Source organism: Hymenobacter cavernae (genome assembly GCF_014641455.1).
In the GTDB taxonomy this organism is placed as follows: Bacteria; Bacteroidota; Bacteroidia; order Cytophagales; family Hymenobacteraceae; genus Hymenobacter; species Hymenobacter cavernae.
The window spans coordinates 1-49422 of the sequence record NZ_BMHT01000012.1; the positions used below are offsets into that span (position 1 = coordinate 1).

47 protein-coding genes and 1 tRNA gene are annotated in these 49422 nt (G+C 56.2%); 26 read left to right on the plus strand and 22 right to left on the minus strand.

The window, feature by feature from the left end; all coding sequences use genetic code 11:
• Positions 1 to 253: 253 nt before the first annotated feature.
• The 3 genes from IEX74_RS22025 to atpD all read right to left on the minus strand — a co-directional run bounded on the left by IEX74_RS22025 (position 254) and on the right by atpD (position 3289).
• Positions 254 to 1375, minus strand: coding sequence for a trans-sulfuration enzyme family protein (locus tag IEX74_RS22025; protein WP_188816256.1), 1122 nt, complete (start codon positions 1373 to 1375; stop codon positions 254 to 256).
• 72 nt (positions 1376 to 1447) lie between these two features.
• Complete coding sequence (gene atpC, locus IEX74_RS22030) at positions 1448 to 1693, minus strand: ATP synthase F1 subunit epsilon (protein ID WP_188816257.1); 246 nt, start codon at positions 1691 to 1693, stop codon at positions 1448 to 1450.
• 90 nt (positions 1694 to 1783) lie between these two features.
• Positions 1784 to 3289 carry a F0F1 ATP synthase subunit beta gene (atpD, locus tag IEX74_RS22035; RefSeq protein ID WP_188816258.1) on the minus strand — a complete coding sequence of 502 codons (1506 nt, stop codon included), beginning with the start codon at positions 3287 to 3289 and terminating at the stop codon, positions 1784 to 1786.
• A gap of 264 nt (positions 3290 to 3553) precedes the next feature.
• On the opposite strand from atpD, the gene IEX74_RS22040 reads away from it, so the two are divergent.
• From IEX74_RS22040 to pth, 4 genes are all read left to right on the plus strand, one after another.
• Positions 3554 to 3626: transfer RNA gene (locus IEX74_RS22040), tRNA-Gln, on the plus strand.
• 110 nt (positions 3627 to 3736) lie between these two features.
• Positions 3737 to 4666 (plus strand): ribose-phosphate pyrophosphokinase, encoded by a 930-nt coding sequence (locus IEX74_RS22045; RefSeq protein ID WP_188816259.1) that lies wholly within the window; start codon positions 3737 to 3739, stop codon positions 4664 to 4666.
• A 146-nt stretch (positions 4667 to 4812) separates the two neighbouring features.
• Positions 4813 to 5379, plus strand: a complete 567-nt coding sequence (locus tag IEX74_RS22050; RefSeq protein WP_188816260.1) for a 50S ribosomal protein L25/general stress protein Ctc — start codon at positions 4813 to 4815, stop codon at positions 5377 to 5379.
• Positions 5380 to 5544: 165 nt separating this feature from the next.
• On the plus strand, positions 5545 to 6108 hold the full coding sequence (gene pth / locus IEX74_RS22055; protein WP_188816261.1) for an aminoacyl-tRNA hydrolase: 564 nt from the start codon (positions 5545 to 5547) through the stop codon (positions 6106 to 6108).
• 123 nt (positions 6109 to 6231) lie between these two features.
• Here pth and metG read toward each other — a convergent pair whose 3' ends face one another.
• Positions 6232 to 8277: a methionine--tRNA ligase gene (metG, locus tag IEX74_RS22060; protein ID WP_188816262.1), complete on the minus strand. Its 2046-nt coding sequence runs from the start codon at positions 8275 to 8277 to the stop codon at positions 6232 to 6234.
• A 213-nt stretch (positions 8278 to 8490) separates the two neighbouring features.
• On the opposite strand from metG, the gene IEX74_RS22065 reads away from it, so the two are divergent.
• Positions 8491 to 9105, plus strand: coding sequence for a hypothetical protein (locus IEX74_RS22065; protein WP_188816263.1), 615 nt, complete (start codon positions 8491 to 8493; stop codon positions 9103 to 9105).
• A 73-nt stretch (positions 9106 to 9178) separates the two neighbouring features.
• Here IEX74_RS22065 and IEX74_RS22070 read toward each other — a convergent pair whose 3' ends face one another.
• Positions 9179 to 9544 (minus strand): hypothetical protein, encoded by a 366-nt coding sequence (locus tag IEX74_RS22070; protein WP_188816264.1) that lies wholly within the window; start codon positions 9542 to 9544, stop codon positions 9179 to 9181.
• A gap of 83 nt (positions 9545 to 9627) precedes the next feature.
• Entirely contained in the window at positions 9628 to 10194 is a 567-nt protein-coding gene (gene msrB, locus IEX74_RS22075) for a peptide-methionine (R)-S-oxide reductase MsrB (protein WP_188816265.1), read from the minus strand.
• A gap of 190 nt (positions 10195 to 10384) precedes the next feature.
• On the opposite strand from msrB, the gene typA reads away from it, so the two are divergent.
• Positions 10385 to 12193 (plus strand): translational GTPase TypA, encoded by a 1809-nt coding sequence (gene typA / locus IEX74_RS22080; protein ID WP_188816266.1) that lies wholly within the window; start codon positions 10385 to 10387, stop codon positions 12191 to 12193.
• A 123-nt stretch (positions 12194 to 12316) separates the two neighbouring features.
• Complete coding sequence (locus IEX74_RS22085) at positions 12317 to 12655, plus strand: transposase (RefSeq protein ID WP_188816267.1); 339 nt, start codon at positions 12317 to 12319, stop codon at positions 12653 to 12655.
• 60 nt (positions 12656 to 12715) lie between these two features.
• Here IEX74_RS22085 and IEX74_RS23315 read toward each other — a convergent pair whose 3' ends face one another.
• The 8 genes from IEX74_RS23315 to IEX74_RS22120 form a co-directional block, all read right to left on the minus strand.
• Positions 12716 to 13240: a cytochrome d ubiquinol oxidase subunit II gene (locus IEX74_RS23315; protein WP_373285593.1), complete on the minus strand. Its 525-nt coding sequence runs from the start codon at positions 13238 to 13240 to the stop codon at positions 12716 to 12718.
• The gene (locus IEX74_RS23415) at positions 13206 to 13742 is read right to left on the minus strand and encodes a cytochrome d ubiquinol oxidase subunit II (protein WP_262892054.1); all 537 of its coding nucleotides are present in this window, start codon (positions 13740 to 13742) and stop codon (positions 13206 to 13208) included. The genes IEX74_RS23315 and IEX74_RS23415 overlap by 35 nt, the downstream gene beginning before the upstream one ends.
• A gap of 10 nt (positions 13743 to 13752) precedes the next feature.
• Positions 13753 to 15084 (minus strand): cytochrome ubiquinol oxidase subunit I, encoded by a 1332-nt coding sequence (locus tag IEX74_RS22095; RefSeq protein WP_188816268.1) that lies wholly within the window; start codon positions 15082 to 15084, stop codon positions 13753 to 13755.
• A 177-nt stretch (positions 15085 to 15261) separates the two neighbouring features.
• A complete protein-coding gene (locus IEX74_RS22100) occupies positions 15262 to 15537 on the minus strand; it encodes an acylphosphatase (RefSeq protein ID WP_188816269.1) in 276 nt (91 codons plus the stop codon).
• A 137-nt stretch (positions 15538 to 15674) separates the two neighbouring features.
• The gene (locus tag IEX74_RS22105) at positions 15675 to 16496 is read right to left on the minus strand and encodes a peptidoglycan-binding protein (RefSeq protein WP_188816270.1); all 822 of its coding nucleotides are present in this window, start codon (positions 16494 to 16496) and stop codon (positions 15675 to 15677) included.
• 41 nt (positions 16497 to 16537) lie between these two features.
• A complete protein-coding gene (locus IEX74_RS22110) occupies positions 16538 to 18193 on the minus strand; it encodes a hypothetical protein (protein ID WP_188816271.1) in 1656 nt (551 codons plus the stop codon).
• 106 nt (positions 18194 to 18299) lie between these two features.
• Positions 18300 to 19739: a hypothetical protein gene (locus IEX74_RS22115; RefSeq protein ID WP_188816272.1), complete on the minus strand. Its 1440-nt coding sequence runs from the start codon at positions 19737 to 19739 to the stop codon at positions 18300 to 18302.
• Between the two features lie 442 nt (positions 19740 to 20181).
• A complete protein-coding gene (locus tag IEX74_RS22120; protein ID WP_188816273.1) occupies positions 20182 to 20985 on the minus strand; it encodes a TrmH family RNA methyltransferase in 804 nt (267 codons plus the stop codon).
• A gap of 188 nt (positions 20986 to 21173) precedes the next feature.
• On the opposite strand from IEX74_RS22120, the gene IEX74_RS22125 reads away from it, so the two are divergent.
• Positions 21174 to 22661: a sensor histidine kinase gene (locus tag IEX74_RS22125; protein ID WP_188816274.1), complete on the plus strand. Its 1488-nt coding sequence runs from the start codon at positions 21174 to 21176 to the stop codon at positions 22659 to 22661.
• A gap of 92 nt (positions 22662 to 22753) precedes the next feature.
• A complete protein-coding gene (locus IEX74_RS22130; protein ID WP_188816275.1) occupies positions 22754 to 23164 on the plus strand; it encodes a response regulator in 411 nt (136 codons plus the stop codon).
• Between the two features lie 103 nt (positions 23165 to 23267).
• Here the strand turns inward: IEX74_RS22130 and IEX74_RS22135 are convergent, their stop codons facing one another.
• Entirely contained in the window at positions 23268 to 24515 is a 1248-nt protein-coding gene (locus IEX74_RS22135) for a tetratricopeptide repeat protein (protein WP_229755417.1), read from the minus strand.
• Positions 24516 to 25203: 688 nt separating this feature from the next.
• On the opposite strand from IEX74_RS22135, the gene IEX74_RS22140 reads away from it, so the two are divergent.
• The 3 genes from IEX74_RS22140 (at position 25204) to IEX74_RS22150 (ending at position 27307) form a co-directional block, all read left to right on the plus strand.
• Positions 25204 to 26106 (plus strand): hypothetical protein, encoded by a 903-nt coding sequence (locus tag IEX74_RS22140; RefSeq protein WP_188816276.1) that lies wholly within the window; start codon positions 25204 to 25206, stop codon positions 26104 to 26106.
• Between the two features lie 32 nt (positions 26107 to 26138).
• The gene (locus tag IEX74_RS22145) at positions 26139 to 26897 is read left to right on the plus strand and encodes an endonuclease III domain-containing protein (protein WP_229755418.1); all 759 of its coding nucleotides are present in this window, start codon (positions 26139 to 26141) and stop codon (positions 26895 to 26897) included.
• Positions 26898 to 27025: 128 nt separating this feature from the next.
• On the plus strand, positions 27026 to 27307 hold the full coding sequence (locus tag IEX74_RS22150; protein WP_188816277.1) for a DUF167 domain-containing protein: 282 nt from the start codon (positions 27026 to 27028) through the stop codon (positions 27305 to 27307).
• A 2-nt stretch (positions 27308 to 27309) separates the two neighbouring features.
• Here IEX74_RS22150 and IEX74_RS22155 read toward each other — a convergent pair whose 3' ends face one another.
• Entirely contained in the window at positions 27310 to 27906 is a 597-nt protein-coding gene (locus IEX74_RS22155; RefSeq protein ID WP_188816278.1) for a hypothetical protein, read from the minus strand.
• A 224-nt stretch (positions 27907 to 28130) separates the two neighbouring features.
• Between IEX74_RS22155 and IEX74_RS22160 the strand changes: the two genes are divergently transcribed.
• From IEX74_RS22160 to IEX74_RS22190, 7 genes are all read left to right on the plus strand, one after another.
• A complete protein-coding gene (locus IEX74_RS22160; RefSeq protein ID WP_188816279.1) occupies positions 28131 to 28928 on the plus strand; it encodes a ZIP family metal transporter in 798 nt (265 codons plus the stop codon).
• Between the two features lie 254 nt (positions 28929 to 29182).
• Positions 29183 to 30559 carry an AAA family ATPase gene (locus tag IEX74_RS22165; RefSeq protein WP_188816280.1) on the plus strand — a complete coding sequence of 459 codons (1377 nt, stop codon included), beginning with the start codon at positions 29183 to 29185 and terminating at the stop codon, positions 30557 to 30559.
• A gap of 14 nt (positions 30560 to 30573) precedes the next feature.
• The gene (locus tag IEX74_RS22170) at positions 30574 to 31941 is read left to right on the plus strand and encodes a tetratricopeptide repeat protein (RefSeq protein WP_188816281.1); all 1368 of its coding nucleotides are present in this window, start codon (positions 30574 to 30576) and stop codon (positions 31939 to 31941) included.
• Complete coding sequence (locus IEX74_RS22175) at positions 31910 to 33124, plus strand: tetratricopeptide repeat protein (protein ID WP_188816282.1); 1215 nt, start codon at positions 31910 to 31912, stop codon at positions 33122 to 33124. Before IEX74_RS22170 ends, IEX74_RS22175 begins: the two co-directional genes overlap by 32 nt.
• Before the next feature lie 360 nt (positions 33125 to 33484).
• Positions 33485 to 34078, plus strand: coding sequence for an RNA polymerase sigma factor (locus tag IEX74_RS22180; RefSeq protein ID WP_188816283.1), 594 nt, complete (start codon positions 33485 to 33487; stop codon positions 34076 to 34078).
• A 4-nt stretch (positions 34079 to 34082) separates the two neighbouring features.
• Complete coding sequence (locus IEX74_RS22185; RefSeq protein WP_188816284.1) at positions 34083 to 34388, plus strand: hypothetical protein; 306 nt, start codon at positions 34083 to 34085, stop codon at positions 34386 to 34388.
• A 140-nt stretch (positions 34389 to 34528) separates the two neighbouring features.
• Positions 34529 to 35239 (plus strand): ATP-dependent Clp protease proteolytic subunit, encoded by a 711-nt coding sequence (locus IEX74_RS22190; protein ID WP_188816285.1) that lies wholly within the window; start codon positions 34529 to 34531, stop codon positions 35237 to 35239.
• Between the two features lie 165 nt (positions 35240 to 35404).
• Here the strand turns inward: IEX74_RS22190 and IEX74_RS22195 are convergent, their stop codons facing one another.
• The 6 genes from IEX74_RS22195 to IEX74_RS22220 all read right to left on the minus strand — a co-directional run bounded on the left by IEX74_RS22195 (position 35405) and on the right by IEX74_RS22220 (position 42523).
• On the minus strand, positions 35405 to 36793 hold the full coding sequence (locus IEX74_RS22195) for an ammonium transporter (protein ID WP_188816286.1): 1389 nt from the start codon (positions 36791 to 36793) through the stop codon (positions 35405 to 35407).
• Positions 36794 to 37143: 350 nt separating this feature from the next.
• On the minus strand, positions 37144 to 37680 hold the full coding sequence (locus tag IEX74_RS22200) for an RBBP9/YdeN family alpha/beta hydrolase (protein WP_188816287.1): 537 nt from the start codon (positions 37678 to 37680) through the stop codon (positions 37144 to 37146).
• A gap of 1 nt (position 37681) precedes the next feature.
• Complete coding sequence (locus IEX74_RS22205) at positions 37682 to 38656, minus strand: M28 family peptidase (RefSeq protein ID WP_229755419.1); 975 nt, start codon at positions 38654 to 38656, stop codon at positions 37682 to 37684.
• 141 nt (positions 38657 to 38797) lie between these two features.
• A complete protein-coding gene (locus IEX74_RS22210) occupies positions 38798 to 39901 on the minus strand; it encodes an SGNH/GDSL hydrolase family protein (protein WP_188816288.1) in 1104 nt (367 codons plus the stop codon).
• 359 nt (positions 39902 to 40260) lie between these two features.
• On the minus strand, positions 40261 to 41460 hold the full coding sequence (locus IEX74_RS22215) for a threonine synthase (protein WP_188816289.1): 1200 nt from the start codon (positions 41458 to 41460) through the stop codon (positions 40261 to 40263).
• Between the two features lie 157 nt (positions 41461 to 41617).
• Positions 41618 to 42523: a LysR family transcriptional regulator gene (locus IEX74_RS22220; protein WP_188816290.1), complete on the minus strand. Its 906-nt coding sequence runs from the start codon at positions 42521 to 42523 to the stop codon at positions 41618 to 41620.
• A 293-nt stretch (positions 42524 to 42816) separates the two neighbouring features.
• On the opposite strand from IEX74_RS22220, the gene IEX74_RS22225 reads away from it, so the two are divergent.
• From IEX74_RS22225 to IEX74_RS22255, 7 genes are all read left to right on the plus strand, one after another.
• Complete coding sequence (locus IEX74_RS22225) at positions 42817 to 44352, plus strand: SulP family inorganic anion transporter (RefSeq protein WP_188816291.1); 1536 nt, start codon at positions 42817 to 42819, stop codon at positions 44350 to 44352.
• A 65-nt stretch (positions 44353 to 44417) separates the two neighbouring features.
• Complete coding sequence (gene proB, locus IEX74_RS22230) at positions 44418 to 45509, plus strand: glutamate 5-kinase (protein WP_188816292.1); 1092 nt, start codon at positions 44418 to 44420, stop codon at positions 45507 to 45509.
• 145 nt (positions 45510 to 45654) lie between these two features.
• Positions 45655 to 46905 (plus strand): glutamate-5-semialdehyde dehydrogenase, encoded by a 1251-nt coding sequence (locus tag IEX74_RS22235; RefSeq protein WP_188816293.1) that lies wholly within the window; start codon positions 45655 to 45657, stop codon positions 46903 to 46905.
• A gap of 146 nt (positions 46906 to 47051) precedes the next feature.
• A complete protein-coding gene (locus IEX74_RS22240) occupies positions 47052 to 47648 on the plus strand; it encodes a Uma2 family endonuclease (RefSeq protein ID WP_188816294.1) in 597 nt (198 codons plus the stop codon).
• Positions 47649 to 47733: 85 nt separating this feature from the next.
• Positions 47734 to 48330, plus strand: coding sequence for a Uma2 family endonuclease (locus tag IEX74_RS22245; RefSeq protein WP_188816295.1), 597 nt, complete (start codon positions 47734 to 47736; stop codon positions 48328 to 48330).
• Between the two features lie 59 nt (positions 48331 to 48389).
• Complete coding sequence (locus IEX74_RS22250) at positions 48390 to 49037, plus strand: hypothetical protein (protein WP_229755420.1); 648 nt, start codon at positions 48390 to 48392, stop codon at positions 49035 to 49037.
• A 9-nt stretch (positions 49038 to 49046) separates the two neighbouring features.
• On the plus strand, positions 49047 to 49422 hold a 376-nt coding region (locus tag IEX74_RS22255; RefSeq protein WP_188816297.1), incomplete at its 3' end, for a hypothetical protein.

The window sequence follows — 49422 nt, forward strand, 5'->3', positions numbered from 1 at the left end:
CTGCTGCCATTTTTGCGCAAAGCAGTACTGCCGCATTTGGCACACGGTAAGATCGTCTGAAGCATGCCCCTAACCTACTAAAAACCACCTTCTAGACCACCGCCAAGCCATCATGCTGACGCCAGGATGCATGCCGCGTGCAATGGCAACCCTAAACCATGAGGGTTTACCCGTTACGCGAGGTACTTCCTGTCGTCAGCATGACGTTCTAAAGCGGCGAAAGCACTCGCTTTTGCTGCCGACAGCTAGCCTATTAAGCCAGCGCCTGCTCCAGATCCGCCAGCAACTCTTCTACTGGCTCAATGCCAATTGACAGCCGCACCAGTCCCGTCGTGATACCTAGGTTTTGCTGCTGCTCCGACGTCAGGGCGCGGTGCGAGGTACCGAGCGGATACGACAACGACGAATCTACTCCGGCGAGTGAGGGCGCAAAAGGGAAGCGTTTCACCCGGCGCATGAAATCATTCACGGCTTCGGCGTCATCAGCTAATAGAATAGACATCATGCCACCAAACATACCTGCTCCTTGCTTAGCGGCTAGTGCATGTTGAGGGTGCTGCTCCAAGCCCGGGTAATACACTTCTCGCACGCCTGTGTGATTAGCAAGGAAGCTGGCTATTACCAACGCATTGTGGCTGTGCTCGCGCACTCGCACTCGCAATGTTTTCAGTCCCCGTACCGCGAGCCAGCTTTCCATCGGACTAAGCGTTAAGCCATAAATCACTCCGATCTGCTTGAGGCGAGCCGCTATTGCTTCATCAGCTGCTACCACGACTCCTGCCGTTACGTCGCTATGGCCCGCCAGGTATTTCGTCACACTATGTAGCGCAATATCAGCACCTAACGCAAGCGGACGCGTGATAACAGGAGTAGCAAACGTATTATCGACTACCAGCTTCAGCCCGTGCCAGTGGCATTCTTCTGCCAGCCGACCTAGGTCTGCTACGCGCAGCAATGGGTTGCTGATGGTTTCAGCCAGCATCAGGCGCGTGGTAGGCCGCACAAACTGCTGTAAATCGTAGAATTGCTCGAAGGGCACGTACGTTACTGTAATTCCCATTCGGCTTAGCTCGGCATTCAGCAGCGTGGACGAACCGCCATAAATATCAGCGGCGCACAGCACATGGTCGCCCGCTTGGCAATACGCCAGGATGGCGGCGAAAATGGCAGCCATCCCCGAACCTGTAGCAATGGCACCCGTGCCACCTTCCAGCCGATTGATAGCGTCGGCTAGCTCATCGGAGTTCGGGTTTCCATTTCGCGAGTACAAATAGCGGCTGCCGGGCTCACTGAAGTACGATTCTAGTTCGTTGAGGTCTTCAAACTTGAAAACTGAGGTCTGATAAATGGGAGTGATTTTGGGGCGAATATCCATGAGCCGCTGATAAAACAAAAAGCCTTTCCTCGGTAAAGGAAAGGCTTTTCGCAAGGAATTCAGAACAAAAAGCTAGGCTGCTACGCCTTCCGCCAGCACAATCACGTTATTACGCAGCACTTCCACCACGCCACCTTCAATGCGAAATGCCTCACGGCCGCCGCCACTCGTCACGGTGATGGTGCCCGCTTTTAGGGCGCTAATCAGCGGAGCGTGGTTGTTCAATACTTCAAATAGCCCATCGGAGCCCGGAAACTGAGCCGAGGTTACTTCCCCCGCGAATACTTTTCGGTCCGGTGTGATGATTTCTAGATGCATTTTTTTGAGCTGTTAGCTTTTGGCTGTTAGCTATTAGCTCGATTCTGCCAGCCTTACTGCGAAGAGCTAACAGCTAACAGCTCAAAGAATTTACTTTGCTTCCGCAATCAGACGCTCACCTTTAACCACAGCATCTTCAATGGTGCCGACCAAGTTGAACGCTGCTTCGGGCAGGTGGTCGTACTTGCCGTCGATGATTTCGTTGAAGCCTCGGATGGTGTCTTTGATATCAACGAGTACGCCAGGTAAGCCCGTAAACTGCTCAGCCACGAAGAAAGGCTGCGACAAGAAGCGCTGCACCCGACGAGCGCGCGAAACCGTCTGCTTATCTTCCTCCGAGAGTTCGTCCATACCGAGGATAGCAATAATATCTTGCAGTTCCTTGTAGCGCTGCAGGATCTCTTTCACGCGTTGGGCCGTGTCGTAGTGCTCGCTGCCAAGTATGGTAGCATCTAGGATGCGCGACGTAGAATCGAGTGGGTCAACGGCGGGGTAGATACCTAGCTCGGAAATCTTCCGCGACAATACCGTGGTAGCATCCAAGTGAGCAAAGGTGTTCGCCGGAGCCGGGTCAGTCAAGTCATCAGCAGGCACATATACGGCTTGTACTGAGGTGATTGACCCACGCTTGGTCGAGGTGATACGCTCCTGCATGGCGCCCATTTCGGTAGCCAGCGTGGGCTGATAACCTACGGCCGAAGGCATACGACCCAGCAGAGCCGATACTTCTGAACCCGCCTGCGTGAAGCGGAAGATGTTGTCGATGAAGAACAGGATGTCGCGACCAGCACCGGTGCCATCACCGTCGCGGAAGCTTTCGGCAATCGTCAGACCCGACAAAGCCACCCGAGCACGCGCTCCTGGAGGCTCGTTCATCTGGCCGAATACCAGCGTTGCCTGCGATTTCTCTAGCTCAGCCTGGTCCACTTTCGTGAGGTCCCAGCCGCCTTGCTCCATTGAGTGCTTGAACTCAGCGCCGTAGCGGATGATGTCCGACTCAATGAATTCGCGCAGCAGGTCGTTGCCTTCGCGGGTACGCTCACCCACCCCAGCAAACACCGACAGACCCGAATAAGCCTTGGCGATGTTGTTGATAAGCTCTTGGATCAGAACCGTTTTACCTACACCAGCACCACCGAACAGACCGATCTTACCACCCTTTACATAAGGAGCGAGCAAATCGATTACTTTGATACCCGTGAAAAATACTTCCGACGTAGTAGCCAAGTCTTCAAACGGCGGCGCCGAGCGGTGAATAGATAGGCCGCCGTTGCTTTTAGGCTGCGGAATACCATCAATCGCCTGCCCAATTACGTTGAACAAGCGGCCTTTTACGCCGTCGCCGGTGGGCATGGAGATCGGCGAACCTAGGTCGCGAACTACTGCGCCGCGGGTCAGGCCCTCGGTCGAGTCCATGGCAATCGTGCGCACCCGGTCTTCGCCGAGGTGTTGCTGGCACTCGAGGATAACCACCTGGCCGTTGTCTTTGGTGACTTCGAGCGCATCGAGGATGTTAGGAAGGCGTGTGTCTTCACCCGCGAAGCTCACGTCCACGACGGGACCAATGACCTGGGTGATTTTTCCGTTATTCGCCATTGCGTGTGTTTATCTTATCTTTAATTAGATGGGAGCAAGGTTTCAGGCTGCAAAACTACGGTTAAAACGTCGCTTTGCCAAGGCTCTATCCAGAGTATCGCTTCCCCTGGCCTGAAGTTCTGAAAATCAGCCGTTCAGCTACTCAAAAAGGCCCTTCCAGAAGCTAGGGTGCAGAATTATTTGAAAAAATATTTGCGGCAAAGTTTGCCTTGAATCATTCCCATCGTACATTTGCACACCCAAACGGCAGAGCGGTTTGGAAATTGTCCGATGGTGTAACTGGCAACACGCTTGATTTTGATTCAAGAAAGTCCAGGTTCGAGCCCTGGTCGGACAACTTAAGTAAAGCGAAAGGCGCTGATATTCCGTTTAGGAAATCAGCGCCTTTCGCTTTTTTATTGCCATTGTGTATCGCTTACTTTTGCTTTCCCCCTTCTTTGTATTGCCATGCCTCCACAGGTCAAGATTTTTGCGGGTAACGCTTCCCACGAGCTAGGTGAGAAAATAGCCGCCGCTTACGGCACCCGCCTCGGTGACTTAAGCATTCAACGCTTCGCCGATACGGAGCTAGGTCCTAGCTTCAACGAGAGCGTACGCGGCTGCGCTGTGTTCCTGATTCAGAGCACCTTCCCGCCCGCCGAAAACCTAATGGAGCTGATGCTGATGGTGGATGCGGCCAAGCGCGCTTCCGCGGCTTCCGTCACCATCGTGATGCCATACTACGGCTATGCCCGCCAGGACCGCAAAGACAAGCCTAGGGTAAGCATCGGCGCCAAAGTAGTAGCCGACTTCGTGCAAAGCGTTGGTACTGACCGCCTCATGACCTGTGACCTGCACGCGGGCCAGATTCAGGGTTTCTTCGACATTCCCGTGGATCATCTGGACGGCGCCGCCGTGACGGTTCCTTATATTAAGTCGCTGAATCTGGCGAACCTCATCTTCGCCTCGCCCGATGTGGGCGGCGTGGTGCGCACCCGCGCCATTGCTAAACGCTTCGGGGCTGAAATCGTGGTGTGCGACAAAATGCGTTTGCGGGCGAATGAAATTGCCTCTATGCAGGTAATTGGTGATGTGACCGGCCAGGATGTAGTGCTGGTAGATGACATCGTAGATACAGCTGGGACGATCTGCAAAGCGGCTGAGCTACTGATGGAACGCGGCGCTAGCTCGGTGCGCGCCATCGTAACCCATGCCCTACTCAGCGGCCCGGCCCACGACCGGATTCGGGCTTCGGTTTTGGAAGAGCTTATCATAACCGACACTATTCCATTGCGGCAGGAAAACCATAAAATCAGAGTCCTTTCTGTCTCCGATTTGTTTGCGCAGGCCATCCGGAATGTGGTTACGCACGAGTCGATCAGCTCGCTATTTATATAACCTCTTTAGCTTTCAAGCTATTAGCATTCAAGGGCTTCTCTGGCAAATACAGAGAAGCCCTTTTTGTTATGTAACAATACTGCTATCTTTGCGGCCCGTTTGCCCATGTTGGGTAAGTGTTTTATTTTCTTCAAAAGAACACGTTTATGAAAAGCCTCGAGATTGTAGGGTTTAAAAGAGCGAATCTCGGTAAGAAGGATGCTAAGGCGCTGCGCCTAGATTCCTATGTACCGTGCGTATTGTACGGTGGCCAAGAGCAAGTGCACTTCTCGGCTCCCGCTATTCTTTTCCGCGAGTTGCTGTACACGCCGGAAGTTCACATTGTTGATCTGAACGTAGAAGGTACGATGTACCGCGCTATCGTGCAGGACGCCCAGTTCCACCCCGTGAACGAAATGCTGCTGCACGTTGACTTCCTCGAATTGCAGGAAGGCAAAGAAGTTAAAATGGAAGTACCCGTGCAGTTCGTAGGCGTTTCGCCGGGCGTTCAGCAAGGTGGTAAGCTGGTGACGAAGCTGCGCAAAATCAAGGTGCGCGCGCTGCCTGAGAACCTGCCTGATTCTGTGAAAGTAGACATCAGCGACCTGGAACTGGGTAAGTCGATCAAGGTGAACAAAGTAACGCCTGAGAGCTACACCATCCTCACCAACCCGCTTGCTCCTATCGCTACCGTGACCATCCCACGTGCGCTGAAAGGCCAGATGGGCAGCTAATTCAGCTGAACCACGGACTCGGGCGGATTTTTTGGCCGCTCAGTTTATTTGAAAATAAAAAGCCGTCTGTAACCAGACGGCTTTTTTGTGTGGTTAAGAGAAAGAACCGACTACAGAATCCGCGGAATCCGACAAATACGTCGAATCCGTGGTTTAGACATAACGATGAAACACCTTGTTTTAGGCCTAGGTAATATTGGCCCTGAGTATGCGAACACACGGCATAACATCGGCTTTATGGTAGCCGATTATCTGGCCGAAAAACACGATGCGCGCTTTGAGCTAGGTCGGCATGCGTTCGTCGCGGAAATCAAGCACAAAGGCAAAACGTTCGTGCTGGTGAAGCCGACCACTTACATGAACCTGAGTGGTAAAGCCGCCGCGCATTATCTGACCAGCCTCAAAATTCCGATAGCGAACATGATTGTCGTGACCGACGACCTAGCCCTCCCCTACGGCAAGTTGCGCTTGAAAGGCAAAGGCTCGGCTGGCGGGCACAATGGCTTGAAGCACATTCAGGAAACGCTCAGCACGGATGAATACGCCCGCCTGCGCTTCGGTGTGGACGCTAATTTCTCGAAGGGCCGGCAAGTTGATTATGTATTAAATCCCTTTTCCGCCGACGAGCAAGTTGATTTACCCACGCACATCGAGAAAGCCGCCGACGCCGTGCTGCTGTTCGGCCTGCAAGGCTTGGAGCGCACGATGAATGTCGTAAATACGAAGTAAAAGATTATGTAGCGCGAAGCCTGCGCTTCGCATATCGTTGAACGATCTAACCTAGGTCTACCTAGCACAAGTCGTTCAACGATACGCGAAGCGTAGGCTTCGCGCTACAGCTATAAAGCAGTTCTACGCTACGTGGCTGCCATTACGCACTTCGTGGCCAGGCTGCATCAAAGCTAGGCTACCGTCAGCATTTTCGGCCAATAGCAGCATGCCTTGGCTAGTAATTCCTTTAATCTCGCGGGGAGCTAGGTTGGCGAGCACCATGACTTGCTGCCCGATAAGTGCCTCTGGAATAAAGAATTCCGCGATGCCACTGACGATGGTGCGCCGATCCAGGCCCGTATCAACGGTGAGCTTCAGCAGCTTCTTGGTTTTGGCTACTTTCTCGGCGGCTACTACAGTACCGATGCGGATATCCATGCGCTGAAAATCTTCAAACGACACGTTCTCCTTGGCGGGTGCGGCAACGGCGTTAGCTAGCTCGTTCGCTTTTTTGGTATCGAGCAGCTTTTGCACTTGCGCGTCTACCGTGGCATCCTCAATCGGTTGGAAGAGCAGGTGTGAAGTCGGAGCTAGAGCATGACCAGCTAGCAAGAGATTAGACCTGCCAGCTTCGGACCATTGCCCCTTCTCCACTTGCAACATGGCGCCTAAGTTGGCGGCGGCATTTGGGAGGAAAGGCTCTAGCAATGTAACTAAGCTAGCTGCTAATTGTAACGCCACATGCAACACTGTACCTGTCCGAGCTTCGTCGGACTTAATAAGCTTCCATGGCTCAGTAGTAGCTAGATACTTATTACCCAGACGGCTCAGGTTCATTAATTCATTCAGCGCGTCGCGAAAACGATAATTATCAATCAGTTCACCGATGCGCTGCGGAAACTCGCTGAGCTGGCGCAGTACGTCCTCGTCTTCGGTGGTAAAGCCTACAGCGGCTGGTACTTTGCCCTCGAAGAACTTGTGCGTGAGCACCACGGCGCGGTTCACGAAATTACCTAGGTTGGCAACCAGCTCGTTGTTGTTGCGCGCCTGAAAGTCCTTCCAGGTGAAGTCGTTGTCCTTGGTTTCGGGCGCGTTGGCGCAGAGCACGTAGCGCAGCACGTCGGCTTTGCCGGGGAAATCGGCCAGGTACTCGTGCAACCATACGGCCCAGTTGCGCGACGTCGAGATTTTGTCGCCTTCCAGATTCAGGAATTCGTTGGCGGGCACATTATCGGGCAGAATATAATCGCCGTGCGCCTTGAGCATCACTGGGAAAATGATGCAGTGGAACACGATGTTATCCTTACCAATAAAATGCACGAGCTTAGTACCGCTGTCTTTCCAGTAGGTTTCCCAGGTGTCCGGCAATAAATCCTTAGTAGCTGATATGTAGCCAATTGGCGCGTCGAACCACACGTAGAGCACTTTACCATCGGCGCCAGGCACTGGTACGGGCACGCCCCAATCTAGGTCGCGCGTTACGGCGCGGGGGTGCAAGCCCTGGTCAATCCACGATTTGCACTGCCCGTACACGTTGGTTTTCCAGTCGCTTTTGTGGCCTTCCACAATCCACTCGCGCAGCCACGGTTCGTACTGATCGAGCGGCAAATACCAGTGCTTAGTTTCGCGCAGCACCGGCTGATTGCCGCTGAGCATGCTGCGCGGATTAATTAACTCGGTGGGGCTGAGCGAGGAGCCGCATTTTTCGCACTGGTCGCCGTAGGCATTTTCGTTGCCACAATTCGGGCACGTACCCACAATATAGCGGTCGGCAAGAAACTGCTCAGCTTGCTCATCGTAATACTGCTGCGAGGTTTGCTCGATGAATTTATTCTCTTCGTACAGTTTTTCGAAAAACCCGCTGGCAACTTCACGGTGCGTTTCAGAAGAAGTGCGCGAATAAATATCGAACGACACGCCGAAATCAGAAAAGGAATCCCGAATTAAGGCGTGATATTTATCGACTACTTGCTGCGGCGTAACGCCTTCTTTCTGAGCACGAATGGTGATGGGCACTCCGTGTTCATCGGAGCCGCAGATGAATTTTACATCCCGCCCAGCGGCACGTAGGTAGCGCACGTAAATATCGGCGGGCAAATAAACGCCGGCCAGGTGCCCGATGTGCACCGGACCATTGGCGTAAGGCAAAGCCGCCGTGACTGTATAACGTTGAGGATCAGAAGGCATGAGCAAGAAAACAGAAAAGCGGTAAACAAACCAAAAGCGCCCAGCCATAGAAAGCGGGCTAAACTAACTGCAAAAGAACAAGGAAAAAAAAGGAAATAAGCGGCGGGAACAGCGTAAAACTTCTTGAAGAATTAATTGCTGCTTTCGTGAGCAAGCTCATCCATTTACGTCCTTTGTTTGCCATCAACCAGAAGCCACTAACTCATCTTTCCCATGAAAAAAGATTCGCAGGAGCAACCTGAGAAAAAAGCCAAGAAAACACCAGCTGAAAAAGCGCAGCGCAAAGCCGAAAAAGAGGCCGCTCGTGCAGCTGGTTCCTTGCAGGATAACCGTAGCGAGAAAAAGTCAGACCAGAAGAAGGCTCTTAAATCGGCCGCTAAGCAGCTCCAAAAAGAGCTGGATAAGCGCATGAACGAGGTGGTGAAACGGATTCGCAAAGAAACGAAAGCGCGCCTGAAGGAAGTGGTAAATGAAGCCTTACAACACGTAGATACCGAAACCGAGCGGCTGTTTGAGCAAGCCCTGCACAGCATTGTGCGGCACTACGACGGCGGCACACCGGGCGCTTCCGACAGCATTGCCACCACCAGCGACCTAGATGCCCCAGCCCCGCTCGACGTGCCGCTATTACCTGCCGAGGCGGGCGCCGATGGTACGGCCCTCGCCAGCGGCAAAGCCGCATCCGCAGTTCCAAAACCTAGCCCCCGCCGGGCACCTAGCCCTTCTGCTTCCGCCAGCCGGCGCGGACGAGCCTCTAAGCCTGCTGCCTCGTCGAAAGCTGCTCAGGACACCGCCGCCGCTGGCTCCCCCGACAATCCTACCTCATAAGGCATTTAATGCCAATCGATTATAAGCTGCTACCCCGTTGTTTCTATTAACTGACAACGGGGTAGCTCTTTTATTAATAGCTGGTAGCGCGGCGCAGCGTGTCAATAGGAGCGTCGTTATTGAGGCGACGGATGCGCGTTTCGGGTGTGGTGTTATTGGGGTCGTTGGTATTTACACTTTCCGGCCGCTTCCGATTATTAATGCTGCTTGCCTGCTCTCCCAGGCGCACACGGCCCGGCGTGGCATCAGGCACTGAGCCGCCGTAGCCACCGCCGCTATTATAAGCCGCTTGCCGGTCGGCGTCGGAGCGAATTTCGGTGGGTACGCGCGGTTGTTCAATCTCAGCGCCTTCTTGCGCTGCCGTACAAGCCCCGAGTAGGCCACCCGCCAACAACAGCAGACGGGCTCCAAAAAAAAGAGAAGTAGAATATGGTGTCATGGAGAAGTGCGTTCTAAAAAGCTGATCATTAGCAGACCTAGCTTTGTACAACGCACTTCCCGGGTTTGAGTTGGCTTCTTTTCTTACTTGATTTTCTCGAACAGCATTCCGTCCGAATCCATGCAGTAGCGCAGGCCGGTGGGCTGCGGGCCGTCGTCGAAGACGTGACCTAGGTGGCCGCCGCACTTGGCGCACACTACTTCGTCGCGGCTCATGCCCAGGCTGTTGTCGGCCGTCACTTTCAGGCTGGCGTTGGTGGCCGGCGCCCAGAAGCTAGGCCAGCCAGTACCCGACTCAAACTTGGTGTCGGAAGAAAACAGCAGGTTGTGGTCGGCAGCGCAGTAGTAGTTACCTTTTTCGTGGTTGTCGAAATACTTATTCGAAAACGCCCGTTCCGTGCCCCGCTGGCGCAGGATGTAATACTGAGCTGGCGTAAGCTGCTGGCGCCACTCCGCCTCCGTTTTGCGCACCGGAAACTCGTCGGGCTTGTGTGTAACGATCTGCGGCTTAGGGTACGACTTCGCTGAGCCCGTGGGCTTGGTAGCAGCCTGTGGTTTTGCGACGGCCACCTCGGTCCGCTTCTGGGAGCAGGCCGAATTCAGGGTGAGCACCGATAGTGCCAGAATCAGAAAAGAAGAATGCAAAGACATGTATGTATAAAGAAATGAGAGAGTAAGGCGAACTAGCTAACCTAGTTTTGCTGTTTGCTCAACATACGCAGTGCAACTTCTGTTCGGTTGGCGCACCAATAGAGGATTTATGATTGCCTAATCTTAACAATTGATTTACACGGGTTTTCCCGCCTTTATTGCGTACCTTTGCGCCCGCAAAACTCTTTGTATGCAGAACATTCGGAATATAGCCATCATTGCCCACGTTGACCACGGCAAGACCACGCTCGTGGACAAAATCATTCATGCCTCGAAGCTTTTCGACGAGCACCAGCACTTCGACGATCTGATCCTCGACAACAATGACTTGGAGCGTGAGCGTGGCATTACTATCGTCAGCAAAAACGTATCAGTCCGTTATAAGGACGTAAAAATCAACATCATCGATACCCCTGGTCACGCCGACTTTGGTGGTGAGGTGGAACGCGTACTGAAAATGGCCGACGGCGTGCTTCTGCTCGTCGACGCCTTCGAAGGCGCCATGCCCCAAACGCGTTTCGTACTGGGCAAAGCTATTGACCTAGGTCTGAAGCCTATCGTGGTGGTGAACAAGGTTGACAAGGAAAACTGCCGTCCCGATGAGGTGCACGAGCAGGTATTTGACCTGATGTTCAACCTAGGTGCTTCGGAAGATCAGCTGGACTTCGTGACGCTGTATGGCTCGTCGAAGCAGGGTTGGATGAGCACTGACTGGAAGGTAAAAACCGACAGCATCATTCCGCTGCTCGACGCGGTAGTAGCTTCTATCCCGCCGGCTCCTACCTTGGATGGCACGCCGCAAATGCAGGTTACCTCGCTCGACTACTCGTCGTTCGTAGGTCGTATTGCTATCGGTCGTGTGCACCGCGGCACGCTGCGTGAAGGCGCCAACATGAGCCTGATGAAGGCTGATGGCAGCGTTAAAAAAGTAAAGATCAAAGACCTGCAAGTTTTTGAAGGTCTGGGCAAAGTGAAGGTAGCCGAAGTTAGCTCAGGCGAAATCTGCGCGGTAACGGGCATCGAAGGCTTTGACATTGGCGACACCATCGCCGACGCTGACAACCCAGAGGCACTGACGCGCATCAGCATCGACGAGCCGACGATGAACATGCTGTTCACCATCAACAACTCGCCGTTCTTCGGTAAAGAAGGTAAGTTTGTGACTTCGCGTCACTTGCGCGACCGTCTGTTCAAAGAGACTGAGAAAAACCTAGCTCTGCGCGTAAAGGAAACTGACAAAGAAGATACATTCCTGGTGTACGGCCGGGGTATCCTTCACTTGTCGGTACTTATCGAGACCATGCGTCGCGAAGGATTTGAGTTGCAGGTAGGTCAGCCTCAGGTTCTTTTCAAAGAAGACGACAACGGCAACCGTTTGGAGCCCGTTGAGCACTTGGTAGTTGACGTGCCGGAGGAAACCGCTGGTAAGGTTATCGAATTGGTAACCATGCGTAAAGGCGAGCTGACCATCATGGAGCCCAAAGGCGACTTGCAGCACCTAGAGTTCAACATTCCTTCCCGTGGTCTGATTGGCTTGCGTAACAACGTGCTGACCGCTACCGCTGGTGAGGCCATTATGAACCACCGCTTCTCGGCTTATGAGCCCTACAAAGGCGTAATTCCGGGCCGTATCTCTGGTTCGCTGATCTCGATGGATACGGGTGCTGGCACCGCATACACCATCGACAAGATGCAGGACCGCGGCGAGTTCTTTGTTGATCCGGGCGAGGAAGTATACGCTGGTCAGGTTATCGGCGAACACACCCGCCCCAACGACTTGACCATCAACATTCAGAAAGGCAAGAAGCTCACGAACATGCGTGCTTCGGGCTCGGACGAAAACGTGAAGATTGTACCGAAGCGTCAGTTTTCGCTGGAAGAAGCCATGGAATACATCCAAAAGGATGAGTACCTGGAAGTAACTCCGAAATCAGTGCGGATGCGTAAGATTCTGCTCGACGAAAACGAGCGTCTGCGTTCGGCCAAGAAAGTAGACTAGTTTTTAATAAGCTAGGTATAAAAAGGCGCGGCTTTAGTCGCGCCTTTTTTATTGGCCATACCGGATCGAATGTCGACCTGAGCACGTATTTTTACTAAGCTCTTTACTCCTACCTAGGTCTTTATGGATCCCGAAAACCGCAATAAGCGCGACTTACCCGAAGTAGTAGCTGAAATCTTAATTGAGCAGCAAGCCATACGTCAGACCCTGACGCAAATGCAGCAGCAGATGCAGCAACAAGCTGAGCAGATGCAGCAGCAAGCTGAACAGATACAGCGCAACCATGAGCAAACCATCAACGCCTTCAACCACATGACTACAGCTGTGCTAGATGCGATGAACCGCCAGACGGACCGGTACGACCGGACGGCGGACTCGCATACGCAGCACGAAACTGAAATCCGGGACTTAAGGCAGCGGGTAGAAGGTTTGGAGAAAACGGTATATAATAAAGCAGGTTAATTGCTGCTTTCCGCTTACAAACAAGAAGGCGGGACCTAGGTCCCGCCTTCTTGTTTGTATCTAAGCTGCGGCTTCTGAGTGGTCTTTTGCTTCGTGCTGAAAGCTGTAGTAGAGGTAATACAAGGCCGGCAGAATAAATAGGCTACCGAGCAACAGCGCCCAACCCAGCGCATTCATGGTAGCGGCGGGTGCCTGGTCTTTCAGCAGCGAAAGATTCGGCGCATCTTTCATCACCACAAAATCCGGGAAATGTCGGTAGCCGATAGCCAGCAGGATCATGGTTACCTGAAAACCTGCCAGCAGACGCGGCAACACCGTTTTCTCTTTGCTAACTGCGTACGCCATTACGCCCAGCGAAATGGTAGCCAGCAACACAGCTCCCGTACCGACTACGTTGCCGAAAATCCACTGTGCCAAAGGAATTTCTTCTACGCTGGCTGCCAAAAACACGAGCCCGCCGGCGATAAAAGCAATAACCGTCATTAGCTGAGTTTTGCGGATGAAGTAACGCTTGTCCTCTTCATTATCTGCCTCGCCAATGCTGTAGACGCTAGCCAGGTAGCCACACAAAGCCATCGTGAACACGCCTACGGCTACCGCAAACCAGTGCAACCAGGTGAATACATAAGCGGCCAGAAAATCGGGTGCCGTTGGGTCGATGTAGCCGGCGAGTACGCTTGGCGGCAATAACACCTAGGAAGAACGGGGTAATGGCGCTGGAAAGCACGAAAACACGGTTGTAAACCATCTGCATCTGGTCTTTCACCGCATCGTAGTGCCGGAACACGAAGGCCGTGCCCCGCGCAATGATGCCGAGCAGCATAACCAGCAGCGGAATGTGCAAGCTAACCGACATGACGCTGTAGATGCGCGGGAAGCCCACAAAGAGAATCACGACGGCAATAATCAGCCACATGTGATTGGCTTCCCAAATCGGCCCAATAGCGTGCGACATCGTGTGCCGGGCGGCGCGACGGTTTTTGCCGCTCGTAAATAGCTCCATGATGCCTGCCCCAAAATCGGCACCACCGAGTAGCAGATACAGCAGGATGGAGAGGCAGAGGTAAGTAATAACGACGTACTGCATGACGGCAACCCTAAACTGCGGCTAATTGCTGAGCGGGCCGGTCGTACAGTTCCGGCACCATCTTGATTTGGCGATAGAGCAGGAAAACCACAATCAGGCTGAGCGACATATACACGACCGTGAACAAGTAGAACGAGTACACGATGCCCGGCATTGGCGTTACGGCATCGGCGGTGCGCATAATGCCGTACATAATCCAGGGCTGCCGGCCCACCTCCGTTACGGTCCAGCCGGCTTCCACCGCAATAAAGCCGGCCGGAATAGCTGCTACAAAAAGCTTCAGAAACCAGTCAGCGCGCAGCCACTGCTTTTTGCGCCACAAGGCTAGGAAGTACAGCAGGGAAAGCGCCATCATGAACATACCTAGGCCTACCATCAGCTGAAAAGCCAGGTGCGGCACCAGTACAGGCGGGTGGTTTGCGGCTGAAATTCGGTCAAGGCCCATTACTTCCTGCTTGAAGTTGCCGTGCGCCAGGAAGCTTAGCATGCCCGGTATTTTGATGGCGTAATCGACGCGCTGCTCGGCCTCATTGGGTAGGCCGCCCAGCACCAGCGAAGCCGATTCCTCAGTGTGAAAATGCGCTTCCATAGCGGCTAGCTTCGCGGGCTGACGCTTGGCTACGTCTTTGGCCGAAAAGTCGCCGCTGAGAGGCTGAAGCACGGCCGCGACGGTAGCAAAGAGTGCTGCAATTCGGAAGGCATGCATGTGAAAACGCACGTTCTTGCGCTTCAGAATCATGAGAGCGTGCACGCCAGCCACGGCAAAACCAGTGGCCGCAAACGCTGCCAACGACATATGAATAGCCTGCGACAGCCACGCGTCGTTGAACATAGCCCGCATGGGGTCGATGTTCAGGTACTTGCCATCCACGTAGTCGAAGCCAGCGGGGCTGTTCATCCAGGCATTAGCTGCCACCACCAGAATGCCCGAAGCTAGCCCGCTGACGCCCACGACTACGCCGGTAAACCAGTGAAACCACGGATTAAACCGATTCCAGCCGTAGAGGAAAAAACCGAGGGCAATGGCCTCGATAAAAAACGCCGTGCCTTCCAGCGAAAACGGCATCCCGAAGATCGGGCCGGCGTGCTCCATGAAGCGCGGCCACAGCAAACCTAGCTCAAACGACAGCACGGTGCCCGAAACGGCGCCGGTAGCGAAGAAAATCGCAACTCCTTTGCTCCAGGCCTTCGTCAGGTTTTTGTAGGATTCATCGCCCTTGCGCAGCCATTGAAAGTGCGACACGGCCATGAAAAAAGGCATCACCATTCCGATGCACGAAAAGATGATGTGGAAGCCCAGCGATAACGCCATTTGCGAGCGGGCAGCAAGAAAATCGTCCATAATACGAGGCACTTAGCACGTGAAGCCATCAACTGATGGCAAGCGGGCCGGCATTATCACGACGAGGCTAGCCCGCTCTAAACTCCACGACTAAGGTAGGTGCCGTTTGCTACGGAGCCTAGGCTTTCTTGCGATTTTATAGCGCTTTTGGGGTCAGGCTCAGAAGCCAACCTAGCTTTACTCACCGCGTCGCACTTCAAATTTCTGGTAGCCCTGCGCTGGTGCTTCCTGCACTTCTACCCTATCGACACGCGCGTTTGCTGGCCCCTTGCGGCACCAACTTTCGAAGGCTGACAGGGCTTCGGCGGAGCCTTCTGCCTCAATGAGGACGGAGCCATCCGGCTCGTTGTGGGCGTAGCCGGTGAGACCTAGCTTTTGCGCTTCTTTCTGGCTCGACTGACGAAAAAACACGCCCTGTACGCGGCCGTAAATGCGGAATGTGTGGTGCTTCATGCGAAAAATGCGGCTACTGCTTTGTGCAGCTGAATAAGACGCATAATTCTACGCGGAAGTTTGCCGATTAAGTGGTGAGGCTAGCTTAGCTACCCTTTATTTCTATTCCTTGCCGCATTTAGAAAGGCCTACCTAGCTCAATCAGCCAGCTTTTGCACCGATACCACATCAATAAGGCTCTTTTGGAAATTGCGAGTGCGCGCAAATACGCCCGTACCGTTGCTGGAGCCTTGCTGGTCGGTGTTGCCTTCGATAGTTTCAAAACAGTCGCCTACCACGCGGCTGATGATGCCGGTGTGATGCCAGTCCATTGAGTTTTGGGCGTTGCGCAGCAAGAATATGTCGCCCGGCTTGGCTAGTGCGGGGTTAATGCGCACGTCTTTGTTGCGCACCAACGATCTGCTTTGGGTGGCCGAGGTGCCAACCGTGTCGCAGCTCAAACTCATGGGCATCAGATCGGTGAAGCGCCGATTGAGCGTGGACGAGGCCTGATCCAGCACGGTTTGCACAAAGCCCATGCACCATTTGTAAGGCGTGCCGTCGGCGCCGTTGCAGTAGCTGCGCACCCACGAACCTAGGTTTTGCTGGGCATCGTATTGCAGCTCCCTTGGGTGATTTTGCAGGTGATTATCGGCGTATTTCACCACGAGGCTGCGCAAGCCGCCATTGGGTGGCAGCTGCGTTTCGAAGGCTTTTTGCAACGGCTGCGTGAGGCGGGCAAACAACGCTTTGTCGACCACACCGGTCGATGGCAGCCCGATGGCTTTCTGGTAATTCCTGACGGCCAGGGCCGTAGCATCGCCATATACCCCGTCGATAGTGGTGGCAATGGGCGCGTGCGGATGCTGGGGCGCATTGATACACAGCCACTCCTGAATTTTCTTGACATCCTGTCCGCGCGACCCGACCTGGCAGGTAGCCGTGAGCACAAGCTCTTTTTTATACTGAACCTTAAGCATGGCGAGAATAGAAATCGTATTGGTTGTTCATTTTCCTTGTGTCATGTCCACTGCAATTCCGGGTCGGGGTTCGGGCAAGCCGGCACCACCCGGCAGATAAATCCCAGCAACTCCATCTCCTTCTGCTCTGTCACTTGCAGCTGCACCGGCGGCGGTGGCGGCGCCGTGACGGTCGGCTGCAACACCCTAGGTCCTACCACGCCCGTCGGGATGCGGCTGGCCAGGATACCGGGCGAAATCGTAGCCATGCGCGTCGTTGCCACGGTAGCGGCAGGCGCGGCGGCTGCTTTTACCACACTGCCCATCAGCAGCTTATCGCTGCGCAATGCCACCATTGGCTGCGCCACGGTGAGCTGCGCGGCGGGTTGCAGCACGAGCGGCGCCGTGCGAAAATTGAAGCGGGTTTTGACGGCAGCAGGCTGCACCACCGTCAGTGGACGGCCTTTTCTGGCGGCCAGGTCTGTCATGGTTTTTATCAGCGCTTTATTCTGACTTTCCCGCGTCTGGAAAACCTGCACTTTGTTCTGAAGCACCGGCGCGATGGAGGCTTTTACTTTGCTGAATAACAGCTTATAAAAGTCGAGTTTATTCGTGGGAGGCGTTGGCTGCGGCGTCTGTTTCGACACGATTTTTATGTTGCGCACAAAGATCATTTTATCCGGAAACGAAGGCAGCTTGCCCTGCCCCTGCCCATCCGAAACCGGAAGACGACCGGCCGGTAATTTCCAGTAGCGCTGCAACAGAAAGTCCTGAAAATGAAACCACTCGCGCACGATATCCACCACCGTATAATCGAGCGTCATGTTCTCGATGTCGACGGCGGCATCTAGGTCGAATAATTTTCGCAGCCGCTCGGGCGCGCGTTGCAGCAGACCTAGCACTTCCGCTTTGTCGAGGGAAAGCTTCTGCCAGATTACCGCGTCATCAAAAAAATTGATGGGCGAAAAATGCGTGGGCAGATACGTTATTTCGTTCGCCAGCGTATCCACGGCCGTTGCCCTGGCAAATTCCTCATAGTCAAGCTTTAAGTCGGCTACGGTTTTGGTGGGCGAGTCGCCGGCGAGCAGCATGAAATCGGCCAGCTTGTTTTCGACTTCCGTTTTGCGGCCTTTGGTTTCCCAATTCACCATCGCTAGGTCGCACGCGCTTTTCAGGCTAGGTTCTTCGGCGGCCCACTGCTGCTTTATCTCGGCGGCGCCCTCGCCCTGGGCCGTGTCGGCGGCTATTTTGGCGTTTTTGTACGCGCTAAGTGCCTGTTTATAAATACCGTTGTAGTATTCATAATTCGTCAGCATATCCACCTGCTGGCCCGTGGCAGAGGCTACGGTTTGCTGCAAAAATTGCAGGGCCTGTTCGTAGCGCTGCTGTTGCTGCTGGGTGCGCTTGCTGGTGGCCGGCGCGCAGCTCGTCAGGATGTCGTGGTACACCGCGTCCAGCTCGTCGGAAGTGCTCGTAATTACGTCATCCAGCGCCGACACGAAGTTGAACATCTTCGAGAAATTCATGGCCCAGCCGGCGGTACTGCCGGCATCCAGACCGTATTTGGCGGGCTGCATAAAGTAGAAATTGTCCTTCGCCACCGGAAAGGCCCCGTTCTGAAAAGCCAGGAATTTATCTTTCTGCGGATTACCCGCAGCGTCCGTCTCGAAGATCAATTTCATCTTCGTCAGGAAGGCAACTGCAACGGAAGTATTCATGATCAATCGACTTAATAGGTGCCAGCGCTATTTATAATTGCGGTCCGGCCGATGTGGGCAGCAGCGCCAAACCTAGGTGCCGCTGCCCACGCTACCGGACAGTCGCTTAGTCGAACTTAGCTTGCGGGTCAGGGTTGGGGCACACGCCCACCAGACGGTTTAGGAAGCCAATCAGCTGCATACCAGCGCATTTGAAGCCCTGATTCGTTTCCTGATAAGAAAAGTCGTGGGTTTCTTTGCCGTGCGAGTAGCCGCCTTTCACCCGGAACGGGCCCCAGCCGGCGCTGGCGCTCGTGTTCAGCTGACTGCGGAAACTGCTGCTCTTCCAGGCGGCTTCGTCGAATTTCACTTCCAGATTGCGGGCGAAAATGGCGTTGGTCGAGTAGGCGATGAACGTGCCTTTGGGCGGCTGCCCGCCGTTCGAGAGCTGGGTAGGACCAAACGTCCAGGTGCCCGGATCGAGCTTCCAGCCGCGGCTGGAGAACAGCTCCGTGCCAAACCACGGCCGCAGAATCTTGACCTGCGCCAAATCGAAGCTCATGGAATACGTGGAGGTATTCATGCTGGCGTTTTTCCGCTCGCTGGAGCCGCTGGCCGAAGCGCCTGCGCTCCACAAACCTAGGTTAAGGCCACCGCCCGCGTTCCAGGCGTTGGTTACTTTGCTGGAATGTGAGGTGTATTCCTTCTCACTGAAGGAGTATTTTGGCCAGGTATTGTTATAGAAGTTAGCCGGATAGAGACGCGCCGGATAGAAGGTGAAATCCATATCAGGATCTGTGATGGCCGTGCGGTTGAAAACATCCCGCAGGTTGGCAAACCACGTAGCCATGCTCCGGCCCGTTACCTGCGCGATATAGCTTTCCATGTCCTCTACCTCGTTCTTGTAACCCGCCGACGTCCAGGCGTTCATCGCCGATTTCACCTTGTTGCGATAAATGGGAGCATTTACCGAGAAGTCATTCACGGCCATGACGGATTCGGCGGAGGCGGCGGCAATGCGCTTCATGTTATAGAGAAACGCGGCGTCCTCGTAGGACTGCATCTTTTCGACGTAGGCCTGCCGAACGGGTCCTTCAACGGTTACCGTTGTTTTCTCGTCGGTTACCAGGTTGGTTTCCTCTTTCGTTGTGTAAAGCAGCTTTTTAAATTTATCCAGCTTCGCTTTCTCAGCGGCCGATGGCTCGCTTCGAGTCACTTTGGCAAACTGGAGAATATTGCTGTAGATGTTGCTCAGTCGCTCCTGACTGTTGCGGTCGATGGTTTGCCCTTCTTTCATGGCGTACACGGCCGTCGGATCGGGTACAAAGTCCGCGAACATCGCAAAGTCAGCTGCTTTGCGCTTCAGATCCAGCACTTCGTTGGGGTCCTTGCTATTGAAGCCCTTGGAGAGAAAGGAAAAATCCTCGGGGCCAAACGGCATGCCCGGCGTAATCCAGGATACGAAGTTGTTTTTGCTGGCCGGCGCAAACTCGTCGCCGCCCGTAATTACGTCATTCAGCTTTGCGAGAGTCGCCTTCATGAGGTCCTCTGACTTGAAGATTGCCATACGAGTAAAAGAATTAAGTGAAAGGATGGGTGGAACGCCGGAATAAATAGGTGTGTAGCAACGCGGTAAGGCACGCCCAGGCACAGCCAGCATAGCGCTGACGAGCGGCAAAAACCAGTAGGTTGAGGGGAAGCAATAAGCCGGTTGAGTGCTACAAAAGCAGCCCAAACTGAGCAGACCCGACCTGAAGCAGGTCGTAACGAAGCAGAGAAAAACGCTTGAGCTGCAAGGGTGTGGAGCCCTGAAACAAAGGGCAGGTCGCCGGAAGCGGTAGGATCAGCTAACAAAGCGCCGACCTAGTTGAGTCCGGTTTTTTGTGCTGGTAAAAGCTAGCTTGGTTGAACAAAAATAGCGCACGCAGGCACGCCGCGCTATCACATGAGTATGTGATAGACAGTACATTACTTCAAAAAGCCAGAAGTAACCTAGGTTGCAACCTAGGTTAGCCGCGCTGCCGCACAGCCTCGAAAGTCATGATGGCGGTGCAGGTGCTCACATTCAGCGAATCGATGTAGCCGGCCATCGGAATCTTGATTCGCTCGTCGGCGGCAGTCAGCCATTGCTCGCTCAGACCCGTGGCTTCCGTGCCCATCACGATGGCCGACGGGCCGCGGAAATCCATGTTGGTGTACAAAGCCGTAGCCGCCGGCGTGGTAGCGTAGCTGCGAATGCCGTGCTGGCGCAGCCAGGCCAGCACCTCCTCGGTAGGCGCCGCGACAATTTGATTGGTAAATACGCAGCCGATGCTGGCCCGGATAACGTTGGGGTTGTAGAGGTCGGTGCGCGGGTCGCAGACGATGACGGCGTCGACGCGGGCGGCGTCGGCGGTGCGCAGCACGGCACCTAGGTTGCCGGGCTTCTCTACTGCTTCCAGAATGATTAGCAGCGGGTTAGCGGGCAATTGCAGCTCGGTGAGGCGGCGGCGCGGCGGGCGGGCTAGCGCCAGAATACCGTCGGAGCCCTCGCGGTACGCTACTTTCTCGAACACCGGCCGCGACACCAGAAACCAGTCGGTTCCCGAACCTAGGGTGGCGGCTAGCTCGCGCTGCCGCGCCTCATCGGTCAGTTCGGGGCAGACAAACAGGCTCGTGATCTGGACGCCTGCCTGCTGCGCAATCGTCAGCTCGCGGTAGCCCTCGATGATGGTGAGGTCCTGGGCCCGCCGCTCGGCTGGCTTCTGCTGAAGCTTGAGCAGGTTTTTGATGCGCGGGTTTTGCGGGCTGGTAATCGGATCGGCGGCAGGCATTGGCGTAGCGTAACAGGGAAAGCAGCAAGGCGCGCCAAACCTAGGTCTGAAGCTGGCGCCGCCTTGCGGGCGAAGATACGGCGACGCAGCACAAGACCGCCCCACGGCCTGCCCACACTTTTCGGCCGGCCGCCGTGTACCTTTAAGCTGCGAAGTACCACCATGTGCCGCTTACCGCCTGCCCGAATATGTACCTGAAGCTTCATACCAAGATCATTCTCGGCTTTACAATCTCGCTGAGTATACTGCTGCTCACCTCGTTAGCCGCGTATTTCAGTATTCAGCAGCTGGCCTACTCGACGCGCCTGGTGGAGCACACCTACAAAGTGCTCCAGTACACATCCGACTTGCGCATGCAAATGCGGGACGCCCAAAGCTCTTTGCGCGGCTATCTGCTCGTGAGCGATTCTGCTTACCTGAAAAGCTCTAACACCTACCTCCCCATCGTGCTGGCTGATTACGATTCGCTGCGGCGCTTAACGGTCGACAACCCTGCGCAGCTCATGCGCTTGGACACGCTGCGGCAGATTATCAGCGAAGAAAAGGAGTTCTTAGACCTCTGGCGCGGCGCGGCTCCTTCGCCGGAAGCGGCACAGGCACTTTTGCTCAGCGACCGGAATATGCTGGAAAGGCTTCGGCTTATTATCAATCGGATCAAAGACACGGAGGAAGAATTGCTGAAGCACCGCACGGCACGGCAGGATTTCTTCGAGAAAACCACGCCGTTGGCCATTTTGGTATCGGCGGCGCTGGCCATTATCACGGTATTGTGGCTGTTCCGCAAAATCTGGCAGGAGCTGAACGCCAACGCCCGGCTTCAGGCGGAGCTGGCACAGGTGAACACCGAAACCAGTCGCCGCATCCAGATCATTGAAAATCTGGCCGAGAAGGTCGTGCAGGGCGATTATAAAGTACGGATTCGCGACAAGGAAAAGGACAACCTAGGTAACCTGGCCACCTCTCTCAACCGCATGACTCAAACCCTCGACACCGCGTTCAGCGCCCTGGAAAACCGCAATAAGGAGCTGGACCAGTTTGCCTACGTGGCTTCCCACGACCTCAAAGCGCCCTTGCGCGGCGTGCTCACGGTACTGAAATGGATCGAAGACGAGCTGTCGCACGAGCTGTCGACCCAGATGTGGCAATACCTAGGTATGATGAAGGGGCGCCTTGCGCGGCTGGAAGACCTGATTAACGGTATCCTGGCGTATGCCCGCATCGGGCGCACGGAGCAAAAGCTGGAATCGGTGCGCGTGCAGGAGCTGGTGCAGGAAGTCGTCGACTTGGTGGTGCCCGCCGAATTCACCGTGCACATTGCCCCCGACCTGCCCACGTTCGTCACCGACCGGCTGAGCCTGGAGCAGGTTTTCACCAACCTGCTGAGCAACGCCGTAAAGTATCACGGCTCCGCCATTGGCACCATCACCATCTCCTGCTCTGAAACCAAGAAACTCTACGAATTCAGGGTAGCCGACGACGGCCCCGGCATCGCGCCAGAGTACCACGAGAAGATATTCCTGATCTTCCAGACGCTGCGCGACCGAAACACGGCCGAAAGTACCGGCATCGGGCTGAGCATTGTGAAAAAGATTATTGAGGAACGAAAAGGCAGTATTCGCGTGGAGTCGGCTCCCGGCGAGGGCGCAACGTTTATCTTTACGTGGCCCAAGGAGTAATTCGTTGCGTGACTGCGTACTGGTTTTAACGGCCACACGTAGTCACGCAACGAAATCTCTCTACCGAAGTCATTCATTTATTCAGTTACTCCATGCGTTCTGTTTTGCTGCTTGAGGATGACTTTTTTGATACGATGGTCGTGCAGAAATCCTTTGCCAAGTTCAACGTGCAGCACAAGCTCTACACGGCGTTCAACGGCCTGGAAGGTTTAGATATGCTGCTGGGCCGCAATGGCGTACCGGCCATCGACCCGCTGCCCGAAGTGATTCTGCTCGACCTGAACATGCCCAAGATGAACGGGCACGAGTTTCTGGCCGAGCTGCAAAACCACCCGCATCTGCGCCACATTCCGGTGTTCATCACCACCACTTCTTCCATGGATGTGGACCGGCTCAACGCCCAGAACCTAGGTGTGAGCGGCTACATTCTGAAACCCATTGATTTTGAGACCAACACCGACATGGTAGACAGCATGAGCCTGCTGGAAAAGCTGCTGAAGTGAGTGCTTAGTGCTGTAAAAAGCCAGGTTACGAAGAGAGCTGCATTGGTCAATGCAGCTCTTTTTGTTATTGCCCTCACTGGCTAAGCACCAAGCACTAAAAAATCTAGCTTCGCTTGTTGTTGCTCAGGTAGGCGCGCGCCTCCTGGTACATTTCTGATTTGCGCTCGGCTTTGTCGTTCACCACTTTATAGTAGCGCATGGCCATTTTCACGTCGCCGCTCTGCGCGGCAAAGTTGGCCAGGCTCAGGTTCGCGTCGAGGTAGTAGAAGCTGTTGGTTTCGCCGGTGCTTTCGGCAAACACGATGCAGCGCTGGTAGTATTCCGCGGCTTTTGCCAGGTCTTTGTAGCGGTTTTGCATCACCCAACCTAGGTAGTACGTCGCGTAGCGCCCGCTGATGGCTTCGTAGCCGGGCATGCCGCGGTTGAGCTTGTCGAGAATGTCGCGGCTTACCCGCTCGCATTCCCGGAAGTTGCGGGTATTAAAGCAGCTGAGCGCGTAAAAGCGCTGGAAATAAGCGTTATCGGGAAAATTTGTAGCCAGGTAGCGGGAAACAGGAATGGATTCGGCGGGCTTGTTTTCCTCATTCATCAGGATTTTCATGAGGAAGTAGCGCGCTTCCAGACCCGTGTAAAAACCCGTTTCGGCCACCGTCTTGAGCTGCTGAATACCTAGCTCCCGGTTTCCTCTCGGGAAGAACAAGAGCACCGGCTTGAGCAGCGTGTAGTTGTCGCCGAGCCACACGGCGTAATAATTAACCAGCGCCTGCCCGAACAGGAACTCCGGGCTTAAGCCATTGGCTTCTTGGCTTTTATTAAGGTATTCGAGGGCCCGCTTGCCGCCTATGGCGGCTTTCATCATTTCGTGCCGCTCGCCGTGCAGGTGCGCCGCAAAACCATAAGCGGCAGCCAGGAAAAAGCAGGCTTCGTAATTCTTGTGGTCGGCTTCGTAGAGCTTCTCGCCGTGCACGATGGCCGTGTCCATGTAGGCGTAGAAGATGTTGTCGTATTGCTTAGTTTGCAGGTTCGTCGGGATAATTTTCCACCAAGTACTCAGGCCCAGCAGGAAGTACGGCATGGGGTGACGCGGGTAGCGGCGGCGCAACGAGCGAAACTGCTTTTCGGCCTTGTCGAACTTGAAGTTGTAGAGGTTCTGCACCGCGCCTTCCAGCTCCGTCTGAATGTCCTGATCCGTTAGCAGCCAGCTCTTTGTGTCGATGGCTTCGGGCAGCACATCCACATTGCCGACCTCGATGGTGCGAATGGGCGTGCGGGCTGTATCTGCTACCTGCTGGGCTCTTACGCTAACCGTCAGCAGGAGCAACACAAAAAGAGAAAGCAGTCTTTGGATCATAAAAAGGAAGCTTATACCCACTTACTCCTGACACTCTGGTACTACTGGAAGCACGTAAAGATATTTAATCTATAACTATTTTGAGCGAATAGGTTGCTGCGTCTCGCTGCTACAAACCTTGTACCGAGTACTAAGCATAGGGTAAAATAGCTTTTATAAGACATAAAAACACATAATTAATCCATAATCATTAGGCAGCACCAGTATGGTTAATCGGCTTTAAAATTGCACTTATCAAAAACAAGACAAGCTACATCAGCTGTTATTCCCGCAAGCGGAAACCTAGGTCAGATTAGCACTATTTTGCTAGGCAAGTTGCTTTCGCAGTCGAATTCAGCCTATAAAAAGACTTTGCAGGAATGCTAAACGGCGGGCTGTTAGTATCGCCCTTGCCTAAAGTTCAATTCTGACTAAGAACGATGCAAAATTACTTTGTCCTTGCATCGGCGTCAATCGCCTATTCATGTGAGTAGTCCAAGTTGCAGCGTAGCAACCAAGGGCTTTTCGCAATTTATTACCCTGACCTAGCTTTACGCGGTTGTTTGCACAGTGGTGAGGTGCACACGAAATGTGGCGCATTTACCGTTAATTGAAGGTCGTGAACCGAGCAGCTTTGCGGGGGTGCTTCACCCAAAACCCATTCGGCTGCCTTCTTTTTCAGGACCGTTCTTCTTTTTCTTTTCGTGTCATGCGCTTTCACCCGCTCTTTTTGCTGTTTTCTTTTTCCGTCTTCCTGCCGGGTTTCGCCCAGGCGCAGGAAACCCCACGGGAGCTGAATTCTTTACCTACGGCGCCCCCTGCACCAGCGCCCGCCCCTGCCCCGGCTCAACGTCAGCTTAGCACTGCCCCCGTCGTGCCCGATTCGGTGCGTGAGCAGCAGCGCCAGCGCCAGATGGCTCCACTCCCGCCCGAAACCACCCGCTTTGCCGTCGGGCTGAAAAACGGCCAGGTGCTGCGGGCCTACGATGTGGAAGTGAAACAACCGGTTTTTGGCCGCAGCTTCCTGCTGGTAGATGGTATGCAGCGCTACGATCTAAGCGACGTGCGCTACTACGACGACGAAACTGGCCACTATGTGCGCACGACGCTGCCCAAGTCGCGGCGCGAAACCACGCTGCGCCGCGACCGGCAGGGCCGCATCAGTCTGTACTCGATTACCAGCACGCAGTACGCCGGCAGCGGCTTTGGCTATCCGTATGGCGGCTATGGCGGCTTCGGGCGCTACGGCTATGGCGGCTACGGCCCCATGTACCGGACGGTGAAAACGGAGTATTTCAGCAAAGACAATGGCCCGGTGCAGAGCATGACGCTCCGCAACCTAGCTATTGCCACTGCCGACAACGCCGGCAGCAGCGCCTTGCTAGCCAAAGCGCGCAGCTACCAGCGCATCACCACGCTTAGCTACGTTGCGGCGGGCGGTGTGATGCTGGCCGGCCTGTTTACCACCCTCAATCCGGGCAGTTCGGTTTCGGGCGTGTCGCCGCTGATTTATGCGGGCGTGCCGCTGCTGATTGTGCCGTTGATCGTGGGCGGCAAGCAGCAGAACAGCATCCGGCAAGCTATTGCGCTTTATAACCGCGGGTTGCAGTAACCTCAACCTAGGCCGGCTGCGTAAGCACCTGTGTGGCTGCTACCTCCCCTCCTCTCCCCGATCTGGAAACCCTGCGTGCGAAGGCGCTGCTGGTGCATGAACGCTTGTGCGCGGAGTACGGCGCGCCGTTTCCATTTTTCAGTACCAAAGACCCGCTGAGTGAGCTGATCAGCGCGCTGTTGTCGCACCGTACCCGCAACCAGGATTCGCACCGCGCTTACCAGCAGCTGGTGGCTCGCTTCCCAACCTGGGAGCAGGTGCGCGACGCGCCCACGGCAGAGGTGCAAACGGCCATCAGCTCCTGCACCTGGCCCGAGCAGAAAGCGCCGCGCATTCAGGCAGTGCTGCGCGAAATCAGTGCGCGTTGCGGCGGACCTTGCGACCTAGCTTTTCTGGCCGAAAAATCGGTGCCGGAAGCCAGGGCTTGGCTGGAAACCATTCCGGGCGTGGGGCCCAAAACCAGCGCTGCCACGCTGCTTTTCAGCTCGTTGCGGCTGCCGGCCATGCCCGTCGACAGCCACCACCACCGCGTAGCCCAGCGCCTCGCCCTGATCGGCCCCAAAGTAGGCACCGAAGCGGCGCACGCGCTGCTAGAGGCGCTGTTGCCGCCCGGCTGGGACGCCCAGCAGGTATACGACCACCACGAGGCACTGATGTATCATGGGCAGAAATGCTGCTACTTTCACTCGCCGGCCTGCGGGCGGTGCGTGGTGCTGGACCAGTGCCCGTATGGCCAGGCCCGGCTCAGCGGCGCGGTGCTGCCCGTGCTGGCGTCCAGCAAGTCGTCGTAGCTTACAACCTAGCTTTTTGCCTTTTACTGACCTTGATTTCGCCGACCTAGGTTTTGCTTTCCGGTGAGGCAATAGTCTGGCAGCCCGCAACGGTTCTGCTACTTTTGCGCCGCCTGTTTTTTGCTGCCATGCCCGCCATTCTTCACCTCAAAGCCAAGCCCAACAGCAAAGCAAACCAGCTGCTGGTAGCCCCGGATGGCAGCGTGACGGTGCGCCTGAAAGCGCCCGCGCAGGATGGCAAAGCCAACGCCTGCCTGCTGGCTTACCTGGCCGGGCTTTTTGGCGTGCGCAAATCGAGCATCACCTTACTAACCGGCCACACGGCGCCCTTCAAGAAAGTATCGCTCGACACCGTCGATGAAGCTTCTTTGCAGCAGGTATTAGCTCGTTATCAACAGCTTGCAACCTAGGTTCAGCTGATCTGAGCTTGCCGCAGGCCCACCTCCATCTTGGCGGCGTAGCGGGCAATGATATCGGCGCGGTCGACGCCATTGATGATGCGCCGGGCGTTGCGGTAGTCGGTTACGGGGCCGTGCAGGTAGTGTTCCAGCGCCTTGCCCGTAAACAGGCCCTGCCGCATTCCGAGCGAAGCAATGCGGTAGCTCACTTCCGGATCGAGGGCCAGCTCGGGCTTTTGCTCCAAACCCAGGCTGAGACGACGCCCGAACTGCCGGTAGTTGGCCCGCCCCGTAAGCTGCACGTAGCCACGGCCTTTGTATCGCGCGCCGTCGCCTTTTTCCACGTTGCCCAGCACCCGACCGGTGTTGGTAGCAGGCTCGTAGCGCTGAAAGTACGTTTCGGAGCCTCTTTCCTCGATGGGCTGCCACGTATCGGCGCACTCGTGCTTCACGGTGGCGAGCATGTAGGCCACCCAGCGCATATCCGTTAGGCCGGGGTCGTGCTCAACGAAGTCGAGCAGGTGCTCGATGCCGTCAATCTGACTTTGGGTGAAGCGCAAATGCGCCTGCTCGCGGTATAAATCAAACAGCGTTTTGTGGTCGAATTTCATGGCTTATCTCGCGTAGTCTGGTTGATAATGCTTCTTCTGACAGGGCCAATCAGCGGAAGTAAGCATGGAAAACGTTTTGCTGATCAGCCCTTCTAAATAAGCTACAACCAGGGTCTGCATCAATCACATAAGCATGTGATTGATGCCTTAAAACCTAGGCTCTCTCCACCTCCGTGCGCTCGGCCGTATAAGACTTCGCTTGTCCACCTTTTTCCCTTCCACTTATGGCGTTTCCTACCTGGGCTCTGGCCGGTTTTTGGGGTCTCGTATCGGGCTCGGCGCTGCTGCTGGGCGCTGGCGTGGGCTATTTTCTGCGCGTGCCCCAGCGCCTTATTGCCGCCATTATGGCCTTTGGCAGCGGCGTGCTCATCTCGACTTTGTCGCTGGAACTGATGGAGGAAGCGTACATGAAAGGCGGCTTCGATGCTACCGCCATTGGCTTTATTGGTGGCGCAACTGTCTATACGCTAGCCAACTGGATTTTGGCCCGCCAGGGCGCCAAGCACCGCAAGCGTTCCGGCAAGCAGCAGCACGAAGAGCGCCAACAGGTGAAAACAGGCGCCAAGAACGGCACCGACGCTGGCGACGACAACGGCATGGCCATCGCCCTAGGTGCCCTGCTCGACGGCATCCCGGAAAGCATCGTTATCGGGCTGAGTTTGCTGGCCGGCGGCGCGGTGAGTACGGTAGCCGTGGTAGCCATCTTTCTCTCCAACCTGCCCGAAGGCCTTTCCAGCGCCGCCGGCATGAAAAATGCGGGCCGCTCAGCAAGCTATGTTTTCTGGCTCTGGACCGGTATTGCCGTCATTTCGGGGCTGGCTTCGCTGGCGGGCTACGCCGTATTCAGCCACTTTTCGGCCGATGTGGTGGCGGCCACTACCGCCGTGGCAGCCGGCGCCATCCTGGCCATGCTCGCCGACACGATGATGCCGGAAGCCTTCGAGGAAGCCCACAACTTCACGGGCCTGATTACGGTGCTAGGTTTTCTGGCGTCGTTTTTCCTGAGTAAGATGGGAGATTAAGCATCTGACTACGAGGCAGAATACTTCAGCAATAAAGAACCAAGCAGCTTTTGGGGCTTTCTTACGATCATTAGTCCACACACTTGCTATAAAGTTGTGCTACTACTCAGTCTTACTTTCCAACCTAGGTGCGTTTGTTTCAGCGCCTTGGCATGGTGTTAGTCCGGGTTAAAATTTGCTTACCCGTTACCTGCTAATCCTTTGTGCTCCTGGCTTAAGCGTGTAGCTTGCCACAGTTGCTTGTTAAAATTACTATGTCCGCTTTTTCCGATCCCGCTGCTATTCAGCCTCTTCTTGAGGCGCTTTCCTTCTCCCCCGATAATCTGCCGTTGCGCAAGCACGTAGCGGCGCTGCTACTTCAGGCCGGGCGCCTGGCCGAAGCCGAAGACACGTACCGCGTCGGCTTGCGCCAGACACCCACCGACCCCGACTTGCAGCTTGGCCTGGCGGAAGTGTACGCAGGATTGAGCAAGACTTCGGCGGCTTTTGTGGTCGTGGAAGAGTTGCTGGCCAGTTACCCCGAGCACGCCCGTGCCCACCTGCTGCATGCCCGCTTACTGGCCCGCACCGGTCAGCTCGCCGCCGCCCGCGAAGCCTACGAAACGGCTCAGCACTACAACCCGGCACTGGAAGATGCGGAATTAGTTGCCCAGCTTCGGGAGCGAGCAGCGGCGCAGCCCGCCCACGGCGGCCCGCCGCCCGAGGCACCTGGCAACGCGGGGTTGGTTATCGATGAGCACGCCTTGTTCTCGGGGCTGGAAAAACCGAAAATCAACTTCTCCGACGTGGGCGGCATGGAGCCTGTGAAAGAGGAAATTCGCCTCAAGATTATTCACCCGCTGCAATACCCTGATCTGTACAAAGCCTACGGCAAAGCTACCGGTGGCGGGCTGCTGCTGTACGGTCCGCCCGGCTGCGGCAAAACCCACCTGGCCCGCGCTACGGCCGGCGAGGTACAAGCCTCCTTCATTAATGTCGGCATCAACGACATTCTGGATATGTGGCTAGGCAACAGCGAGAAAAACCTGCATCAACTCTTCGAGATGGCGCGCCTGCAAGCACCCTGTGTGCTATTTTTCGACGAAGTGGATGCCCTGGCTGCCAACCGCCACGACCTGCGCCAGAGCGCCGGCCGCTCGTTGGTAAACCAGTTTTTGGCGGAGCTGGATGGCGCCACCCGCACCAACGAGGGCGTGCTCATCATGGCCGCCACCAACGCGCCCTGGCACCTTGATGCCGCCTTCCGCCGCCCCGGCCGCTTCGACCGCATCGTGCTGGTGACGCCGCCTGATGAAGCTGCCCGCGCCGCCGTGCTGGAGGTGCTGCTGCGCGAAAAGCCACTGGCCGCAAGCGTGAATGTGGCGGCTGTAGCAGCCAAAACGCCCGGCCTTTCGGGCGCCGACCTCAAGGCATTAGTCGACACGGCCATCGAAGCTAGGTTGCGGGAGTCGATGAAGCTAGGTCGGCCGTTGCCCATCGAGCAGAACGACTTGCTGACTGCGGCCAAAGAGATTCGGGCCAGCACGAAGGAGTGGTTTGCCACGGCCAAAAACTACGCGCTGTACTCGAATGAAGGCGGCGTGTACGATGATATTCTGGTGTACTTGGGGATTAAGAAGCCGTCGGCGTAAGCAGAATTCAAATCGTGCCTATTTCTTACCCTTATCACCGAATTGAGCTTTTACTTCGGCAGCAGCGTCCAAAGTTAGCAGAAGAAGTATGTCGTGACTTGCTAGCACAAGACGGGCAAGATATAGTGGCTCATTTATTTCTGGCGCAGGCTTTATTAGACCAAAACCACTGCTCTGCGGCAGAAGAATCCCTGATTTACCTATTGAGCTTGGAACCAGAACTTCACAATGCTCACTACCTATTAGCTTACGTGCAACAGGAGCAAGGGCGGCTGGGTGAAGCTCAAAAATCGATTCAGGAAGCTTTACGTTTACACCCATTTTCCTCCGCCTACCATGCTACTGCCGGGTCCATTGCCCTGGCAAATGGACAACCACAGAAAGCACTGAAATTTGCTGTCAATGGGCTAACTTATGAACCTACGCACGTCGGATGTCGCAATCTACAAGGGCGAGTATTAGCGCTATTAGGCGAACACAAAGATGGCATTGCAGCATTAAATGTTGCTTTGGGAGCAAATCCGCTGGTGTCTCAAACTCATGCCAATGCTGGACAGATATACCTGGAAGCTGGTCAATATGCCTTGGCACGCCAGCATTTTGCTGAGTCACTGCGTTTGCAGCCAAACGAAGAGGCAGCGCGCGAAGGATTGTTGCGAGCGTTCAAAAGCCGGTTCTGGCTTTATCGAATGTTAATGCATTGCCACTTATGGCTAATCCGCCAACTTGGCCTTAATTTAGGTCCTGCTGACCGGCGGGCACTTGCTTTTGTCGTACGCTTACTTCTCTTCATCATAGGCTTTGCTCTCTGGCAAAGCCCATCCTCCTCCGGCAAACCATCCGGTGGTGATACGGGCATGCTCTTTCAGGCCTCGATCATTGTATTTGTTGTCTTTCTGTGGGGCTTAAAGCTACTATTTAACACCCTTGTGCGCTTCGATGCCCACGCACGGTATGCGCTGAGTGCAGCAGAGGTACATGGTTCTAATGTGTTTGTTGGGTACGTGATGGGCGTTAGCTCCTGTCTTGCTGTTTTGAACTTACCAACGCAGATACCTACTGTATTGCTTGGAACTACCTTAGCCTTACTTGTACCAATCTCAAGTAGCTATCTGACAAATAAACCAGATTATACGCCCTTCGCATCCCGACTATGGGCTGCGGGCATTGGACTATTAGGAGCTTCAGGGGCGTACAATGTCTTACAGCCAGATTATAACGCTGCACGTATTTGGCTGCTCTGTGCAGGATTGACAGCCATAGCCTATGTTGTTGTCTATGATCTTCGTTATTCAGACAAATATATCTCTTTTTTCAATTACCTAGGTTTCGGTAGATTATTGTTCATCAATGGAACACGTTTCCTCCCATCACTGGTCTGAACGCATCCTGCTGCTGCTTCGCCAAGGCCGCGCGCCCCAGGCGGAACAGGAGCTGCGGCGCATTCTGCAAGCCGACCCGACCGATGCCCTGGCCCATGCCTGGCTCGGCATGTGTTTGCTCGATCAGGCCAAGTTGGAGGAAGGACAGTCGGAAGCCGAAACTGCCATTCACCTGGCACCCGAGTACGATTTTGCCTACTACCTGCTCAGCCTGGCGCATTTGCGGCAGCACCGGCAGCCGGCGGCGCTGGTTGCCATTGAGCACGCGCTAGCCCTCGACCCGACCGATCCAAATTATTACCATACCCTAGGTATTATCCGCTTTCAGCGGCACCAGTGGCAGGCGGCATTGAAAGCGGCCGAATCGGGCCTCTCCTACGACCCCGAGCACGTCGACTGCCTGGGGCTGCGGGCCCGCGCCCTTACCCGCCTCGGCCGCCGCGACGAAGCGGCTGATGCCCTGGGTCGCGCCTTGCACCAGGACCCCGACGATGCGGGCACGCACGCCGACGCCGGCTGGGTGGCGCTCGAAACAGGGAAAGCCAAACCCGCTTTGGAGCACTTCCGGCAGGCGCTGCGCCTCTCTCCCACCTCCGAATACGCCCGCGAAGGCCTGGTAGAAGCCTTAAAAACGCAGTACTGGCTGTACCGCAACTTTATGCGCTTCGGCTACTGGTCGTCTTCGCTCAGCGACGGAACCCGGCGGGCGCTCTTTCTGGGACTATTTGTTTTCACGCGTTTCATCCCGGTGCTGCTGCCGCTGTATCTGGTGCTGGTGTTCATGAGCTGGTTTGCTGATCCGTTGTTTAACACGCTTTTGCGCTTCAACACCTACGGGCGCCACGCCCTGAGCCAGACGCAGGTGCGGCAATCAACCCAGTTTTCGGCGCTGCTCGGCGTGGGTGTTGCGGCGCTGGCGGCTAGCTTCTTCACCAAATCTGACGCCTTGAATATGCTCGGGATGGTAGCCATGGGCTTACTTTTTCCGCTGGTTGGCACCTGGCGGCTTGCGGTACCCGCCCAACGCCGGCGCTCGTTGTGGTTTGGGGTAACGCTGGCGGTGCTAGGTCTGATAGCGGCTGGCCTCGCCGCCCTGCACGTAGGTCCGCCCTACGAAAGCATCTTCTTCGGCGGGTTCCTGATTGGTACGGTGCTGTATATCTGGTTCTACGCGTTGCGTTAGAAGCGTGTAGAACTTGTAGCGCGAACTCTGCAGTTCGCGTATCGTTGGACGGCCGTACCTAGGTCTTGCTAGGTTCTGGGGACAGTCGCCGTTTTGTAGCGCGAAAATCTGTTTCGCGACGAGCAACGCGAGTGCCAACGTGTTTGGCTCCATGCCGTCGAGCACTGCGGACTACTCGCGTTGCTCGTCGCGAAACAGATTTTCGCGCTACTGTTCACATGCCCTCGTACTGGTCGTTTAACGACGAACGCGCCGTGGCGCGTTCCTACGGCAACCGCACTTCAGCCACCCAAAAAATCTTTTCTTAGCGAGGGTGATAATCAGGCAAAACGAAGATTAATAGTCAGAACTTCCGCTTGTATGAGAACTCAACCCGCTACACTTGGCCCAACGGCACCTAGCCTCGCATTGCAACAGGCGTTGCGGACGGACCGGGAACGGACGCTCACCGACCTCTACCGCCAGACGTTTCCGGTCGTGCGCCGGCATGTGCTGCGGCACAGCGGCTCGGCGCAGGATGCCCAGGATGTGTTCCATGACGCGCTAATCGTGTTTTACGAAAAGGCCGTGCACGGCAACCTGGTCCTGACGGCCGCGCCGAGCACTTATCTGGTCAGCGTGTGCCGCAACCTTTGGCACCGGGAGCTTAGCCGCCGCAGCCGTCAGCCTAGCGCCGCGCTGCTGGATGAACACGCGGAGCTAGCCGAAGCAGCCGCGCCCGAAGTAGCAGAAGCGCCTTCCGGCTCCAATTCGGTACTGGATTACGTGGAGCAGCTTGGCGCGAAGTGCAAAAGCATTCTGGTTTCCTTTTACTACTTCAACGAGCCGCTGGAGCAGATTGCCGCCGCGCACCAATATCGCAGTGTGCGCTCCGCCACGGTGCAGAAGTTCAAATGCCTGGAGCGCCTGCGCAACGCCGTGCGCAAGGTGGCCGCTACTGTACTTGAATACTAACCCCATGCGCCCCGAGCTAGAACGTCTGCAACGCATTGAGCACTACCTACTCAGCAACCCGCAACCCGAGCAGGTAGCCGACTGGCGCGTGCAGGAGCTGCTCGATGCTGACCTGGCTTCCGATACTGATTTTCAGCGCCGCGCCTACCAAGGAATACACGCGGCAGGCCGAAAGCAGCTCCGGCGTGAGCTGGCGGCCATCCACCAAAAGCTTTACAGGAATCAGCGCCAAAGCCTGGCAGATTACTTCCGACAAGCACTTACCAACCTAGGTCAGCAGCTCCGTCGCTTTCTTGTCAACCTAGGGTAAGTCGCACTCTGCGCCCTCTGCGGGAACCCGGAACTGTCCAGTAACACCTCCTCCAACGTATCACTTGCAAGTGCTTTTCCGAAGCGCCAGGAACCCCATTCCCTGGACTTTGGAAGCGGGCTTGCGCATTTTCATTTCGTATGCTCAGCAAACAAGAATTCCGAAAATTCGCGGTGCATGGCCAAGGTATCAACAGCCTGGGTGTGGATAACTACCTGCGCCAGGTAGAAAGTCAGGCGCAGCCCCTCGTCACGGCCATGACGCGTTCCGTTATTGAAGAACGCCCCACGCGCTTCGCCGAAATCGACGTGTTTTCGCGCCTGATTATGGACCGTATTATTTTCCTCGGTACCGCCGTCGATGATCAGATTGCGAATGTGATTACTGCGCAATTGCTGTTTCTGGAATCCGTTGATGCGCAGAAGGATATTCTGCTGTACGTCAACTCGCCGGGCGGCTCGGTGTACGCGGGCCTAGGTATCTATGACACAATGCAGTACATCGGCCCCGACGTGGCAACCATCTGCACGGGCGTGGCCTTGTCGATGGGCGCGGTGCTGCTGGCGGGCGGCGCGAAGGGCAAACGCTCGGCCCTGCCCCACGCTCGCGTGATGATTCATCAGCCCTCGGGCGGCGCGCAGGGTCCGTCGGCTGACATCGAAATTACGGCCCGCGAGATTCTGAAACTGCGCGCCGAGCTGTACACCATCCTGGCCCATCACACCGGCAAGACCTACCAGGAAATTCACGACCACTCCGACCGCGACTATTGGCTCCGCGCCGACGAAGCCAAAGCGTACGGCCTCATCGACGAAGTGCTGGAGCGCAAGGAAATGCCGCAGCTAAGCTAGAGTTAGAAGATGTGGACAGCAAATAAAAGCCCGTCATACTGAGCTTACCGTAGAGATGCTTCGGCAAGCTCAGTATGACGGGCTTTTCGACTTCTTAAAAACAGCTTCAACAAAAAAGCCGTCGGCTTCACACTGACGGCTTTTTGTTGAAGCTAGGTTGGGCAATTACACCCGCTCCGCTACGAGGTCTTTGTCTTTGCGGTAGGTTTTCTCAAACTCTTCATCGACGTGGTAAGTCGACTCTTCGTGCTGGCTCAGGTCGAGGCCTAGCTCTTCCTCCGATGCCTTCACGCGCAAGCCGAAGAGCTTGTCCGTTACTTTCAGCAGCACCCAAGCACCTACAAAGCAATACGCTATGACAATCACCAGCCCAAGCAGGTGGTAGCCAAACAGCGTGGTAGTGCCGTGCACGAGGCCACCGTTGTTAGCGAATACGCCGGTGAGAATCATCCCGACAATACCGCCTAGGCCGTGGCAGGGAAACACATCCAGCGTGTCGTCGATGCTGGTGCGGCTGTTTTTCCAGTGCACAGCGGCAGCGCTAATCAACGAAGCTACCATGCCGATCAGTACGCTCTGACCGTAGTCGACGTAGCCGGCAGCGGGCGTGATGGCCACCAGACCAACCACCGCCCCGATGCAGGCGCCCATTGCCGTGGGCTTGCCGCCGCGGGCTACTTCAATCAGCAGCCACATCACCAGGGCTGCGGCGGAAGCCAGGTTGGTGTTCGCAAAAGAGAGAGCCGCTAACTCAGTGGCACCCAAAGCTGAACCAGAGTTAAAGCCAAACCAGCCCATCCACAACAGCCCCGTGCCCAGGAGCACATACGGCACGTTCGGCGTTGAAAAAGACGTGCTGCGGCCTTGCGCCACGCGCGGACCTAGCACCATAGCGCCAGCCAGGGCTGCAATACCGGCCGAAATGTGTACCACCGTGCCACCAGCAAAATCAAGCACGCCCCACTTGTGCAGGAAGCCCTCGGGGTGCCAGGTCCAGTGCGCCAGGGGGCAATAAATGAACAAGCAAAACAGCACCATGAAAGCTAGGTACCCTTTAAAGCGTACCCGCTCCGCGAACGAGCCAGTGATGAGCGCCGGCGTGATAATGGCAAACTTCAGCTGAAAAGCGAAGTACAGGATCAGCGGAATAGTGGGCGAGAGCAACGGGTGCGTGGCGGTGCCCACGTTGCGCAGCATGGCAAACGTGAACGGGTTGCCAATCAGGCCGTGCCAGCTGTCGCCATAAGCCAGCGAGAAGCCGACGAAGTAAAACACCAGCGTAATCACGCCCATCGCCACGAAGCTTTGCAGCATCGTCGAAATCACGTTCTTGGGGCGCACCATGCCGCCGTAGAAGAACGACAGGCCCGGCGTCATGATCAGCACGAAAGCTGTAGCGGTCAGCATCCAGGCGACATCGGCGGTGTTGATGGTGCCGGGCGCTGCCGCTGGATGGTTGGCCGGCATGAAAGCCGCTATAACTCCCAGCAACAAACAGGCGAGGAGCGCAAACAAACTTAGACCAGGCCGGAAGCCCGTAGAGGAACTAGACATAGTGCTTTAAACGGGTAAGTTTTGAGATGTGGCTACTATGAAATCTTATGGCAAGATACCAGATACATTAACAATCATCCAACATACACCTCCAAAATCAGAGTACTTTCTCTGAAAACCACCCTTTTTCTAACAAACTCCTCTTTAAAACAGAATAGCTAAGTCCGAAATTGATTTTATCGAAAATTGGCCTCTTTTCCGCAAAAAGTACTTTCTCGCAAATCACGCAGCTTCTAACAGTTGCGTAGTTGCTAACTGCGTTGCTGCGCTTCCAGCTTACTTTTTCAGGCATAGCGTTCCGACCTAGCAGCAAAAGCTGTCAGGCACAGGCATAAGAAAACTCCAAACACTTACAGGCGTTGTAGCAGCTGCTCTAGCAGCACGTGCCCGGCTGGCCAGCTCCCGAGCCCCGACGCGGCATTGATGTGGCCGAGTGCTCCAACCTCGACCAAGGTACTCCCCCACCTAGCCGCAAATACCTGAGCGCGGGCCAGTGACACGTATTCGTCATTGGCTGAAGCCACTACGATGCTCGGGAATGGTAGCAGTTTTTGGGGCATCGGCGCAAAGCCGAAGACTTCGGGCGGAAAATCAGCCCGCTCTGTGTCAGCTGGTGCCACGAGCATAGCACCGACTACCGACACCGTTGGAAAATGCTCCGCCCAATGGCCGACGGTGCTGCACCCTAGGCTGTGCGCTACCAACACCACCCGCGGCCCGGCTTGTCGTACCGCCTTGTCCAATTCGCGCACCCAATCGGAGCACCTAGGCCGGTTCCAATCTTGCTGCTCCACACGCGGGTAGCCGTATTGCTCAGCCCACTGGCTTTGCCAATGGGCTGGCCCTGAATTACCTAAGCCGGGAACGAGCAGAATAGTCGGTGTCATCTTACAGTCCTAGGATGGCGCCATACACACCATTGACCACTTCCGCCATCCGCCGGAAGTCGAGCGTTTCGATGGTGTCAGTGGCCTTGTGGTAATTCGGGTTGCGCAGGAAGGAGGTGTCGTTGATCATCACCGCATCGTAGCCGTAGCGCCAGTAGTTGCGGTGGTCCGACAGGCCAGCTAGGCCCTGGGAGGTAGGCAGGTTGATGCTCTGCACATCAATTTTGGCGTGCGCCTTCATAAGCGTTTTGATGCGCTGCGTAATCCCTTCCTGCCCTTGCTTGCCAACTACCGTAATAAAGTTGCCTGTGTTGGGGTAGAGCGCCGCCAACCTAGGATCGGGGAATTGCTGCGAGCCGGGCTCGTCGCGGAAGTAGCCGATCATCTCGTAGCAAATCATGGCCTTCACCGGCGCCTTCTCCGCGTTTACCGACTTGGCATGCACGGCGCTGCCCATGTGGTCGGTGGCAAAATAGGGCGGTTCTTCCAGCGAAAACGCTACAAAATCAATCCGATGTTTGAGCGTGGGGTTTTGCTCGTGCAGTAGGCGCGCCGTTTCGAGCAGGCCGGCTACGGCGCTGGCATTATCGTCGGCACCGGGTTGGTCGCCGCATACGTCGTAGTGCGCGCCTACGATGATGCGCTCGGCCGTGGGCGGCCCGAAAGAGGCAATGACGTTGCGGTACTCGTGCCCGTCCACCGGAAATTTCTGCTCCTGCACCGGAATACCTAGCTTTTGCAGCTCCGCGTGGATGTAATCGGCGGCTTTGTTCAGCGAACCTAGGTTGCGGTGGTTGCGGGCGGGCTGTAGCGAAGTCAGGAACTTCACATCGGCGTGCAGGCGGGCTTGGTTGGCAGCAGGCATGGGCAGTGGCGCTTCAAAGCTGGCAGTTAGGTTTGGGCCTTGGGCACGCAGCCCAAAGCAAGCCAGTAGGTTCAGCGTGATTACGGCTGCGAGTAGTTTGCGTTTTGCCATTTTCTAGTAAGCATCCGGTGAGCCAGAACGTCATGCTGAGCTGGCCGAAGCATCTCGCGTGCAATGATAAACCAGACGATTGGAGTTAGCATTGCACGCGAGATGCTTCGACCAGCTCAGCATGACGGTTTAGGCAAGTCTTCACTGAATCAGCTTCCGAAAAAACGGCTCCAGCTCGCTCGCCATTATGGCGTGGTCTTCCACATTCGGGTGCCCCAGGCAGCCTCTGGCCTGCATCGGCTGAAAGAAATACACGGCCACGGGTTTATCCGTCGGAAAGCTGGCGTCGGTTTTTTGCTTTACGGCGGTCAGGCAGTTTTGCAGCAGCGTTCGGTTTTTGCCGTTGATCATGGGGCTGCTCAGCAGGGCAATCTGCGCTTTGGGGTATTTCGCCTTTACCAGCTTCACAAACTGCACATAGTTGCCCACGAAGCTGGCGCTGTCGAACGGCAGGCGGGCGGTTTTGCCGTCGCCATTGCTGAAGTCGTTGGTACCGAGGGCAATACTCACCACTTTCGGGCTGTACGTCGCGAAGTTCCAGCGCTGCGGGTTCTTATCCTGAAAATCAATTTTCTCATACACCTGCGGCATGGTTGGGCTGAGGCTGTTCCAGTTGCGGTAAACCCCGATGCCGCTCACGCTGCTCAGGATAAAGTTGGTTTTCAGTGCCCTGGCAGCCCTAGGTCCGTAGGCCATGTAGGCGTTGTGCTGATCGTGGTACTGCCCAGCGCCGCAAGGCACTTCCGACGGGTCCATGGCCGCGCCGCAGGTGATGCTGTTGCCGATAAACTCAATCAAAGGCGCTTTCGAGTTGGGCATTGCCTTCACTTTCTGCCCTGTTATTTTCTGGATGGCAATGGCACCCGTGTGCGCCTCGGTGGCTTTGTAAACCCAAACGGTATGCTTGCCCGCGCCAGGTGCCGTTATGGTAATCGGCTCCTTCGAATTGCCGGTTACTTTAAGGCGTTTCTGGTACACGCCATCCAACTCGTATTGCAAGTAATTGTGGCCTTGGGTGTTAGGCAGTGAGGCAAAAATCTGGCATTCGGTGCCTTCGAAGCTAAAGCCAAAATGCACCGCCGAGCTGATCAGCTCAAGCTGCTCTTTATTAAGCAACGTCCTCCCGTACGGCTGCAAGGCAGCGGCGGGCAGCACATCTGTGACTTTGGGAACGACACGCGGCGGCGCAAAACCTAGGGTCAACGCGCTAAAAGTTATTAGCAGACAGTGGGCGGGAATTTTCATGCAGAAAGTACGGGGCTTGTTTTGGCGGCGGGAGAAGCTGAACCCAGGTGCGCAGGGCTTTGTAAGTCGTAAAATAAACAAGAACGTCATGCTTCGACAGGCGCAGCATGAAGTTCTTATTTCCGTCTGTTCGGCTGGATTTACAATCCGGTTGCTGCGAACGGGAGATTTATAATCCCCGCCCGCGAAGCGGGCACTTACACCAGAACAATCTCAAACGGCGTGGCCCCGGCGGATTACAAATCCGCAGCTCGTAACGACCGGATTATAAATCCGGCCGAGCAATCAGGCGCCCAAGCGGCAGAACTCGCGTTGCTCGTCGCGGAACGGATTTCCGCGCTACAAACCTAGCCTGGCTCCTACTGATCATAGCGGCCTTCCACGTTTTCCAGGTACTTCTGGCCCGAGCCGGTGTTCAGCAGTAAGATCTGCTCGTCGGCGCTGAGCCAGCCACTGGCTAGCAGCTTCCGGGCGGCCATCCACACGGCGGCGCCTTCGGGGGCTACGAACAAGCCTTCCTGCTTACCTAGCTCGCGCATGCCTTCCAGCATTTCATCCTCGCTGATGCTTACGGCCGTGCCCTGCGACTCGTGCAACACATTCAGCATCAGCGGCTCGCCCAGCGGGCGCGGCACCGCCAAGCCGTTGGCAATGGTCGGCTTGCCATTGTACTGCTGTGAATTGGCCTGCCGACCTAGGAATGTTTCCACCAGCGGCTGGCAGTTTTCGGCCTGCACGGCTACCATGCGCGGCAGCTTCACATCGGCGGGCAGCCAACCCAGGGCTTGCATTTCGCGGAAAGCTTTCCAGATGCCGATCAGGCCGGTGCCGCCGCCGGCGGGGTACAGCAGCACGTCGGGCAGGTGCCAACCTAGCTGCTCGGCAATTTCGTAGCCCATGGTTTTCTTGCCTTCTATCCGGTACGGCTCTTTCAGCGTCGAGACGTCGAGCAGATGGCCGTCGGCGTTGGTTTCGCGCACCCAGGCGGCGCAGTCGTTGATAAGGCCGTCAATTAGCTGCACCTCAGCGCCGTACCAGTAGCATTCCTCTTTGAAGGCTTTCGGCGTGTGGCGCGGCATGGCTACCACGGCGCGCATACCCGCTTTGGCGCAGTACGCGGCCATAGCCACGCCCGCATTGCCGGCCGTCGGAACGATACAGCCCTGCACACCTAGCTCCTTGGCTTTGGAAATGGCCATGCTCAGGCCGCGGGCTTTAAAAGAGCCGGTTGGGTTCTTGCCTTCGTCTTTCAGCACCAACGAGCGCAGGTTGTAGCGGCTAGCTAGGTTTTGCAGCGCGATGATGGGCGTAAAGCCCTCCCCGAGGCTCACGCGGTTTTCGTCTTCGAGCAAGGGCAGCAGTTCGCGGTAGCGCCACATGCTGGCTTCTCCCAGGTTGATGCTGGTTTTCGGCAGTGGGTCGAGTAAGTCGTAGCGCGCAATGAGCGGCATGCCGTGGCATACCGATACGCGCTGGAGCTTGAAAGCAGAGTGAGGCGCGCCACAAACCGAGCACTCTAGGTTGGTGATTCGACTGGAAGTTTCGGTACAGATGGTCATGACAAACCTAGGATTAGGTGCTTAGCTATTGGCTATTAGCTTTTTTTGCAAGAAGCAGTAAGCCGCTTACACCTTCGTGTGCCGCGACTTGCTGCCTGCAAAACGTTGGCAAGTACCTACTAGGTTATACCCGAATCAAATGGAGTTTCGGAATAGGCTATTCCTTTTCGGAATAATAACGCTTCGTGAAGCGGACGAAATTCTGGTAAGGCTGGTTGTTCTCGGTGCCTTTGCGCTGAATGAAATTGAACTGCCGGGTCAGCTTCAGGTTCCGTATGCGCACTTCCACCAGCTCGCCCGATTCCAGCTCTTTCACCACCGCCTGCCGCGGCAGAAAAGCTAGGCACGTATCAACCCGCACAAAGTTTTTCAGCGCCTCAGTGCCGCCGAGCCGCACTTTCACCGGCAAATCGACCAGCTTGATTTGCTGCTGCTCCAGGGCTTCTTCCAGCACCGCCAGCGTGCCCGAGCCATATTCGCGCAGAGCGAGCGGCGTCTCGTACAGGTCTTTCAGATCTAACTCGGTCTTCACCAACGGGTTCCGAGCCGAGCGCACCGCCACCACGTCGTCGGTCAGGAACGGCGTGTAGGTCACGTTGCTGACTTTGTTGATGCCCTCAATAATACCTAGGTCGATTTCGTGCTCGATCAGCGCCTTCAGGATGTTCTCGCTGTTGCGGTTGCGCAGGGTGAGCTGCGTGTTCGGGTTTTGCTGCAAATATGCCGACAGCACCGGCGGCAGCACGTACAGCGAAATGGTGGTGCTGGCCCCGATCATCATCTGAATCTGGGGCGAGAAGCTGGTGCTGATGCTGGCAAACTCCTGGTGCAGCTCGTGTTGCAGCTGCTTGGCCAGCAAGAGTTTATCGTACAAGAGCTTGCCAGCCGGCGTGAGCACCACGCTGTTACCGAGCCGTTCAAACAAGCCGATCTTGTAGTACTCTTCCAGCGCCTTCACCTGCTTGCTCACGGCGGATTGGCTTGTGAACAGCGTCTGGCTGGCCTTGGTAAAGCTCAGCTGCCGCGCGACTTCCAGGAAGATTTCGTGTTTGTGGGAAAGCATTTGAACGCAAGATATCGCAAAGTCATGGTTCTCCCGGTCAGATGCCCGCACGCCGTTGGGCGAGGCATACGCAACCGAAGTTTGCCGGAGCCGCCGCTTTAACCCCTAGCTTTGTGCACCGTTTCGCATGACCGGCCTCTTCGCTCCTATCACCCTTACGCCACCGTGAGCTTCTCATGCCCGGCGGCATTTGCTTTCGCAAATGCCTCATGCACATGCTTTTTATAGGCAAACCTAGGTTACGCCCGGCGCGCAGTCGGCGGCACGTCTTTCCCAAACGGAATACCTTTCGAATGATTCTTCTTGACAAATTAACCCGAGGCCATAGCCTCAAGGATGAAGTATTGGCGGGCCTCACCACGGCCCTGGCCCTCGTGCCTGAAGTAGTGGCGTTTGCCCTGCTGGCCCACGTCAGCCCACTCGTGGGCATTAGCTCGGCCTGCATTATTTGCCTTATCACCAGCCTTTTCGGTGGGCGGCCAGGCATGATATCCGGCGCGGCGGGCTCGGTGGCGGTGGTCATTGTGAGCTTGGTAGAGCGGCACGGCGTGGAGTACCTGTTTGCGGCCGTTGCGCTGATGGGCCTTATTCAGATAGCTATTGGCTTGCTGCGCTTTGGCAAGTTTATCCGGTTGGTGCCGCAATCAGTGGTGTTTGGCTTTGTGAATGGGCTGGCGCTCATCATCTTCATGGCGCAGCTGGAGCAGTTCAAAGTGGCAGATGCGACTGGCGCAACGCACTGGCTCAGCGGCTCGCCTCTGTACCTGATGCTAGGTTTGGTGGCCCTCACGATGGCTATTATTTTCCTGCTGCCGAAAGTTACGAAGGCCATTCCGCCTTCGCTCATCGCCATTCTGGTCGTTTCGGCGCTGGTGATTTTCGGCAATTTACCCACGAAGTCGGTGGGCGATATTGCTTCCATTGCGGGCGGTTTGCCGCAGCCGCATTTGCCGCAAGTGCCATTCAACTGGCAGACAATCAGAATCATATTTCCTTACTCCGTTATCATGGCGCTGGTGGGCCTCACCGAAAGCCTACTCACGCTCACGGTAGTCGACGAAATAACGGAAACCCGCGGGCGCGGCAACAAAGACTGCGTGGCGCAGGGCCTCGCCAACATCACCTCCGGCTTCTTTGGCGGCATGGGTGGCTGCGCCATGATCGGGCAGACGATGGTCAACCTGGAGTCGCGCGGACGGCAGCGGATCTCGGGCGTGGTGACGGCAGTGGCGCTGCTGCTGTTTGTGGTGGTGGGCTCGTCGCTGATTGAGCGGCTGCCACTGGCGGCGCTGGTGGGCGTAATGTTTATGGTAGTTATTGCCACCTTCGAGTGGGCCAGCCTGCGCATCATTGGCAAAATGCCGCTTACCGATGTGGTCGTGATGGTTTTGGTGACGCTCATCACGGCCATTTCCCAGAACCTAGCCTTGGCCGTACTCATCGGCGTGGTGATTTCGGCGCTGGCCTTTGCTTGGGAAAACGCGGTCCGCATTCGGGCCCGCAAGTACGTGGACGAGCAGGGCATCAAGCACTACGAAATCTTCGGGCCGCTCTTCTTCGGCTCGGTGGCGGCGTTCAACGAAAAGTTCGACCTAGCTTCTGATCCGCAGGAAATTATCGTGGATTTCCGCGAAAGCCGCGTGGCTGATTTATCAGCCATCGAAGCGCTGAACAAGCTCACCGAGCGCTACCACAAAAGCGGCAAAAAGCTGCACCTGCGCCACCTCAGCCCCGATTGCCGCCGTCTGCTCGCCAACGCGCAAGCGCTTATCGACGTGAACTACTGGGAAGACCCGACCTACAAAGTTTCGGTAGACGCCATGGAATAGCCTTGCGGCGGCTGGGCGGTTGTGCCAGGTTCTGGTTAAATTTCGCCCGCTCTGCTTTCCTTTCTATGTCGCTCACTTACAAAAGAATCATCGTTAAAATCGGCTCCAACGTGCTGACGCAGGACAACGGCCTGCCCGACACGGCCCGCATCCGGCACCTGGTCGAGCAGCTCGCCGCGCTCAAAAAGCTAGGTCGGGAAGTCATTTTGGTGTCGTCGGGCGCGGTGGCCTCGGGGCGCAGCCTGGTGCAGGTTTCCGACAAAGCTGACGCCGTGACCAGCCGCCAGCTGCTGGCCGCCGTGGGCCAGGTCAAGCTGCTCAGCACCTACGCCGAGCTGTTCGGTCAGCACGACTTAGTTTGCGCGCAAGTGCTGGTCACGAAGGAAGATTTCCGCGACCGGGTACACTACCTGAACATGCAAAACTGCTTCGGCGCGCTGCTCCAAAACAACATCATTCCCATTGTGAATGAGAACGATGTGATTTCCGTAACGGAGCTGATGTTCACCGACAACGACGAGCTGGCCGGCCTCATCGCCTCCATGCTGAACGCCGACGCGCTGCTCATCCTCAGCAACGTCAACGGCATTTACACCGGCGACCCGAAAGACCCAAGCTCCGAGCTGATCCGGGAAATCGAGCCGACTACCACCAGCTTTTCGTCGTTCGTCACGACGCAACGCTCGCAGTTTGGCCGCGGCGGCATGATTACGAAGTGCCACATGGCGCACAAAGTCGCGCAGCTCGGTATTGCGGTGCACATCGCCAACGGCAAGACGGAGAATGTGTTACCTAGGCTGCTGAGCGGCGAAGTGGAGAATACACGCTTCATCCCGTATAAAATTGCCTCGGGCAAAAAGAAGTGGATTGCGCACTCCGAAACCGCGGCGAAAGGCGTGATTCACATCAACGACGGCGCCAAAACGGCCCTCACCACGCCCGGCAAAGCCATAAGTCTGCTGCCAGTAGGCATCACGAAGATCAGCGGCGAATTCCAGAAAGGCGACATCATCAAGCTAATCGATGAGCACCAGAAACCCGTTGGCCTAGGTCTGGCGGAATATGGCTCCGACAAAGCCGTGGAGCGCATCGGGCAGAAAAACCAGAAGCCGCTGGTGCATTATGATTATCTGTTTTTGAACGCCGAAATCAGCTAACGTAGGAACGCGCCACGGCGCGTTCGGCACCCGCGCCTCTCGTGCGCTTACCTGGTTTAGACACCACTTTACAGGCCCTTACCTTGTGCTGGGCCAGGTCGTTCAACGACGAACGCGCCGTGGCGCGTTCCTACAGTTCCTTCTTATGAACTTGCAACCTGTATTTGAAGCTTCGCAGAAAGCCAGCCGCAGCCTAGGTCTGGTTGCCTCCGAAAAAATCAACGCGCTGCTGCGCGACCTCGCCGACGCGGCCGTGGCGAAAACGCCGTTTCTACTCGCCGAAAACGAGAAGGACCTAGCCCGTATGTCGCCGGACGACCCCAAGCACGACCGGCTGAAACTAACAGGGCCACGTATTGAAGCCATTGCGGAGGATATTCGGAGCGTAGCGGGCCTTACGTCGCCGCTGGGGGAAGTGCTGTTGCAGCGGGAACTGCCGAACGGCCTGCACCTCTCCAAAGTGTGCGTGCCGCTGGGCGTAGTCGGCGTCATCTACGAAGCTAGGCCCAACGTGACCTTCGACGTAGCCGCGCTGTGTCTGAAAACCGGTAACGCCAGCATCCTGAAAGGCGGCAGCGACGCTAGCTTCTCCAACGAGGCTATCATCGCCGTCATTCACGACGTGCTGCGCCAGCACAACCTAGCTCCCGAAGCTGCCACCCTCCTCCCCCCCGACCGCCAAGCCACCGAAGCCCTGCTCAACGCCGTCGGCTACGTGGATGTGCTGATTCCACGCGGTAGCCAGGGCCTGATCGACTTCGTGCGCCAAAACGCTAAAGTGCCCGTTATCGAAACCGGCGCGGGCGTGGTGCACACTTTCTTCGACGAAACCGCCGACCTAGCCAAAGGCCGCGCTATCATCTTCAACTCCAAAACGCGGCGGCCCAGCGTCTGCAACACCCTCGATTGCCTGCTGCTGCACCATGCCCGCCTTATCGATCTGCCGGCTCTCACGGCACCGCTAGCCACTGCGCACGTGCTCTTGTACGCCGATGAACCTAGCTACGCGGCCCTGCGCGGCCTGTACCCCGCCGAGCTGCTGCAACACGCCACGCCTGAGCACTTCGGCACTGAGTTTCTGTCGCTGAAGCTAGCTATCAAGACGGTACGCGGCTTGGAAGAAGCCCTTCAGCACATTGCCGAACACAGCTCCAAGCACAGCGAAGCCATCCTTTCGGAAACGCCCGAGCACATCGAGCAATTCCTGAACAGTGTGGATGCCGCGGCTGTGTACGCCAATGCTTCTACCGCTTTCACCGATGGCGCGCAGTTTGGCCTAGGTGCCGAAATCGGTATCAGCACGCAAAAGCTGCACGCCCGCGGCCCGATGGGCTTGGAGGAACTCACCAGCTACAAGTGGCTCGTGCGCGGTGACGGGCAGGTACGAACCACGTAGAAACACATACTTGTGTCTCCGTCGTTGCTGAGGTTGTTTAGGCCGCATTGTTCTGACATCGGTCGTTCAACGGGGAGACACTCTACACGCCAACAACGTATTTGTAAAGGAGACCTATCTTTAAGTACGACCTAGCTTGTTCAACTATGATACCTATTACCGACATCTCCCAACTCGACCTCACCAAAAGTTACACTTACGCCGATTACCTGACGTGGCAGTTGGATGAGTTTGTGGAGCTCGTGCGGGGCAAAATCCGCCGCATGAGCCCGGCGCCGCGGGTGGCTCACCAGCGCATCTCAAGCCGTTTCGTCGGTAGACTTTACGCCTACTTGCTTGCACACTCTTGCGAAGTTTTCCACGCGCCATTTGATGTGCGACTAACTCGCGCTACTCTGAACGGCGAGAGTACCATCACTACCGTCGTCCAGCCAGATGTTTGCGTGGTGTGCGACCCAACGAAACTAGATGAATTCGGCTGCCTAGGTGCCCCCGACTGGATTATTGAAATCCTGAGCCCCAAAACAGCCGCTTACGATACGCACGAAAAGCTAGAGTTGTACGAAGAAAACGGCGTGCGCGAATACTGGATTGTGCTGCCCGGCGAAAAGAGTGTGGTAGTCTACACGCTGGAAGATAGCCGCTACCAATTGCAGGATACGTACTACACGCCCGGCGCTATTCCGTCGCGCACGCTACCCAGCTTTCGTATTGAGTGGGAGGAAGTATTTGAGGGCGTGTAGCGGAGCCCAGTCATGACCTGACCCAGCAGCGTCATCCTATACAGAAACACGTATTTTAGTAAAACCTTCTTTTGCTCTTTACGCTATGCCGCCCATCACCAACCTTTCGCAGCTCGACCTCACCAAAACCTACACCTACGCTGATTACCTGACGTGGCAGCTGGATGAGTTTGTGGAGCTGATTAAGGGCAAAGTCTATCAGATGAGCCCGGCGCCCCGGCGGCGCCATCAGGTTACGGCTCGTAACCTCAATACGCCGATTGCGCTGTACTTAGAAGGTAAGCAGTGCGAAGTTTACTTCGCGCCCTTCGACGTGCGCCTGACCACGGCTGGCCCCAATGGCGACGTGCAGATTACCACCGTCGTGCAGCCAGATATCTGCGTGATCTGCGACCCGGCCAAGCTCGATGACCTAGGCTGCCTGGGCGCCCCGGATTGGATCATCGAAATTCTCTCGCCCGGCACCGCTGCCCACGACACCCGCGATAAGTACGACCTCTACCAGGAAGCCGGCGTCTCGGAGTACTGGATTGTGTCGCCCCTCGAAAAGTACGTTTCCGTCTTTGTGCTGCGGGAGCAGAAATACCAGCTAGCCGGCGAGTTCTACGCGCCCGGCCCCATCCCGACCCAGACCCTGCCGGAGCTGGAGATTCTGTGGGAAAAGGTGTTTGCGGGGGTGTAGGAACGACCGGATTGTATATCTGGTCGAGCGGAGTAGTCAGTCATAGAAAGCCTGCAACCTTGGTAAAGCCGCTACAGTTGTTGTTGGCTCAAGCATTTGCCCTGCTCACCGTATTCGGCTTGCACGAGCTGGGGCTGAGCTGGCCGGTAGTGCTGGGTCTGCTCTATGCCGAAAACCTGGCCGTGGTTTGGATTGCTACCCAAAAGCGGGAGGTATTCCTCTACCGGGTTGCCTTGGGCGGCAGCTTAGCCGCGGGGTTAAGCCTGCTGTTGACGGCCCTAAGCAACGCAGGCCACAGCCTGCCGCCTATGCTCTACCGCGACGCCTTGGTGCTGGCGATGGCCGGCTGGGCGGGGGTCGTACTGGTAAACCTGACCCATCGGCAATTGCAGCCCGCGCAGCTTGCCGAAGAGCCAGATAGTACTCCTGCCGACTTCGGTCTGTTGGGCGGCATTGCGGGGCTGGCGGGCCTGCTGCAGGGCGGCACCGGGCTGCTGCTGGGCCGGGCGCTGTTCGGCTGGCTCGGGGCGCCGGTGGCCCTCTTGCTGGTTGCGCTCCTGGGCATGGGTGGCATCGCACTCGGCCTAGCGGCCTGGGTGCACGCGCAGGGCCTGTTGCCCCGTTGGGTGCGACGCCAGCAGCTCGCGTTAGGGCAGGCGTTGGCAGTGCTGGCCGTGTTTGGGCTGCACGAGGCGGGCCTGAGCTGACCTGGGGTCATGCTGGTTTTGTATGCCGAGAATCTGCTGGCGGCCCTGCTGCTAAGGAACCGCGATGAAGACGACCTGCTGCACCTGCAGACCTACCTACTGGTGGTGCTGGCGGCCCTGTTGCCGCTGCTGGTGCGCTACACTTCGCCGGGAGCCTTCGGGGCCGAGGTACGGGCGGCTTTGCTCGTCGGGGCGGCCCTGCTCACGGTGGGCTACCAGCTGCGGCGCCAGTTGCTGTCGAAAGTGGACGGGGACTACGCGGTGCTTCCGCTCGGCGGCATCCTGCGGTTGCCGGTCCTGGGACTGGCCGTGGGGTGGCTGTTGCTCAGTGGCGGCGCGCTGGTGTTCGACCGGGTCTGGGCCGCCTGGGCCATGGTCGGCTTGC

What these genes read in the sequence shown, in the direction of transcription:
- IEX74_RS22025 (WP_188816256.1), bottom strand. Translation starts at nt 1,375, where the DNA reads ATGGATATTCGCCCCAAAATCACTCCCATTTATCAGACCTCAGTTTTC.
- atpC (WP_188816257.1), bottom strand. Translation starts at nt 1,693, where the DNA reads ATGCATCTAGAAATCATCACACCGGACCGAAAAGTATTCGCGGGGGAA.
- atpD (WP_188816258.1), bottom strand. Translation starts at nt 3,289, where the DNA reads ATGGCGAATAACGGAAAAATCACCCAGGTCATTGGTCCCGTCGTGGAC.
- IEX74_RS22045 (WP_188816259.1), top strand. Translation starts at nt 3,737, where the DNA reads ATGCCTCCACAGGTCAAGATTTTTGCGGGTAACGCTTCCCACGAGCTA.
- IEX74_RS22050 (WP_188816260.1), top strand. Translation starts at nt 4,813, where the DNA reads ATGAAAAGCCTCGAGATTGTAGGGTTTAAAAGAGCGAATCTCGGTAAG.
- pth (WP_188816261.1), top strand. Translation starts at nt 5,545, where the DNA reads ATGAAACACCTTGTTTTAGGCCTAGGTAATATTGGCCCTGAGTATGCG.
- metG (WP_188816262.1), bottom strand. Translation starts at nt 8,277, where the DNA reads ATGCCTTCTGATCCTCAACGTTATACAGTCACGGCGGCTTTGCCTTAC.
- IEX74_RS22065 (WP_188816263.1), top strand. Translation starts at nt 8,491, where the DNA reads ATGAAAAAAGATTCGCAGGAGCAACCTGAGAAAAAAGCCAAGAAAACA.
- IEX74_RS22070 (WP_188816264.1), bottom strand. Translation starts at nt 9,544, where the DNA reads ATGACACCATATTCTACTTCTCTTTTTTTTGGAGCCCGTCTGCTGTTG.
- msrB (WP_188816265.1), bottom strand. Translation starts at nt 10,194, where the DNA reads ATGTCTTTGCATTCTTCTTTTCTGATTCTGGCACTATCGGTGCTCACC.
- typA (WP_188816266.1), top strand. Translation starts at nt 10,385, where the DNA reads ATGCAGAACATTCGGAATATAGCCATCATTGCCCACGTTGACCACGGC.
- IEX74_RS22085 (WP_188816267.1), top strand. Translation starts at nt 12,317, where the DNA reads ATGGATCCCGAAAACCGCAATAAGCGCGACTTACCCGAAGTAGTAGCT.
- IEX74_RS23415 (WP_262892054.1), bottom strand. Translation starts at nt 13,742, where the DNA reads ATGCAGTACGTCGTTATTACTTACCTCTGCCTCTCCATCCTGCTGTAT.
- IEX74_RS22095 (WP_188816268.1), bottom strand. Translation starts at nt 15,084, where the DNA reads ATGGACGATTTTCTTGCTGCCCGCTCGCAAATGGCGTTATCGCTGGGC.
- IEX74_RS22100 (WP_188816269.1), bottom strand. Translation starts at nt 15,537, where the DNA reads ATGAAGCACCACACATTCCGCATTTACGGCCGCGTACAGGGCGTGTTT.
- IEX74_RS22105 (WP_188816270.1), bottom strand. Translation starts at nt 16,496, where the DNA reads ATGCTTAAGGTTCAGTATAAAAAAGAGCTTGTGCTCACGGCTACCTGC.
- IEX74_RS22110 (WP_188816271.1), bottom strand. Translation starts at nt 18,193, where the DNA reads ATGAATACTTCCGTTGCAGTTGCCTTCCTGACGAAGATGAAATTGATC.
- IEX74_RS22115 (WP_188816272.1), bottom strand. Translation starts at nt 19,739, where the DNA reads ATGGCAATCTTCAAGTCAGAGGACCTCATGAAGGCGACTCTCGCAAAG.
- IEX74_RS22120 (WP_188816273.1), bottom strand. Translation starts at nt 20,985, where the DNA reads ATGCCTGCCGCCGATCCGATTACCAGCCCGCAAAACCCGCGCATCAAA.
- IEX74_RS22125 (WP_188816274.1), top strand. Translation starts at nt 21,174, where the DNA reads ATGTACCTGAAGCTTCATACCAAGATCATTCTCGGCTTTACAATCTCG.
- IEX74_RS22130 (WP_188816275.1), top strand. Translation starts at nt 22,754, where the DNA reads ATGCGTTCTGTTTTGCTGCTTGAGGATGACTTTTTTGATACGATGGTC.
- IEX74_RS22135 (WP_229755417.1), bottom strand. Translation starts at nt 24,515, where the DNA reads ATGATCCAAAGACTGCTTTCTCTTTTTGTGTTGCTCCTGCTGACGGTT.
- IEX74_RS22140 (WP_188816276.1), top strand. Translation starts at nt 25,204, where the DNA reads ATGCGCTTTCACCCGCTCTTTTTGCTGTTTTCTTTTTCCGTCTTCCTG.
- IEX74_RS22150 (WP_188816277.1), top strand. Translation starts at nt 27,026, where the DNA reads ATGCCCGCCATTCTTCACCTCAAAGCCAAGCCCAACAGCAAAGCAAAC.
- IEX74_RS22155 (WP_188816278.1), bottom strand. Translation starts at nt 27,906, where the DNA reads ATGAAATTCGACCACAAAACGCTGTTTGATTTATACCGCGAGCAGGCG.
- IEX74_RS22160 (WP_188816279.1), top strand. Translation starts at nt 28,131, where the DNA reads ATGGCGTTTCCTACCTGGGCTCTGGCCGGTTTTTGGGGTCTCGTATCG.
- IEX74_RS22165 (WP_188816280.1), top strand. Translation starts at nt 29,183, where the DNA reads ATGTCCGCTTTTTCCGATCCCGCTGCTATTCAGCCTCTTCTTGAGGCG.
- IEX74_RS22175 (WP_188816282.1), top strand. Translation starts at nt 31,910, where the DNA reads ATGGAACACGTTTCCTCCCATCACTGGTCTGAACGCATCCTGCTGCTG.
- IEX74_RS22180 (WP_188816283.1), top strand. Translation starts at nt 33,485, where the DNA reads ATGAGAACTCAACCCGCTACACTTGGCCCAACGGCACCTAGCCTCGCA.
- IEX74_RS22185 (WP_188816284.1), top strand. Translation starts at nt 34,083, where the DNA reads ATGCGCCCCGAGCTAGAACGTCTGCAACGCATTGAGCACTACCTACTC.
- IEX74_RS22190 (WP_188816285.1), top strand. Translation starts at nt 34,529, where the DNA reads ATGCTCAGCAAACAAGAATTCCGAAAATTCGCGGTGCATGGCCAAGGT.
- IEX74_RS22195 (WP_188816286.1), bottom strand. Translation starts at nt 36,793, where the DNA reads ATGTCTAGTTCCTCTACGGGCTTCCGGCCTGGTCTAAGTTTGTTTGCG.
- IEX74_RS22200 (WP_188816287.1), bottom strand. Translation starts at nt 37,680, where the DNA reads ATGACACCGACTATTCTGCTCGTTCCCGGCTTAGGTAATTCAGGGCCA.
- IEX74_RS22205 (WP_229755419.1), bottom strand. Translation starts at nt 38,656, where the DNA reads ATGGCAAAACGCAAACTACTCGCAGCCGTAATCACGCTGAACCTACTG.
- IEX74_RS22210 (WP_188816288.1), bottom strand. Translation starts at nt 39,901, where the DNA reads ATGAAAATTCCCGCCCACTGTCTGCTAATAACTTTTAGCGCGTTGACC.
- IEX74_RS22215 (WP_188816289.1), bottom strand. Translation starts at nt 41,460, where the DNA reads ATGACCATCTGTACCGAAACTTCCAGTCGAATCACCAACCTAGAGTGC.
- IEX74_RS22220 (WP_188816290.1), bottom strand. Translation starts at nt 42,523, where the DNA reads ATGCTTTCCCACAAACACGAAATCTTCCTGGAAGTCGCGCGGCAGCTG.
- IEX74_RS22225 (WP_188816291.1), top strand. Translation starts at nt 42,817, where the DNA reads ATGATTCTTCTTGACAAATTAACCCGAGGCCATAGCCTCAAGGATGAA.
- proB (WP_188816292.1), top strand. Translation starts at nt 44,418, where the DNA reads ATGTCGCTCACTTACAAAAGAATCATCGTTAAAATCGGCTCCAACGTG.
- IEX74_RS22235 (WP_188816293.1), top strand. Translation starts at nt 45,655, where the DNA reads ATGAACTTGCAACCTGTATTTGAAGCTTCGCAGAAAGCCAGCCGCAGC.
- IEX74_RS22240 (WP_188816294.1), top strand. Translation starts at nt 47,052, where the DNA reads ATGATACCTATTACCGACATCTCCCAACTCGACCTCACCAAAAGTTAC.
- IEX74_RS22245 (WP_188816295.1), top strand. Translation starts at nt 47,734, where the DNA reads ATGCCGCCCATCACCAACCTTTCGCAGCTCGACCTCACCAAAACCTAC.